This window comes from Streptomyces sp. NPDC005878 (assembly GCF_040629815.1).
Lineage (GTDB): Bacteria > Actinomycetota > Actinomycetes > Streptomycetales > Streptomycetaceae > Streptomyces.
Genome location: NZ_JBEXWK010000008.1, coordinates 226,455 through 269,530 on the forward strand (window position 1 = coordinate 226,455; position 43,076 = coordinate 269,530).

Below are 43,076 nucleotides of genomic sequence, written 5' to 3' on the forward strand. Positions count from 1 at the left end.
GCATCGACTCGTACTCGCCGAACTCCTCGAGGATCTGCTCGGTGGTCCAGCCGAGAGCCTTCAGGAGGACGGTGACGGACTGCTTGCGCTTGCGGTCGATGCGGACACCGACCATGTCGCGCTTGTCGATCTCCATCTCGAGCCAGGCACCCCGGGACGGGATGATCTTGGCCGTGTAGATGTCCTTGTCGGACGTCTTGTCGATGTTGGAGTCGAAGTAGACACCCGGCGAGCGCACCAGCTGGGACACCACGACACGCTCGGTGCCGTTGATGACGAAGGTGCCCTTGTTGGTCATGAGCGGGAAGTCGCCCATGAAGACCGTCTGGGACTTGATCTCGCCGGTCTCGTTGTTGGTGAACTCGGCGGTGACGAAGAGCGGGGCCGCGAACGTGAAGTCGCGCTCCTTGCACTCGTCGATCGAGTTCTTCGGAGGCTCGAAACGGTGGTCGCGGAAGGTCAGCGACATCGACCCGCTGAAGTCCTCGATCGGGGAGATCTCCTCGAAGATCTCCTCCAGACCGGACTTCGTGGGGACGTCCTGTCCGTTCTCGAGAGCGGCCTCGACGCGAGCCTTCCACGCGGCGTTTCCGAGCAGCCAGTCAAAGCTCTCGGTTTGCAGCGCAAGGAGGTTCGGAACCTCGAGGGGCTCCTTGATCTTTGCAAAGGAGATGCGCAGCGGGGCGGTGCTGGCGCCGTTGTTCGTATTGGCGGTCGAGGCGTTGCGCGAGGCGGCCAAGAGGGGGTCCTTCCGAGGGCTCGGACTCACTACGCGCGTACCGGTCCCACGAGGGCACAGAGAGAGACGTTTCCTGATTGAGGCTGAAAGGCCAGGTCAGGGCAGTTCAATCAACGATGCTCAAGCGAGGGCATGCCCCTGGTGACGGGCAGGGGGCAGCTAACAGGCAGCGCAAAGGGTCAGTGTAGCCACTCGGCCCACTGATGTCCAGGGCGGATTTTTCGCGACCCTCATTGTTCTTCTCAGTACCTCGGCCGGCCACGCGCCGTGAGGCGCACATCGATACTGCCCTCTTCGCCGTCGATCCATGCCTCGGATCCGGATCGTTGTGACGACGCGTCCTGAGAATTGCGCGCTGCGTGCGGTTCGTCAAGACCCCTCAGCTCCGCGGAGATCGCTCCGTTACGGCTCCTGCGGCCACGAGGCGTACCGGGGGCGTACGGCGATGATCACCATACTCCCTGTCGCCCCCCGTGCAAGGCAGCCGTCACGGCGACGCCCGGGTACGCCGAAGGGCGACCACCCGAATGGATGATCGCCCTTTGGTGTGTGCGCGTTACAGGCCCTCCAGGGGCTTCACGCGCGGTGAGTCAGAGGACTCGTGAGGTCACTTGACCTCAACGGCCGCACCGGCAGCCTTGAGGGACTCGGCAGCCTTCTCGGCGGCCTCCTTGTTGACCTTCTCGAGGACCGGCTTCGGGGTGCCGTCGACGAGGTCCTTGGCCTCCTTCAGGCCCAGGGAGGTCAGCTCACGCACGACCTTGATGACCTGGATCTTCTTGTCGCCCGCACCGGTGAGGATGACGTCGAACTCGTCCTTCTCCTCCTCGGCCTCGGCCGGGGCGCCCGGGCCGGCGGGGCCGGCAACGGCGACGGCCGCGGCGGCGGTGACGTCGAACTTCTCCTCGAAGGCCTTCACGAACTCGGAGAGCTCGATGAGGGTCATCTCCTCGAACTGGGCGAGGAGGTCGTCCTGAGAGAGCTTCGCCATGATGGGCGATCCTTCCACTAATTCGGCAGGTGCCGGTTGTATAGAGAGGCGGGCGTAACGGCCCGCTACGACCCGCGCACTAGGCGGCGCGGATCACTGCGCGAGCCGAATTACTCGGCACCGCCCTGCTCGGCGAGCTTGACGCGAAGCGCTTCCGCGGTGCGGACGAACTTCGACGGCAGCGCCTGGAAGAGCGAGGCAGCCTGGGACTGCTTGCCCTTGAACGCGCCGGCCAGCTTGCTGAGCAGAACCTCGCGGGACTCGAGGTCCGCGAGCTTCTTGATCTCATCGGCGGACAGCGCCTTGCCATCAAGGACACCGCCCTTGATGATCAGGTTCGGGTTCTCCTTGGCGAAGTCACGCAGACCCTTGGCCGACTCCACCGGGTCACCGGTGATGAAGGCGGCACCCGTCGGACCAGTGAACTGGTCGTCGAGCGAGGTGATCCCGGCGTTGTTCGCCGCGATCTTGGTCAGCGTGTTCTTCACCACGGCGTACTGGGCGTTCTCACCGAGCGAACGGCGCAGCGTCTTGAGCTGGGCCACGGTGAGACCCCGGTACTCGGTCAGCACGACGGCGTTCGAGCTGCGGAACTTGTCCTCGAGCTCGGCTACGTCGGCAGCCTTGTCGGGCCTTGCCATGAGCGTCGGCCTCCTTCCGGGTGATGAGGACCGCTCAGAAGGGACCGCGACATAAAAAACGCCCCGGCGCAAGTGCACGGGGCGTAGCTCCACCGGACAGAATCCGGGAACTTTCCACAGTCACCTGCGCGGGTCGTCCGCATGCAACGGAACCTTCGGCCACCGCCCCCTCTTACGAAGGCACGGCAACGACCAGCGGTCTTTGGCTTCTGTGGAAGCGTACGTGACGGGTGGCGGATCGAGCAAATCCGGTCGTACGGGACCGTCAGACGCTGCCGGGGCCGCCGGCGGCGCCGTCCTTGCGGGCCAGGTCGCCCAGGCCCTTCAGCATCTCGGCCAGGTCGGCCGTGTCGCTCTTGGCCGGGGCCGTGATCCGGGCCTCGGTGCCGTAGTCCGAGTAGTGCGCGGAGGTGCTGACCTTGCCCTCGGGGCTGTTCATCCCGACGTCCATCCGGACCGGGTAGCCGTCCGCGTTGACCCAGACCTCGGTGTCGTACCCCTTGATCCCGGTCTTCTTCATGTTCGTCAGGAGCTGCTCGCGGTCCTTGGGGGGCAGCGTGTCGAGCATCTTGCTGTTCTTCACCATCTCGTCGACGGTGAGCGTGCCCTTGTAGTGCTCGCAGGAGACGCCGTCGGCCCGCTCGGCGCCCAGGTGCTTCAGGTTCGGCGAGCCGAGCAGCAGGGCGAGCTGCTGGGCCGGGTCCTGGTTCATGTTCTCCATGCCGGCGGTCATCTGCTTGACCAGCTGGTCCTCGCCGGACTGCTTGGCCAGCGCGGTCAGGTCGAACTTGAACCAGCGCTTGCCGCCGAACTCCTTGACCGACTCGCCCATGCCGCTCGTGTCCAGGTACATGACGTTGTCGACCCAGAGCATCCGGGTCTTCTCGGCGGCGCCGCCCATGCCCTTGGCCACCGAGGACGTCACGGTGAGGTCCATGGCCGTCGGGTTCCAGGCCATGACCCCACTGGTCTCGGTCCGGCCCCCGTCCTCCCCCAGGGACGCGGGAGCCGTCATGGTCATCCGGACCTTGGCGGACTTGGCCGCGGCGGTCTTCCGGTACGCCGCCGCGAGCATCCGCGAGGCGGCGTCGCGGGACTGCGGGGCGGCGGCGGCCTTCTGGACGCCCGCGGCGCCGTCGGGCTTCCTGGCGTCCTTGCCGGCCTTGTCGTCGCCGCCACAGCCCGCTGCCCCGGCCACCACCACGGCGGCCGTCGCCACCGACAGCGCCGTCCGCGTCCATCCGGACCTGGTCATGTTCCCCACCCCTTGAAGCCCCGTGCCGTGAGTCCCGCCGATGGCCGTCGAACACCGTCGAACGGGCAGAACGTGTGCACCGTAACCCAAGGGCTGTGACAGGTGGGCGGATTATGTCTGCCGTTGCGGGGGTTACGAGGGCTGAGCGGACGCCTTCGGCTTGATCATCGTCGTGAAGTCCACGGTGTCGGAGGCCGCCGGGGCCTCGACGGAGACCTTGACGCCGTAGTCCGCGTAGTACGCCGTGCTGTTCAGCTCGCCGTTCTTGGTCGCCGCGCGCTCGGTCTTCTTCACCAGCAGGTCGTTCTTGTCCACCCAGATGTCGACCGTGTCGGTGGTGATACCGCTCTGGTTCATCTGGGCCTTGAAGCCGTCCAGCGTCTTCGCGTCCAGGCCCGAGTTGCCGTCCAAGAGCTTGGCCACGTCGACCGTGCCGGAGTAGTGCGTGGCCTGGACGCCGCGGACGTCCTCGGTGCCGACCTTCTTGACGTCACCCGAGGCCAGCAGCGCCTTCACGCCCTGCTGGGGCGTCGAGTTCTGCATCTGGTCCTTCATGACGGCGCCGGCCGGGCCCATCAGCTTGGCCATGTCGTCGTACCCGTAGCGGATCCAGTGCTTGCCGCCGAGGTTCTTGGCGAACTGGGGGCCCATGTCGGCGTAGTAGGCGTCGCGCAGATAGCGGGCGTCGATGCTGTCGCTGCCCAGCTGCTTCATGGTCTGCGCCTGGGCGCCCTGGGTGTACTTCATCCGCATGGCGCCGGTCATCCCGTCGCCCCACGCCAGGCTGCCCTTGCCCTCCAGGCCCATCACGGCGCCCATGGACATCGTCATCTCGACCTTGGCGGAGCCCGCTCCGTCCGTCTTCTTCTGGACCGCCTGGAGAGCGGCCACCGGGCTGAAGTCCGATCCGCCCTTGTGCCCCTGGGCCGGCGCGCTCTTGTCCCCGCTGTCGGACCCGCCGCAGGCGGCGACGCCCACCAGGGCCGCCGCGACCGCGACCAGTGAGATACCCGTACGCCGAACGGAACTGGTGCTCATGCGCTCCCCCTCGAATGCTCATTCCCTTACCCCTCGACGGTAGCGCAGGGGTCGGACAACACCCCGGCCGCCCGGGGCCGTTGGGACGCGGTTGCGACAAAAAAGCCGGGCCCCGCGCCTTTGGAGAGGTGCGGGGCCCGGCTCTGGATCAGCCGAGGCGAGCCGAGGCTCGGTCCGGTCAGACCGCGGCCGGGTCCTCCTCGACGAGGAGGTTGCGGGTGCGGTTGGAGTCGACCGGGATGCCGGGGCCCATCGTGGTGGCGATGGTCGCCTTCTTGATGTAGCGGCCCTTGGCGGCGGACGGCTTCAGACGGAGGATCTCCTCCAGAGCGGCGCCGTAGTTCTCCACCAGCTTGGTGTCGTCGAAGGACACCTTGCCGATGATGAAGTGCAGGTTCGAGTGCTTGTCGACGCGGAACTCGATCTTGCCGCCCTTGATCTCCTCGACCGCCTTGGCGACGTCGGGGGTGACCGTGCCGGTCTTCGGGTTCGGCATCAGACCACGCGGGCCGAGCACGCGGCCGAGGCGGCCGACCTTGCCCATGAGGTCCGGGGTGGAGACGACGGCGTCGAAGTCCAGACGGCCCTTGGCGACCTCGTCGATGAGCTCGTCCGAGCCCACGATGTCGGCGCCCGCGGCACGCGCGGCCTCGGCACGGTCACCGGTCGCGAAGACCAGGACCCGGGCGGTCTTACCGGTGCCGTGCGGGAGGTTCACGGTGCCACGGACCATCTGGTCGGCCTTGCGCGGGTCGACACCCAGGCGGAAGGCGACCTCGACGGTGCCGTCGAACTTGGTCGCGGAGGTCTCCTTGGCGAGACGGACGGCCTCGAGCGGGGCGTAGAGCTTGTCCGCGTCGATCTTGGCGTCCGCAGCGCGGAGAGTCTTGCTGCGCTTCACTTCTGCTCCTGTATGCAGTAACACCATGCGGCTGACGCCGCGTGGCAGTCATGGAGTCGTGGTACGGACCAGCGCTTGGCCCTACCACTGAGGTCAAACGGGGTGAGCTGGGATCAGCCCTCGACCGTGATGCCCATGGAACGGGCGGTGCCAGCGATGATCTTGGACGCGGCGTCCAGGTCGTTGGCGTTCAGGTCGGCGAGCTTCGTCGTGGCGATCTCGCGGACCTGGGCCTCGGTGATCTTCGCGACCTTGGTCTTGTGCGGCTCGCCGGAGCCCTTCTCGACACCAGCGGCCTTGAGGATCATCTTCGCGGCCGGCGGGGTCTTGGTGATGAAGGTGAAGGAACGGTCCTCGTAGACCGTGATCTCCACCGGGATCACCCAGCCACGCTGCGACTCGGTGGCCGCGTTGTAGGCCTTGCAGAACTCCATGATGTTGACGCCGTGCTGACCGAGCGCGGGGCCGACCGGCGGGGCCGGGTTCGCCGCACCGGCGTTGATCTGGAGCTTGATAAGCCCCGTGACCTTCTTCTTCTTGGGAGGCATTGCTCTCTCCGGGTCCTAGTGAGAGTGAACCGCCTGACATCCGATCATCCGGATGGAGGCATACCGCACAACGATAACGGGTATCTGTCTGCGGCTAAAAACCGAGCAGGTCAGACAGGCTTTGAGAGCCCGTCTGACCTGTTCGGAAGACGTGTGGTCCGGAAGAACTAGTTCTTCTGGATCTGGTCGAAGCTGAGCTCGACCGGGGTCTCGCGGCCGAAGATCTCGACGAGGCCCTTGACCTTCTTCGAGTCGGCGTTGATCTCGTTGATCGTGGCCTGGAGCGTGGCGAACGGGCCGTCGGTGACGGTGACCGAGTCGCCCACCTCGAAGTCGAGCACCTGGACCTCGACCTTGCGGGCCGGAGCCGGCTTGCCCTCGGCCTCGGCGGCCTCGCGGGCGGCCTTCTCCTCGGCCTCCGGGGCGAGCATCTTGACGATCTCGTCCAGGGTCAGCGGGTACGGGTCGTAGGCGTTGCCCACGAAGCCGGTGACGCCCGGGGTGTTGCGGACGACGCCCCAGGACTCGTTCGTCAGATCCATGCGGACGAGAACGTAACCGGGCAGCTTGTTCTGCCGGACGTTCTTGCGCTCGCCGTTCTTGATCTGGACGATCTCTTCCTCGGGCACCTCGGCCTGGTAGATGAACTCCTCGACGTTCAGTGAGACGGCGCGCTGCTCCAGGTTGGCCTTCACGCGCTTCTCGTAGCCCGCGTAGGTGTGGATCACGTACCACTCGCCGGGCAGACCGCGCAGCTCCTGGCGCAGGGCCTCGACCGGGTCGACGGGCGCGGCGGGCTCCTCGGGAGCCTCCTCGGCGGCCTCGTCGTCGTCGGAGGCGGCCTCGGTGTCCTCGGAGGCGGTCTCGGCGGACGCGGTCTCCTCGGCGTCCAGCTCGGCGTCGTCCTCGACGTGCTCGGCGTCCTCGACGTGGAGCGCCGCCTGCTCGGCCGCCTCGCCCGCCTCGGCGTCGGCAGCCTCGACCTCGTCGGCCTCGGCGTCCGCCGCCTCGACGATGTCGAGCTGGTCCTCCACGGACTCCGCCGACTCGAGGGCGTCGTTCACATTCGGGTCAGACACGTGGCTGCTTCTTCCTGGCTACAGATGGGTGGAACAATGCGAAAAAGGCGCCGGGTGGGCGCCCTTACGCAGCGGATCAGCCGAAGACGTACTTGACGACGTGCTGGAATCCGGTGTCGATCACGGTCACGATGCCGATCATGATGACGACGAACACGATCACCACGGTGGTGTACGTCGACAGCTGGTTGCGCGACGGCCAGACCACCTTGCGCAGCTCGGCGACGACCTGGCGGTAGAAGAGCGCGAGACGGCCCAGGGGGCCCTTCTTGCCGCGCTTGCCGCCCTTGCGGGACTTCTTCTTGGAGTCCTGGTCCGCAGAGGCCTCGTCCTGGGCATCAGGCATGTCGATGGAGCCCACGGCGTCCGTCACGCTTCTCACCTGATTCCGGGTCGTGGCCGTGCCGCGCCCGGTGGAGCCGCACGGCGGTGCATAGAAGTACGTACATGCGCACACATCCTGGCGAAGGTGTGTGTAGCAGGGCCGGAGGGACTTGAACCCCCAACCGCTGGTTTTGGAGACCAGTGCTCTACCAATTGAGCTACGACCCTTTGTGGTTCCCCCAACCTACCGCATCCGCCCGAGTGCACCGAGTGCCCGGAGTGGATCGGTTGGTGGAGGCCAACGACAGGTGAGTGTACGTGGTCCTGCGCCCGGCGTCGAACAGATACCTCCCGACGGCTCGGCGCGGATGCCCCGAACGGCCCGCGCGAGCGCCCTGTCCGGTCCCTGAAACCGGTGTGCCCGGGCCGCGGCGGGTCTGGGACGATGGCCGGTATGAGCGCTGCAACTTCTCCGACCGAGCGCCGGGTCTCCGCGCGCATCGGCGCGATCTCCGAGTCCGCGACCCTCGCCGTCGACGCCAAGGCCAAGGCCCTCAAGGCCGCCGGGCGCCCGGTGATCGGCTTCGGCGCCGGTGAGCCCGACTTCCCGACCCCGGACTACATCGTCGAGGCGGCCGCGGCGGCCTGCCGCGACCCGAAGTACCACCGCTACACGCCGGCCGGCGGCCTGCCCGAGCTCAAGAAGGCCATCGCCGAGAAGACCCTGCGCGACTCCGGCTACGAGGTCGACCCGTCGCAGATCCTGGTGACCAACGGCGGCAAGCAGGCGATCTACGAGGCCTTCGCGGCGATCCTGGACCCGGGCGACGAGGTCATCGTCCCGGCGCCGTACTGGACCACCTACCCGGAGTCGATCCGCCTCGCGGGCGGTGTCCCGGTCGAGGTCGTCGCCGACGAGACCACCGGCTACCGGGTCTCGGTCGAGCAGCTGGAAGCCGCTCGTACGAAGAAGACCAAGGTCGTCCTCTTCGTCTCCCCGTCCAACCCCACCGGCTCGGTCTACACCGAGGCCGAGACCGAGGCGATCGGCCGCTGGGCCGTCGAGCACGGCCTGTGGGTGATGACCGACGAGATCTACGAGCACCTGGTCTACGGGGACGCGGTCTCCGTGTCGCTGCCCGCGCTCCTGCCCGAGCTGCGCGACAAGTGCGTCGTGGTCAACGGCGTCGCCAAGACGTACGCGATGACCGGCTGGCGGGTCGGGTGGATCGTCGGCCCCCAGGACGTCATCAGGGCCGCGACCAACCTCCAGTCGCACGCCACCTCCAACGTCGCCAACATCTCCCAGGTGGCGGCGCTCGCCGCGGTCTCCGGCGACCTCGACGCGGTCGCCGAGATGCGCACCGCCTTCGACCGCCGCCGCCAGACCATGGTGCGGATGCTCAGCGAGATCGACGGCGTGGTCTGCCCGACGCCCGAGGGCGCGTTCTACGCGTACCCCTCGGTGAAGGGCCTGCTCGGCAAGGAGATCCGCGGCAAGCGCCCGCGGTCCTCCGTCGAGCTCGCCGAGCTGATCCTGGAGGAGGCCGAGGTCGCGGTCGTCCCGGGCGAGGCCTTCGGCACCCCGGGCTATCTGCGCCTGTCCTACGCGCTGGGCGACGAGGACCTCGTCGAGGGCGTCTCGCGGATCCAGAAGCTGCTGGCGGAGGCGCGCGACTGAGGCGTTCCGCGCCGAGCACTGCCCGGAACGGACCACCGACTCACATGAGTCGGTGGTCCGTTCCCGCGTTCGGACAAGGTCCCGATCGGGGAAAGGGGCTGTCGGATGCCGGTGGCGTGCGGCAAGATCCTTCAATGGAGCGCGTTCGTGACGTACGAGACCTGCCGAAGGCCCATCTGCACCTGCACTTCACGGGGTCGATGCGCCCCACGACGCTGCTGGAGCTCGCCGACAAGTACGGCGTGCACCTGCCCGACGCGCTGACGGGCGGCGAGCCGCCGAAGCTGCGGGCCACCGACGAGCGCGGCTGGTTCCGCTTCCAGCGCCTGTACGACATCGCGCGCTCCTGTCTGCGCGCCCCCGAGGACATCCAGCGGCTGGTGCGCGAGGCCGCCGAGGAGGACGTCCGGGACGGCTCGGGCTGGCTGGAGATCCAGGTCGACCCGACCAGTTACGCGCCGATGCTCGGCGGGCTCATCCCGGCCCTGGAGATCATCCTGGACGCGGTGGAGACGGCCGCGCGCGAGACCGGGCTCGGGATGCGGGTCCTGGTCGCGGCGAACCGGATGAAGCACCCGCTGGACGCCCGCACCCTGGCCCGCCTCGCCGTGCGGTACGGCGACCGGGGCGTGGTCGGCTTCGGCCTCTCCAACGACGAGCGCCGGGGCATGGCGCGCGACTTCGACCGCGCCTTCGCGATCGCCCGGGAGGGCGGGCTGCTGGCGGCGCCGCACGGCGGCGAGCTGGCCGGTCCCGCGTCCGTGCGGGACTGTCTGGACGATCTGCACGCCACCCGCATCGGTCACGGGGTGCGCGCCGCCGAGGACCCGCGCCTGCTGCGGCGGCTGGCCGAGCGCGGCATCACCTGCGAGGTCTGCCCCGCCTCCAACGTCGCCCTCGGCGTGTACGAGAAGCCCGAGGACGTCCCGCTGCGCACCCTGTACGAGGCGGGCGTGCCGCTGGCGCTCGGCGCCGACGACCCGCTCCTGTTCGGCTCCCGCCTCGCCGCCCAGTACGAGTTCGCCCGCCTCCACCACGGCTTCACCGACGCCGAACTGGCGGAGCTGGCACGGCAGTCGGTGCGCGGCTCGGCCGCGCCGCAGGCGGTGAAGTCGCAGTTGATCGCCGGGGTGGATTCCTGGCTGGCCTCCTGACACCTTGGGCACCCTTGGCGGAGGAACGACCATCCACCAGGGGAGGGTGAACGCAGATGAAGCTCACGGTTTTCGGTGCGACGGGCAGGATCGGCACGGAGCTGGTCCGCCAGGCGCTGGCCGGGGGACACCAGGTCACGGCGGTGGTTCGGGACCCGGCGCGCTTCACGACGACGGGGACGGGCCTGGAGGTCGTCCGGGGCGATCTCTCGGACCCCGAGTCCCTGCGTCCGGCGGTGGCGGGCCGGGACGCGGTCCTCTCGGGGCTCGGCGCGAACAAGCGGGCGGACGCGGCGACGGGCATCACGGCCCGGCTGACCCGCTCGATCGTGAAGGCGATGGACGCGGAGGGCACCCGCCGGCTGCTGGTGGTGAGCGCGGGACCGGTGGGCCCGGAGGCGCCCGACGACCCGTTCCTGGACCGGCTGACCCTGGCGATCGTCACCCGGGTCCTGAAGGACGTCTACGAGGACCTGCGCCGTACCGAGGCCGAGCTGGCCGCCTCGGCCCTGGACTGGACGGCGGTCCGCCCGGTCCGCCTGGTCAACAAGCCCAGGACCGGCACGTACCGCACGGCCGTGGGGGCGACCCCGCGCAGCGCGCGCACGATCGGACGGGCGGACGTGGCGGACGCGATGCTGCGGATGATCACCGACCAGGCGACCGTGAAGCAAGGCGTCTGCGTGGCCTACTGACCCCGGCGGGTGAGATCAGATCTCGGCGTTGACGGTCACCGGCTCGTTGACGAGGGTCACCCCGAAGGCGCGCTCCACGCCCGCGACGACCTCGCGGGCGAGGGCGAGCAGGTCCTCGGTGGTGGCGCCGCCGCGGTTGGTGAGGGCGAGGGTGTGCTTGGTGGAGATCCGGGCGGGCCCGGTGCCGTACCCCTTGGTGAACCCGGCCTTGTCGATGAGCCAGGCGGCGGAGGTCTTGGTCAGCCCGTCCCCGAGGTCCCAGGCGGGCGGGGAGACGTCGTCGCCGAGCCGCGCGGCGGCCTTCTCCAGGAACGCGCGGTACTCGCGCTCCCCCAGGATCGGGTTGGTGAAGAAGGACCCGGCGGACCAGGTGTCGTGGTCCTCGGCGTCCAGCACCATGCCCTTGCCGGCCCGCAGCTTGAGGACGGTCTCGCGGGCGGTGGCGGCCGGAACGCGGTCGCCGGGCTCGACGCCGAGCGCGCGGGCGGTCTCGGCGTACTTAATCGGCGCGGAGAGCCCGCCGGCGTCCTCCAGCTCGAAGCGGACGCGCAGGACGACGTACCGGTCGGGGTGGGCCTTGAACCGGCTGTGCCGGTAGGAGAAGTCGCACTCGGCGGCGGTCAGCACCACGGTGCGCCGCTCGGCCCGGTCGTACGCGACGACCTCGCGGATGGTGGAGGAGACCTCCTGGCCGTACGCGCCCACGTTCTGGATCGGGGTGGCGCCGGCGGATCCGGGGATCCCAGCCAGACACTCGATCCCGGCGAGCCCGGCCTCCACGGTCCGGGCCACGACGTCGCTCCAGACCTCCCCGGCGGCCACGTCGAGCCGCGTCCCCTCCAGCCGGAACCCGGTGGTGGCGATCCGCAGGGCGGTCCCGGCGAACCCCTTGTCCCCGATGACGAGATTGCTGCCCCCACCGATGACGAGCAACGGCACCCGCGCCTCGTCGGCCTCCCGCACGACGGAGATGACGTCGTCATCACACCCGGCCACGACGAGCCGAGAGGCCGGCCCACCGAGCCGGAAGGTGGTGAGGGGGGCGAGGGGGGCATCGTGAAGTACCTGCACGGGGTCCAGCGTACGGGTGCGGGCCACCGGGGGCGGGGGTGGCCCGGGCCCCTGGCCGGCCGGGGGTTCGCCTGCGCGGGTGGGTGGCGGGGTGGCCGCGCCCCTGTTCGGCCGGGGGATGCGTCTGCGAGCCGGAGGTGGGCTGGTCGCGCAGTTCCCCGCGCCCCTGTTCGGCTGGGGATTCGCCTGCGGGCCGGGGGCGGGGCGGCCGCGCCCCTGTTCGGCTGGGGATTCGCCTGCGGGCCGGTGGAGGGCTGGTCGCGCAGTTCCCCGCGCCCCTTATCGGCCGGAGATTCGTCTGCGGGCCGGTGGAGGGCTGCTCGCGCAGTTCCCCGCGCCCCTTATCGGGCCGGAGATTCGCCTGCGAGCCGGTGGAGGGTTGCTCGCGCAGTTCCCCGCGCCCCTGTTCGGCCGGAGGTTCGTCTGCGGGTGTGCTGTGGCCGGTCGCGCAGTTCCTCGCGCCCCCGAAGGGGCGGGGGTCGTCTGCGGGCCGTCTGTGGCTGAGCGCGCAGTTCCCCGCGCCCCTAGGTAGTTAGGGGCGCGGGGAACTGCGCGAGCAACCCAGCACGGTCCGCAGACGAAAGAAGCGGGGTGCAGGGGCCGCAGGCCTCGCAAAGGGGGGTGCGAGGGCGTAGCCCCGCCGAGGGAGTCGGGAGCGTAGCCCCGCCGAGGGAGTCGGGAGCGTAGCCCCGCCGAGGGAGTCGGGAGCGTAGCCCCGCCGAGGGAGTCGGGAGCGCAGCCGTCGGGCAACGCGTCTCGGGCCCCGCCGCCCCCGGAGGGTTCAGGGAAGGGGCGGGGTGGGGGAAATTCAACCCCCGGCCCGCCCCCCACACCTCACCCCACCAACACCTCCCCCCGAACCTCCCCCACAGAATCCGCCCCGGAACCGACACCGGCACCGGCACCCGAATCAGCACCGGCCCCCGACCCTCGCCCCGGCAAACACCCCGCACTGACCGCCGCCAACGCCACCACCCCCGCACCAACCCACAGCGCCGGCTGCAACCCGTCCACGAAGGCCGACGCCGAGCCGTACCCGCCCTGGGCGGAGAACACCGCCGCCAGGACCGCGACACCCAGCGCCCCGCCCACCTCCCGCAGCGCGTTGTTCGCCCCGGACGCGATCCCCTGCTCGGACGGCCGCACGCTCGACATCACCAGGTTCGCGGCAGGCGCGAAGTACAGCGCCATCCCGACCCCGCTGACCGTCATGGCCGGCAGCTGCGTCCCGTACGACACGTCCGGCGACATGATCAGCGCGAACCAGCCGAGCCCGACCGCCTGGAGCGCCAGCCCCACCGTCACCACCGGCCGTCCCCCGATCCGGTCGGAGAGGATGCCCGCGACCGGCGCGACCAGCAGCGGCATCGCGGTCCACGGCAGCATCCGCAGCCCCGCCTCGGTCGGCGAGTAGCCCAGCACGCCCTGGAGGAACTGGCTGAGCAGGAAGATCGAGCCGAACATCCCCACGAACATCAGCAGGCTGGCCAGGTTGATCGCCGAGAACGCCCGGCTCCGGAACAGCCGCATCGGCAGCACCGGCGCCGCGCTGACGACCCCGTGCCAGACGAACGCGCCCAGCAGAGCCGCGCCCCCGACCAGCCCCGTCAGCACCGTCGGGCTGCTCCAGCCGTCCACGTTGCCCCGGATCAGGCTGTAGACGATCCCGAAGAGGCCTCCGCTGGCGAGCACCGTGCCCCGGATGTCGAGTCGCGCCCCGCTCCCGTACGACTCGGCGAGCCGCAGCCGCGCCAGCGGCAGCACGGCCACCCCGAGCGGAACGTTCAGCCAGAAGATCCACTGCCAGGAGAAGTGCTCGGTCAGTGCCCCGCCGATCAGCGGCCCACTGGCCACGGCGAGGCCGTTGACCGCGCCCCAGATCCCGTACGCCAGGCCCCGCTTCGCCACCGGCACGGCCGCCGTGAGCAGCGTGAGGGTGAGCGGCATCATGATCGCGGCGCCGACGCCCTGGACCGCCCGCGCGGCGACCAGCCCGTCGATCCCGGGTGCCAGCGCCGCCGCGGCGGACGCGCCGGTGAAGATCGTCAGTCCGACGAGGAAGAGCTTGCGCCGCCCGAACCGGTCCCCCAGCGCCGCCCCGAACATCAGCAGGACGGCGAAGGTGAGCGTGTACGCGCTCACCGTCCACTCCAGGTCGTCCAGCGCCCCGCCCAGGTCCTCGCGGATCGACGGCAGCGCGGTGGTGACGACGAGGTTGTCGAGCGCCGCCATGAACCCGGCGATGCTGGTGATCACCAGCGCCCACACCGCTCCCCCACGCCGACCGGCCCCCTCCCCGGCCACCACCTCCGGCGCGGTCCCCTGCGAAGTTCCCTGCAAGGGCCCCTGATCAGCCTCTCGCTCAGGACCGCGCCCGGACCCCTGCCCGGACCCCTTCGCGGTCCCCTGGCCCGACCCCTTCGCGCCCTCCCGGCCGGACCCCTGCACGGCCCCCTGGCCGGCCCCCTCCGCAGCCCCCTGCTCGTGCTGCTCGGGTATCTCCCGCTGCTCGGACATCGCTTCCCCGCTTCCCCTGTTCGGTTCCGTTGGTTAGTTATCAGTTACTAACTTTCGAGCCCATACGTATGCGCCGCTCTCCACCAGGAGGTCCGCCGGACCGCCCGGGCAGGAAGGCGAGGGGGCTACTTCTGCAGCCGCCCCTTCACCCGGGCACTCGGGTAGATCTCCTCCCACACTCGGTGCTCGGGCGGAAACCCCATCGCCACCAGCGTGTTGATCAGCATCCCGTACGCCAGGAACGTCGTGGTCTCCTTGTAGCCCTCCAGTGGCACGCTCACCGCGTCCCAGAGCTCCATCCACGCGCGCCGGACGGCCTCGCCGAAGGTGTGGTCGCCCGCCGCCTCGGCCGCGGCGACCGCCACGTACACCTGCATCTGCATGAGCAGCCGCTCGGGCTCCTCCGCGATGACCCGGGTGTACGCGTTCGCCATCGCGTGCACCGCCTCCTCGCCGGTCAGCCCCTGCGAGGCGTCGGCGAACATCCGCACGGTGTCCTCCATGCAGCGACGCGTCGCCGCGAGGAAGATCGCCGGCTTGTTCGGGAAGAGGCGGAACAGGTACGGCTGCGAGACACCCACGCGCTTGGCGATCGCCTCGGTGGACGTCCCGTAGTAGCCGCGGTGAGCGAACTCGCTCATCGCCGCCCGTACGACGCTCTCGCGCCGCTCCTCCGCGCTCATCCTGACCATGCCCACGAAGTTAGTGGCCAATAACTAACTTCGTCAAGCGCTACGACGCCCCGCGCCCGGGAACGGCGAACGGCCGCCGGGCGCTCGCGCTCCCGACGGCCGTTCACTCCCCCTCACGCCCCCTCACGCTGCCGCGCTCCCGCTGCCGCGGGGCGCGCGCCGCGTCACGCCAGCGCGACCACCGCGCGCGACATCCCGAGGACCTTCTGGCCCGCGCTCATCGCCGTCAGATCGACCCGGACCGTCCGTGCCTCGTCGTCCAGCTTGGCCGCGACCTTGGCGCTGACCTCGATCAGCGCGCCCGTCTCGTCGTTCGGCACGACGACCGGCTTGGTGAAGCGCACGCCGTACTCGACGACCGCCGCCGGGTCGCCCACCCAGTCGGTGACCACCCGGATCGCGGACGCCATGGTGAACATGCCGTGCGCGATCACGTCCGGCAGCCCGACCTCCCTGGCGAACTTCTCGTTCCAGTGGATCGGGTTGAAGTCGCCCGAGGCGCCCGCGTACTGCACGAGTGTGGCGCGACTCACGGGAAAGGACTGCGCCGGCAGCTCGGTGCCGGTCTCCACGTCCTCGTAACGGATCTTGGCGCTCATCGTCACTCCCCCTCGGCCGCGCGGGCCACGAGCTTGGTGAAGGCGGTCACGACGTGCTCGCCGGTCTCGTCGTGGACCTCGCCACGGACGTCCAGGATGTCGTTGCCCGCCATGGTCTTGACCGCCTCGATGGTGGAGGTCACCGTGAGCCGGTCCCCCGCCCGCACCGGGCGCGTGTACGCGAACTTCTGGTCGCCGTGCACGACCCGGCTGTAGTCCAGGCCCAGGGCCGGGTCCTGGATCACGACGCCGGCCGCCTTGAACGTGATGGTGAACACGAAGGTCGGCGGCGCGATCACATCGGGGTACCCGAGCGCCTTGGCGGCCTCCGGGTCGAGGTACGCGGGGTTGGTGTCCCCCACGGCCTCGGCGAATTCACGGATCTTCTCCCGGCCGACCTCGTACGGCGCGGTGGGCGGATAGGTCCGCCCCACGAAGGACTGGTCGAGCGCCATGGGCTCGCAACCTCCTGCTGAGTGGTCTGCTGTGATCTGGGCGACGGTGATCCGGGCGACCGTCATCCGGGCGACGGTGGTCCGGGCGACGCGTCGCGACGGGGTACGACGAGAGGCCGCCCCCCGGAACAGGGAACGGCCTCTCGTACGAGCCTGAGTGCTCGACCCGTGATTAGCGGGTCTCGCGGTGCGCGGTGTGCGAGTTGCAGCGCGGGCAGTGCTTCTTCATCTCAAGACGGTCCGGGTTGTTACGCCGGTTCTTCTTGGTGATGTAGTTCCGCTCCTTGCACTCCACGCAGGCCAGCGTGATCTTCGGGCGGACGTCGGTGGCAGCCACGTGAGTGCTCCTTGGACGGACGGTTAGACGGATGAACGCATAAAAGAGTAGCCGATCGGGAGACCGACCCCACAATCGGCTACTGGTGCTACTTTGAGTAGCGGTGACCGGACTTGAACCGGTGACACAGCGATTATGAGCCGCTTGCTCTACCGACTGAGCTACACCGCTTTGATGATCCGGTCCCCGCTTGTGGGCGGGGACCCTCTCACCAGAGCCCCAATACGGAATCGAACCGTAGACCTTCTCCTTACCATGGAGACGCTCTACCGACTGAGCTATTGGGGCGAGCGATGAAGACATTACACGGTCGGCCGCCGATCGCCCAAATCCGTTTCGCCGGGCCGTCATGGAGCCGTCGGAGGGCCCTCGCGTGGCGGGTCCCGCGGGGGGCGCGTGGGGGTCCGGGGACGGGTGGGGCACCCTCCTCGGCCGCTTGCGCCCGGCCCGCCCCAGGCGTCCCGTACGCCACTCGTGGCCACACCGGTACGACTATTGCGCTCCTCCTCGATGCGCGCGGGGCTCGCCCCTAGGCTCTGCTCACGCTGCGTGATCTTGCCCTGAAGGCCCCGTGGGGCCCCGAGGACCACCTGGAGCGCGATGTCCGACAGCCAGCAGCAGCCGGCCCACTCGTCCGGCGCCGGGGACGGCCCCGCCGAGGCCGCCGCCACGCTCCTGCTGTCCGGCGCCCGGCTCGCCGACGGCCGGACCGTGGACGTCCGGCTCGGCGGCGGCCGCATCGAGGCCGTCGGGACCGCGGGCAGCCTCGCGGCGCACTTCTCCAAGGTCGACCTGAACGGCTTCCTGCTGCTCCCGGCGCCCGCCGAGCCGCACGCGCACAGCGACACGGCGCTGACCGCGTTCGGCCCCGAGGGCCCGGTCTCGTACGCCGCCGAGGACGTCCAGCGGCGTGCCACCGAGGCCGCCCTGCTCCAGCTCGGCCACGGCGCGACAGCGCTGCGCTCGCACGTGCGGATCGACGACGTACGGGGGCTGGGGCCGCTGGAGGCCGCTCTGCAGACCCGCCGCTCGCTGCGCGGGCTCGCGGAGCTGAACGTGGTGGCGGTGCCCCGGCTGCTGACCGGGGTCGCGGGCGCCGACGGGCTCGCGATGCTGCGGGACGCGGTGAAGATGGGCGCGTCGGTGGTGGGCGGCTGCCCGGACCTCGACCCGGACCCCGCCGGGTACACGGAGGCCGTCCTGGAGATCGCCGCCGAGCACGGCTGCGCGGTCGACCTCCACACGGACGGCGACGACCCGGCGCGCCTCGCCCGCCTCGCGGCGATGACCGCCGGCCTGCGCCCGGGCGCGGCGATCGGCCCCTGCGCGGGTCTCTCGCGGCTTCCCCAGGAGGCGGCCGCGCGGGCGGCGGACCAGCTCGCGGCGGCGGGCGTCGCGGTGATCTGCCTGCCGCAGGGCGGCTGCGGCATGACGGAACGCCAGGGCACGGGCCGTCAGGGCATGCCTCCCGTACGGCTGCTGAGGGCGGCCGGGGTTCCGGTGGCGGCGGGCGGCGGCGCGCTGCGCGACCTGGCCAACCCGGTGGGCCGGGGCGACCCGTTGGAGGCCGCGTACCTCCTCGCCTCCCAGGCGGGCCTGCGCCCCGAGGACGCCTACGCCGCGGTGAGCACGGCCGCCCGCGAGGCGATGGGGCTGGCCGAGGTCCGCGTGGAGGCGGGCTTCCCGGCGGAGCTCCTGGCCGTACGCGGCGAACGCATCGCGGGCGTGCTGTCCCTGGCGTACAGCCGCATCGTGATCCACCGCGGCCGGGTGGTGGCCCGGACGAGCGCGGTACGGGAGTACTGCGACTCGGCGGCGGTGGTGGCACTCGACCTGCCGCGGCAGTCGCGGATGGACGGGGGGTAGGCGGCGCCTGCGGGCCCGGGTGCCTGGGGGCGCCCGGGGCGCTGGGGTGGGGTGCGGGGCGTGCGGGGATGCGCCGGGGCCCGGGGCGCGGGCGGTGACCCCGAAGGGCGTGCGGGACCGGGTGCGGAGGCGCGGCGGTCACCCCCGAAGGGGCGTGCGGGGACGCGGCGAGCGGCGCGCGGGCGTACGGTCGGGAGCATGCGCATTGTCATCGCAGGAGGTCATGGTCAGATCGCGCTGCGGCTCGAACGGCTGCTGTCGGCGCGCGGGGACGAGGTCGCGGGGATCATCCGCAAGCCGGAACAGGCGGACGACCTGCGGCAGGCGGGCGCCGAGCCCGTCGTCCTCGACCTGGAGTCGGCGTCCGTCGACGAGGTCGCGGCCGTCCTGGCGGGCGCGGACGCCGCGGTCTTCGCGGCGGGCGCGGGCCCGGGCAGCGACGCGGCCCGCAAGGAGACGGTGGACCGTGCGGCGGCGGTCCTGTTCGCGGACGCGGCGGAGCGCGCGGGCGTACGCCGGTACCTGGTCGTCTCCTCCATGGGCGCCGACCCGCGCCACGAGGGCGACGAGGTCTTCGACGCGTATCTGCGGGCCAAGGGCTCGGCCGACGAGGCGGTACGGGCCCGCCCCGGCCTGGACTGGACGATCCTGCGCCCCGGGATGCTGACGAACGACGCCGGCACGGGTCTGATCACCCTGGCCGCGTCGACGGGCCGCGGCCCGATCCCCCGGGACGACGTGGCCGCCCTGCTGGCCGAACTGATCGACACCCCGGCGACGGCGGGCCTGACGCTGGAGGCGATCAGCGGGACGGTGCCGGTGATGGTGGCGGTGAAGGACGTGGCGGGGAACTGACCGTTCCCTGCCCCCGCCCCCTTCCTCCCTCTTCCTCCGCCGCGTCCGCAGTAAGAACCGCCCTTATCGACGCACCCTGGTCTGCTGCTGGTATTCACCGTGGACCTTGACGATTTCCCGGAAGAGTTCCGGAAGATCGGAAAGATCGATGTTCCTGGGATTGGTGGCATAACTGATCAGGCCGAGCAGTCGGTGCAGGATGTCGGCTTCCTGTTGCTGGCGCTCCCAGGCGGGATCGGCGGCCGGCTTGGCGCTCTTGCGCGGGGCGGCGCGAAAGCGCTCGTCCTCGGCGAGGCAGTCCCGCAGCGCCTGCGGCCACACGAGCCGCATGGGCTTCCCCTGGTCCTGCGGGCCGCGTTCGCGGGAGCCCTCCAGCGCGTTGAGTATGCGGGCTTCGTGGGAACGGTCGACGCGCGCCTGGAGCCCGTCGACGGCGGCGAGCCGGGCGGCCAGACCCCGGATCAACTCCCCGTGGCGCAGGGCCCAGTCCCGCTCGGCCCGCCGGCTGCGCTGCTCGCGTACGGACTCGACGCGTTCGTTCTGTGTACGCGGCAGGGTGCCGTCGGCGCGCTGGGCTCGCGTCAGTTGGAGATGGCGGCGCTCCGCCGACTGACGGCCGCTCAGTTCGAGGGCGTCGGCGATGCGTTCCCAGGTGATCCGTTTGGTCCGGGCGAGGGAGATCAGCCGGAGTTCATCGCTTTCCAGCTTGTCCCGGAGCATCCGGATGACCATGAGTGTGGCGAGGATGTCCGTTTCCTCGACATCGGGCTGGATGATCCCCCGGGCCCGCTGGCAGATCCGGTCATAGGCGCGGGCGACTTCCAGCAGCGTGGGCTCGGACGCCGAACTCCCGGACCGGGAATGCCGTCGCACTCCGCCCGGGGATTCCAGTAACCGTCCCCAGGCCCGGTCCCGGTTGTATTCCGCTTCGGGATACTGCGCACGTCGTGCGGCACGTGTCGTCTTCATGACGACTCCCCCTGTCGTCTTTTGGACGACGTATGCGGCGGAGAGTCGTGTTCGGTCGCGCACAGTCGCGAGGTGCCCGGGGCATCCGAGGACCCTTCGATCAGACCTTCGGAAGCCGAGCCTCCCGCCTCCCGGATCAGGCGCGGCCGGCGACGCCACGTGGACCGCAGCAACCCGACGACGACTGCGGTGATCGCGAACATCACCTCAGCTATGTAGTGGGCACCGGCATCCTTGATGACTGAACTCAACATGGCTGAATTCGTGCACGTCACCGACGTGCACTCGCCTCCTCACGGTCTTGGCGGTGCCGTCACACGCCACGCCGGGCCCACATACGCGGGCGTGTCCCCCCACTCCCACGGACCCTTGGCGGCACGGAACGTCAGATAGCGGTTACAGCCCGACGTCGGAGGAAAGTCTGCCGCCCCGGAATCACGCGAACGCCCGCCACAGGACTCACCCCTTCAAGCGCCACCCTTCGCCATGGCCACATAAGGCACATTCCGCCAATACGGGACCCGAGCGCCCCCACAGAAATGTCGTCCGAGAGAGGCGGACCACCCCGCCCAAGCCCGCACTGGGCCGCGCCGAGCGCCCACCGAGAGGGGCGGTGATTCGGGGTACGGGTGAGACTGGTCACCCGCGCCCGACCCCTCCTTCGCATCCCCGCGAACCCTCTGGGGCCTTGCCGAACCCAGTTCCCGGGGTGGCGGCACGCGGACAACGAGAAGACCCCCGCCGAGCTGCGTTTCCGCAGTTCAACGGGGGTCTCACATCGCGTGGCGGCGCCAGGATTCGAACCTGGGTAGGCTAAGCCGACGGATTTACAGTCCGCTCCCATTGGCCACTCGGGCACACCGCCATGGGATGTCGCCGGTGGGAGGCCGCTTTTCGGCGGTGCTCCCTGGCAACGACGTAAACGATACCTGATGACCGGGGGTGCTCCGCCACCCGGTTGATCAGCGCTTCGGGCGGGTGCGGGTGGCTAGGCTTTGGGGCAGCGGTTCGGCAGCCAGGCCGTACCCCCACGCCCCCCGATACAAGGAGCCACAGGACATGGCCGACTCCAGTTTCGACATCGTCTCGAAGGTCGAGCGGCAGGAGGTCGACAACGCCCTCAACCAGGCGGCGAAGGAGATCTCGCAGCGCTACGACTTCAAGAACGTGGGCGCGTCGATCTCTTGGTCCGGCGAGAAGATCCTGATGGAGGCCAACTCCGAGGACCGCGTCAACGCCATCCTCGACGTCTTCCAGACCAAGCTGGTCAAGCGCGGGATCTCGCTCAAGGCGCTGGACGCCGGCGAGCCGCAGCTCTCCGGCAAGGAGTACAAGATCTTCGCCTCCATCGAGGAGGGCATCTCCCAGGAGAACGCCAAGAAGGTCGCCAAGGTCATCCGCGACGAGGGCCCCAAGGGCGTCAAGGCGCAGGTGCAGGGCGAAGAGCTGCGGGTCTCCTCCAAGAGCCGGGACGACCTCCAGGCCGTCCAGGCGCTGCTCAAGGGCAAGGACTTCGACTTCGCGCTCCAGTTCGTGAACTACCGCTGACCCTCGGACGCACTGTCCGATTCCCGCCAGCACGGGCCGGACGGGGGTCGCAGACTCGGTCGCGTACGCAGGGAACTCGTACGTACGGACTCGCACGCGACACGTGTGCGGCTCGTACGACTCGTCGCGAGGAAAGGAACGTGCGATGACGGTCTACGCGACCCTCGACAGCCCGCTGGGGGAACTGCTTCTGGTCGGCGAGGAGTCCGCCACCGCCAACGGCGGGACCGCGCTGGTCTCGCTCTCCATGCCCGGCCAGAAGGGCGCCGCCGTCGTCCGGGACGGCTGGCGGCGGGCGCCGGAGGCCTTCGAGGAGATCGTCCGCCAGCTGCGGGCGTACTTCGACGGTGGGCTCACCCGCTTCGAGATCGAGTACGCCCCCGGCGCGGGCACCGACTTCCAGCGGCGGGTCTGGACGGAGCTGGACTCCATTCCGTACGGGGTCACCACCTCGTACGGGGAGATCGCCCGCCGCATCGGCTCCTCCCCGGTGATGGTGCGCGCGGTCGGCACCGCCATCGGCCGCAACCCCGCCCTGGTCGTCCGCCCCTGCCACCGCGTCATCGGCTCCGACGGCACCCTGAAGGGGTACGCGGCCGGCCTGGCCCGCAAGGAACACCTCCTCGGTCTGGAAGGGGCCCTGGCGGGGGTGGCGGGCCCTCGGGGTGGAGAAGTGGCCGGGGCGGCGCCCGGGAGCCACCCCGGTCCTGGCGATCAGAGCAGCTTCGTCAGCCCCGTCAGCGCCGCTATCTCCATCAGCCCCGTCAGCCCCGTCGGCCCCGGCGGGCTGCGCTAGGCCCGCCCGATGAGCGACGCCCTGTTCCCCCGGCCCCGTACCGTCGTCGCCCCCGGCGCCGTGCACGTGCCGGGGTGGCTGCCGCCCGAACGGCAACGGGAGCTGGTCGCCGCCTGCCGGGAGTGGGCGCGGGGGCCCGTCCCCATCCGGTACACCGTGCTGCCGGGCGGTGGCGTCATGTCCGTGCAGACCGTCTGCGTCGGCTGGCACTGGCAGCCCTACCGGTACACCCGCACCGCCGGTGACGTGAACGGCCGGCCCGTCGCCCCTTTCCCCGACTGGCTCGCCGCGCTCGGCCGCGCCGCCGTGGCCGACGCCTACGACGACCCCGCCGCGGGGGACGGCTACTCCCCCGACACCGCGCTGATCAACTTCTACGACGGCGACGCGCGCATGGGGATGCACCAGGACAAGGACGAGCGGTCCGGCGCGCCCGTGGTCTCCCTGAGCATCGGCGACAGCTGCCTCTTCCGCTTCGGCAACACCGAGGACCGGGGCCGCCCCTACACCGATGTCGAGTTGGCCTCGGGCGACCTCTTCGTCTTCGGCGGCCCCTCGCGCTTCGCCTACCACGGCGTCCCGAAGGTCCTGCCCGGCACGGGCGACCCGTCGACGACCGGACTGGCCACGGGCCGACTCAATCTGACCCTCCGTGAGACCGGCCTGAAGGGCTGACCGCGCGCAGGGCTGGTCGGCCGGAGGGCCGGCAAGCTGGATGCCTGGTCTGAAGGGCCGGCACGCTGAAGGGCTCGTCGGCTGAAGGGCTGCGGCTGGCTCAGCGGCGGTCGCGCGAGTTGCCGAAGAGTATGCGGTAGGCGATCAGCAGCACGAGCGAGCCGCCGACCGCCGCCGCCCAGGTGGCGCCGTCGTAGAAGTGGTGGGCGACGGGACGGTCCAGCCAGCGTGCCGAGATCCAGCCGCCGACGAACGCGCCCGCTATCCCGATGACCGTCGTGCCGATCAGACCGCCCGGATCCCGCCCGGGGAGCAGGATCTTGGCGATGACTCCGGCGAGCAGGCCGAGGAGGATCCAGCTGACGATGCTCATGTCCTGAACCTGCCTTCGTGCGATGCCGACCCACGAGGGGCCGTCTCATGTCGTGTGCGTGTGTCCTGTGGGGTCGTCCTGGAGGACGTGGCCCTCGTGGGGCGCGGTTGCGCCCGGTGGCTAGGGTGCGGCGCATGACACAGGAACTGCGCCGCACGCTCGGCGTCTTCGACGCCGTGGTCATCGGCCTGGGCTCGATGGTCGGCGCGGGGATCTTCGCCGCCCTCGCCCCCGCCGCGCACGCGGCCGGGACCGGGCTGCTGGCCGCGCTGGCGCTGGCCGCGGCCGTCGCGTACTGCAACGCCATGGCCTCGGCGCGCCTCGCCGCCCGCTATCCCGCGTCCGGCGGCACGTATGTGTACGGGCGTGAGCGGCTGGGGCCGTTCTGGGGGTATCTGGCGGGCTGGGGGTTCGTCGTCGGCAAGACCTCCTCGTGTGCAGCGATGGCTCTGACCGTGGGTGCCTATGTCTGGCCGGGACAGGCCCACTTGGTGGCGGTCGTGGCCGTGGTGGCGCTGACCGCCGTCAACTACGGGGGCGTGCGGAAGTCGGCGTGGGTGACGCGGGCGATCGTGGCGCTGGTGCTCGCGGTCCTCGCGGCGGTGGTGGCGGCGTGCCTGGGGTCGTCCAGCGCCGGGCACCCGGACGTCGGGCTGTCCGGGGGCGGGGCAGGGCTGCTCCAAGCGGCGGGGCTGCTCTTCTTCGCGTTCGCCGGGTACGCCCGGATCGCCACGCTCGGTGAGGAGGTGCGTGATCCGGCCCGGACGATCCCGCGCGCCGTTCCCCTGGCGCTCGGCATCGCGCTGGTCGTCTATGTCTGTGTCGCGGTCGCTGTCCTTTCCGTGCTGGGCGCGGGCGGGCTGGGGTCGGCCACGGCGCCGCTCGCCGACGCGGTGCGGGCGGCGGGCGCGCCGGGGCTGGTGCCGGTGGTGCGGGCCGGGGCGGCGGTCGCCGCGCTCGGGTCCCTGCTGGCGCTGGTGCTGGGTGTCTCGCGCACGGTCCTCGCGATGGCCAGGGACGGCCATCTGCCGGGCGCGCTGGCCGCCGTACACCCCCGGTTCCGGGTGCCGCACCGGGCCGAGGTCGCGGTGGGCGCCGTGGTGGCGGTGCTGGCGGCGACGGCCGATCTGCGCGGGGCGATCGGCTTCTCGTCGTTCGGCGTGCTGGTCTATTACGCGATCGCCAACGCGTCGGCCTGGACCCTGGGGCCGGGCCGCGGCGGGCGGCCGCTCGCGGCCTGCGGACTGGCCGGTTGCCTGCTGCTCGCCTTCGCGCTCCCGCCGTCGTCGGTGGCGGCGGGCAGCGCGGTGCTGGCCGTGGGGGCGGTCGCGTACGCAGTGCGGGGGCGTCTGCGCTCGCGGTGAGCAGGGGCCGCCGAGGCGTGGCCCCCCACGCCCCCCTGCCCCCTCGCGCGGCCGCGCCGCGCGCGCCTCATATTCGGCCGTGGAACCCGGCCGCGTACCGCTGGGACACCTTCTCGTTCTCGGTCATGGCCCCATGGTGGCCCAGACCGCCGACAATCGGGCCGGAGCTACTCTGACCTGCCCTTTTCCCTGTGGATAACTTTTTTCGCCGGTTCGGCTACCGGTAGAACGGCTGGTCCGTCGGCACGATCTGCTTGCCCAGCGGGAGCAGTGAGACCGGGATCAGCTTGAAGTTCGCGATGCCCAGCGGGATTCCGATGATCGTGACGCACAGCACGAAGCCCGTGACGATGTGGCCGAGCGCCAGCCACCAGCCCGCCAGGACCAGCCAGAGCACATTGCCGACGCAGGACGCGGCGCCGGCGTCCCGCCGGTCCACCACCGTGTATCCGAACGGCCAGAGCGCGTACAGGCCGATGCGGAAGGCCGCCAGGCCGAAGGGGATGCCGATGATCGTGACGCAGAGCAGGACGCCTGCGAGCAGATAGCCCAGGAACAGCCAGAAGCCGCACAGGACCAGCCAAATGACGTTCAGGATTGTCTTCACGGGCGGCGACCTGCCATCTGTTCGAGTCGGGCGATGCGCTCCGCCATCGGCGGATGTGTCGAGAACATCTTGGAGACACCCTGTCCCGGGCGGAAGGGGTTGGCGATCATCATGTGGCTCGCGGTCTCGAGCCGTGGTTCGGGCGGCAGCGGCAGTTGCTTCGTGCCCGCGTCGAGCTTGCGCAGGGCGCTGGCGAGGGCCAGGGGGTCGCCGGTCAGCTGCGCCCCCGAGGCGTCCGCCTCGTACTCGCGCGAGCGGCTGATCGCCAGTTGGATGACGGACGCCGCCAGCGGGCCCAGGATCATGATCAGCAGCATGCCGAAGATCCCCGGGCCGTCGTCGTCGTTGGACCGGCCCACCGGGATCAGCCAGGCGAAGTTCACCAGGAACATGATCACGGAGGCGAGGGCTCCGGCCACCGATGAGATCAGGATGTCCCGGTTGTACACATGGCTGAGCTCATGGCCGAGCACTCCCCGCAGCTCGCGCTCGTCGAGGATCTGGAGGATCCCTTCCGTGCAGCACACCGCCGCGTTGCGGGGGTTGCGGCCGGTCGCGAAGGCGTTCGGCGCCTGGGTCGGCGAGATGTACAGGCGGGGCATCGGCTGACGCGCCGCCGTCGACAGCTCGCGGACCATCCGGTACAGCCCGGGCGCCTCGAACTCGCTGACCGGGCGGGCGCGCATGGCCCGCAGGGCCAGTTTGTCGCTGTTCCAGTACGCGTACGCGTTGGTGCCCAGCGCCACGAGCAGCGCGACGATCAGCCCCGTACGCCCGAAGAAGCTGCCGATGACGATGATGAGCGCGGACAGTCCTCCGAGAAGGAGGGCGGTCCTCAGCCCGTTGTGCCGGCGGTGCACGGTACGCCCTCCAAGTGGTGCGGCAGGGGAACCCTTTGCCTGATGGTCCTTCCACTTTCCAGTGGACGCTCCCGTACTGGTCAACGCCAGACGAGGTCCGCTGGTTCCCTTGTGCTCGCCGGAGGGCGCCCTACTCCGTACGGGTGGGTCAGCGCGGCGCGGGCAGTCCGGCGAGTTCCAGCGCCTTCGGGTCGGGCTCCAGCTCGCTGGTGCAGTGCGGGCAGCGGGAGGCGACGCCCGGGATCTGGCTGAAGCAGCGGGGGCAGTCGCGCAGGGCGGCCTTGATGTCGACCGGCTTGTCGCGGTCGAACCGTGCCTGCACCTTCATCATCGGGACGACGACCAGGAAGTAGAGCACCGCGGCGGTGACGAGGAAGGCGATGGCCGCGCTGATGAACTTCCCGTAGGGGAACTGAACGCCCTCGACCGTGAACCTCGCCGCGGTGAAGTCGCCCGTCGACCGGGTGGCGAGGCCGATGAGCGGGGTGATGAAGGCGGTGCTGAAGCCGGTGACGACGGCGGTGAACGCCGAGCCGACCGCCAGACCGACGGCCATCGTCACTATGTTCCCGCGAAGGATGAAGTCCTTGAACCCGCTCAGCACCGCTCTGGCTCCTACTCGTCTCCGGCTCCGGCCGCCGGTCGTCGACCGTCCGCCGTACGGGCACGCGTGCGCCCGCGTGCGCGTGTATGACAGTGCCCTGCCGGGGCCCCGAAGTTCAAACCCGCTGCCCGGCCGGTGACCGCGAGGGGCCGGACGGGCAGGGGCGGCCTCTCAGAAGAGGTTGATGGACGCGAAGTGCAGGGCCACCTGGGGCATGCCCGAGAGCCCGACGCCGGCGAGCGCGGTGAGCGCGATGGCGGCGGCGAGGGGAGCCGGGACGCGGGGGCGCGCCACGGTCACTCCCGCGGCACCGGCGCCGGAGAGCACCGGCCGGTCCGGTCCTGCGCCCGTCGCCCCGGCCGCCGCGGTGCCCGCCACCACGGCCTCGGCCCCCTCCAGGGGAGCCTCGGCCTCCTCCGGCGCGCGGAACAGTACGGCGGTCCACCGCAGGTAGTAGTACAGGGCGATCACGACGTTGAACGCCATGACGACCGCCAGCCAGCCCAGACCCGCGTCGACCGCCGTCGCGAAGACCGTCACCTTGGCGAACAGGCCGATGATGCCCGGCGGCAGACCCGCCAGGCAGAGCAGGAAGAAGCCGAGCGCGAGCGCCACGAGGGGGCGTTCGGCGTAGAGGCCGCGGTAGTCGGCGAGACGGTTCAGCGGCCGGGTCCGGGCGATCAGCGCGGCCACCGCGAAGGCGCCGAGGTTCACCGCGGCGTACATCAGGGCGTACGCGACGGTCGCGCCGACCTGGGCGTCGCTGGAGTAGCCCGCGGCGGCGATCGGCACCAGCAGGTAGCCGGCCTGGCCGACGGAGGACCAGGCGAGCAGCCGGATCGCGCTGTACGCGCGCGTGGCCGACTGCCGCAGCGCGCCCACGTTGCCGACGGTCATGGTCAGTGCCGCGACGACGGCGAGCGCCGGGCCCCACACGTCCGCGTACGCCGGGAAGGCGATGACGGCCACCAGGATGAGGCCGGAGAAGCCGACGGCCTTGCCGACGACCGAGAGGTAGGCGGCGACCGGCAGGGGCGCGCCCACGTAGGTGTCGGGGACCCAGAAGTGGAAGGGGACGGCGGCCGTCTTGAAGGCGAAGCCCACCAGGGTGAGCGCGACGCCGGTCTGGGCGACGGTGTCGAGCTGGTAGGGCATGTCGGCCAGGCGGTCGGCGATCTGGGTGAGGTGCAGGGTGCCGGTCGCCGCGTACACGAAGCTGACGCCGAGCAGCATCACCGCGGTCGCGGTCACCGAGGAGAGGAAGAACTTGAGGGCCGACTCCGAGGACAGCCGGTCGCCCCGCTTGAGGCCGACGAGCGCGAAGGCAGGCAGGGAGGCCACTTCCAGGGCGACGACCAGGGTGGCCAGGTCGCGCGAGGCGGGGAGCATCGCCGCGCCGGCGGCCGAGGAGAGCAGCAGGAACCAGAACTCGCCCGCGGGCAGCTTCTCCTTGTCCTCAGGGGGTTCCGTCATCGACAGCAGCGCGGTGAGGAGCGCGCCTGCGAGCACCAGGAACTGGAGGACCAGCGTGAAGCGGTCGACGGTGTAGCTGCACGCCTCGGGGTTGGCGGTGAGGCAGAAGGTGGAACGCGCCGACCTGCGGTGGAGCGGGATGAGGAGGAGCAGGGCGGCGCCGAGTCCGGCGATCGCGATCCCGCCGAGCAGCGGCTTGCGCTCCCGCGGCAGGAAGAGGTCGGCGACCAGCACGATCAGCGCGACGGACGCGGTGATCACCGGCGGGGAGATCGCGAGCCAGTCGACGGACTGGACGACGCTTGCGGCGCCGGTGACGGATGCGGCGCTTGCGGCGGCCACGGTCACGACTTGCCTCCTGCGAGGAGCTTGTGGACGGCCGGATCGGTGAGGCCGAGGAGGACCGCGGGCCAGAGGCCGGCGAGGACGGTGAGGGCGACCAGCGGGCTCCAGGAGGCGGCTTCGTACCCCTGGACGTCCACCAGGCGGAGCTCCTGGCGGTCCTCCGGCGCGCCCATGCAGACGCGGCGGACGACGACGAGCAGATACGCGGCGGTGAGCAGCGTGCCGACGGCCGCGATCGCCATGAAGGTGAGGAAGGCGGGGCGGCTGAGGCCGTCGGCGGGATCGAACGCGCCGAACATGGCCAGCATCTCGCCCCAGAACCCGGCGAGGCCCGGCAGTCCGAGCGAGGCGACCGCGGCGAAGGCCAGCAGGCCGCCCAGGCGCGGGGCCCGGCCGTAGAGCGCGGCCCCGGTGGCGCCGGAGAGGGTATCCAGGTCGGCCGTGCCGTACCGGTCCTTCAGGGCGCCGACGAGGAAGAAGAGCAGGCCGGTGATGAGGCCGTGGGCGATGTTGGCGAAGAGCGCGCCGTTGACGCCGGTGGGGCTCATGCTCGCGATGCCGAGGAGCACGAAGCCCATGTGGCCGACCGAGGAGTACGCGATGAGGCGCTTCAGGTCGCCCTTGTTCCCGCGCTTGGCCAGGGCGAGGCACGCCAGCGAGCCGTAGATGATCCCGGCGACGGCGAAGGCGGCCAGATACGGGGCGAACCGGTGCATTCCATCGGGGGCGATGGGGAGGACGATCCGGACGAATCCATACGTACCCATCTTCAGCAGCACGCCGGCCAGCAGCACCGACCCGACGGTCGGCGCGGCGGTGTGCGCGTCCGGCAGCCAGCTGTGCAGGGGCCACATCGGGGTCTTCACCGCGAGCCCGATCCCGATCGCCAAAACGGCGATGACCTGCACCGATGTGGTCATCCCCCGGCCGTTGTCAGTGGCGAGTGCCACCATGTCGAAGGTGCCGGTCTTCAGCCCGATCAGCAGCAGGCCGAGCAGCATGACGACGGAGCCGAGCAGGGTGTAGAGGATGAACTTCCAGGCGGCCGCCTGCCGTTGGTCGCCGCCCCAGCGGGCGATCAGGAAGTACATCGGGATGAGGACCATCTCGAAGGCGAGGAAGAACAGCAGCAGGTCGAGGACGGCGAAGGTAGCGAGGGTGCCGGCCTCCAGGACGAGCAGCAGGGCGACGAAAGCTCGCGGGGACGGGCCCGCGGGCATCTTGAAGTAGCTGTACAGCGCGCAGAGGAAGGTCAGCAGCGCGGTCAGGACGAGAAGGGGGAGGGAGATGCCGTCGATGCCGAGGTGGATCCGCACGTTCAGCGTGGGAATCCACTTGATGTCCGTCGTGGCCTGCATCGTCGATGCCTGGTCGCGGTCGAAGCCGAGCGCCAGGACGATGGCCGCGAGCAGGATCGCGCCGGTGACCGTCACACCGTGGCGGAGCACGGCCTGGCCGGGGGACTTCCCCTTCAGTCCGGGCGGGGCGGGCAGCAGCGCCGCCACCGCGCCGAGGAGCGGGCCGGCCACGATGAACGCGAGAAGGAACTGCATCACGGACGCGCTGATATCAATCACGGCTCACGATCCGGCGTTGGCGTTGGCAAGGACGACGGCGACGAGCGCCAGGACGGCGGAGCCCGCGAGCAGCGCGCTGAGATAGGTCTGCACATTGCCGGTCTGGGCCTTGCGGACGACCCGGCCCAGCCAGCGCGGCACGGCGCCCGCGCCCTGTACGTAGGTGTCGACGACCTCGCGGTCCAGGAAGCGGACCAGGGATGCGGCGGCGAGCACGGGGCGGACGAACAGCGTCCGGTAGACCGCGTCCAGGTGGAAGCCGGTGGCCGCGTGGCGGTGCAGCGGGCCCAGCAGCAGCCGGCCCGGGTCGGCCGGGTCCTGCGCCGAGGCGATGTCGCCGTAGGCCGGTTCGTGGCTGGCGATGGCCTCCTCCTCGACCAGGCCTCCGTCCCCCTCCGGGTGGGCGGCGACCGCGCCGATCGGGGTGCGCGCGGCGAGGGCGCTGGTGTGTCGCCAGGTGGCGTACGTGACGAGTCCGCCGACCAGGGCGACCCCGGTGGAGAGCACCGAGGTGGTCAGGGCCGGGGTGAGGGCGTGGCCGTCGAACCAGTCGTCGAGGTAGCCGGTGGTCAGACCGAAGGCGAGCGACGGGAGGGCCAGCACCCACAGCACGGCGTTCATGGCGACCGGCTGGCGGCCGTGGTCGGGGGCCGGGGCGCCCTTGCCGCGGAAGGCCATCAGCCACAGGCGGGCGGCGTACGCGGCGGTGAGCAGGGCGGTGAGCAGCCCGGCGATCAGCACGATCCAGCCGGCGCCCTGCGGGGCGATGGGGCTGTCGCCGAGCGCGGTGTGCTCGGCGGCCGACAGGACGGCTTCCTTGGAGAAGAAACCGGCGAAGGGAGGGATCGCGGAGAGCGCGAGCAGGGCGACGGTCATCGTCCAGTACGCGTCGGGGATGCGCTGGGCGAGGCCGTCCATGCGGGACATGGCGGACAGCGAGTTGGTGCCGGCCGCGTGGATGATCACGCCGGCGGCGAGGAACAGCAGCGCCTTGAAGGCGCCGTGCGACAGGAGGTGGAAGACGGCGGCGCCGCGGTCGCCGACGGCCAGGGCCCCGGACATGTACCCGAGCTGCCCGATCGTGGAGTACGCGAGGACGCGCTTGATGTCGTCCTGCGCGAGGGCGGCCAGGGCGGAGCCGACCATCGTGACGGCGGCCATCACGGCGAGGACGGTCAGCGCGGCCGCCGAAGCCGCGAAGACCGGGAGGAGCCGAGCCACGAAGTAGACGCCGGCGGCGACCATCGTCGCGGCGTGGATCAGCGCGGAGACGGGGGTCGGGCCCGCCATCGCGTCGGGCAGCCAGGTGTGCAGCGGGAACTGCGCGGACTTGCCCGCCACCCCGGCGAGGAGCAGCAGCGCGATCAGCGTGGGGTGGTCGACCCCGCCGGTGAGGGCGGCCTGGACGACCCCGGTGATCCGGAACGTACCGGCGTCGGTGGCCAGCGCGAACAGACCGATGAGGAAGGGGACGTCACCGAGCTTGGTGACCAGGAAGGCCTTCAGGGAGGCGGCTCGGGCCTCGGGGGTCTCCCAGTAGTGGCCGACCAGGAAGTACGAGCAGATGCCCATGATCTCCCAGCCGACCAGCAGCACCATCAGGTCGCCGGAGTAGACGACGAGCAGCATCGCGGAGGTGAAGAGGGAGACGAGAGCGGCGTACGAGGGGTAGCGCGGGTCGTCGCGCAGGTAGCCGGTCGAGTACAGCTGCACGCAGGTCGCCACCAGGCCGACCAGCACGGCGACCAGCACGGCGAAGCCGTCGAGGTGCAGGGCGAGGTCGATGGGGACGGATCCGGTCGGGGTGAGCCGCCGGGAGGCGTCGATCGACTTGCCGCCGCCCTGGTCCACGGCGACGACGACGGCCAGGACGAACGCGGCCAGCGTCGGCAGCACGGCCAGCGGGCGTACGTAGCCGGGGGCGGTGCGGCCCAGCAGGAGTCCGGCGGCCGCGCCCAGGAACGGAAGGAGGGGGACGAGGACGGCGAGGGTCGTGGTGGTCACGCGGCGGCCTCAGCCTTCTGTGCCGGGGCGGCGGGGTCGTCGGGACCGGAGCCCTCGGCGCTGTCGCGGAGCTTGTCGATGTCCGCGGTGCCCCGGTTGCGGTACACCGCCAGGACGATCGCCAGGCCGATGCCGATCTCGGCGGCGGCGATGGCGATGGTGAACAGGGTCAGCGCCTGGCCGGCGTGGAGGGTGTCGCGCAGCCAGACGTCGAAGGCGACCAGGTTGAGGTTGACGGCGTTGAGCATCAGCTCGACGGACATCAGGACGAGGATCGCGTTGCGGCGCGCGAGCACTCCGTACACCCCGGTGCAGAACAGGAGGATCGCCAGCACGGCCGGATAGATCAGGTGCATCAGCGCTGCTCCTTGTCTCCGCGGGCGTTCCCGAGGGTGTCCCCGCGGGCGCTCCCGGGGGCGTTCTCGGGGACGTCTCCGGCGGCACCGCTCGCGTCGCCGTTCTTGCGGGACATGACGATCGCGCCGACGAGGGCGGCGAGAAGGAGGACGGAGAGCGCTTCGAACGGCAGCACCCAGTGGCGGAACAGGATCGTGCCGGAGACCTTGGTCGAGCCCTGGCCGGGGCCGTCGAGGTTGACCCAGGTCGTACGGAAGGCATCCACGACGACCCAGAGCAGGGAGCAGGCGGCGGCCAGGGCCACGAGGAGGGCGACCCACCGGTTGCCCGAGTCGGCGTCCGGGGAGCGGCCGATCGGCGCCCTGGTGAGCATCAGTCCGAACAGGAGGAGGACGACGACGGAACCGACGTAGATCAGTACCTGCACCCAGGCGATGAACTCCGCGGTGAGCAGGAGGTACTCGACGGCGATGCCACCGAGGGCCACGACCAGCCAGAGGGCGGCGTGGACCAGCTGCTTGGTCGTGACCGTGAGGATGGCGGCGCCGAAGGTGACCAGGCCGACGAGGAGGAACGCGATCTCGACGCCGGTCGGGGACAGGAAGCTGTGGTGCACCGGGTGGTGACCGCCCGCGAGGAGCATCATGCCGGGCCCTCCTCGGTGTCGGGGGTGGGGTCGGGGGCGGGGGCGCCGGGCGTGGGCGGGGTGCTGGGCGTGGTGCCAGGCGTGGCCGGGGTGCCGGGCGTGACCCGAGTGCCAGGCGTTGCCGGAGTGCCAGGCGTTGCCGGAGCAGCCCCGGCGGCTCCGGTGGCCCCGGCAGACCCGGTGGCCCCGGTGGCTGTTGCGGACTCCGCTGCTTCTGCGGCCGCGAGCTTCTCGGCTGCCTTGCGGGCCGCGGCGATCTCCTTCGGCTCCTCGGCCGCCGGGTCGAGGGCGGGCGGGGCCGGGACGGTCCACATCCAGTCGCGGAGCTTGTCGCGCTCGTGGGTGAGCTCGTGGATGTCCGTCTCCGCGTACTCGAACTCGGGCGACCAGAACAGCGCGTCGAAAGGACACACCTCGATGCAGATACCGCAGTACATGCAGAGGGAGAAGTCGATGGCGAAGCGGTCGAGGACGTTGCGGCTGCGCTCGCGGCCCCCGGGGGTGGCGGCCGGGATCGTCTCCTTGTGGGAGTCGATGTAGATGCACCAGTCGGGGCACTCACGGGCGCAGAGCATGCAGACCGTGCAGTTCTCCTCGAACAGGCCGATCACTCCGCGGCTGCGGGGCGGGAGTTCGGGCTGGGCGTCCGGGTACTGCGCGGTGACCGTCTTCTTGGTCATGGTGCGGAGGGTCACGGCGAGGCCCTTGGCCAGGCCGGACCCCGGGATGCGGGGCCGGGCGGGCGGGAGCGGCGCAGCCATCAGTTGATCGCCACCTTCACGATGCCGGTGAGCGCGATCTGCGCGAGAGCGAGCGGGATGAGCGTGGTCCAGGCGAGCTTCTGGAGCTGGTCCTCACGGAGCCGGGGATAGCTGACGCGAAGCCAGATGACGACGAAGGCGAGGAGCGCGGTCTTGAGGAGCGTCCACACCCAGCCGAGCCCGTCCGCACCGAAGGGGCCGTGCCAGCCGCCCAGGAACAGGACGGTGGTGAGGCCGCACAGGACGACGATCCCGGCGTACTCGGCGAGGAGGAAGAGGGCGAAGCGCAGGCCCGTGTACTCGGTGTACGCGCCGAAGATGATCTCGGAGTCGGCGACGGGCATGTCGAAAGGCGGGCGCTGGAGTTCGGCGAGGCCGGCGGTGAAGAAGACCAGGGCGCCGATGATCTGCCAGGGCAGCCACCACCACTCGAAGGCGTGGAGGATGCCGGGGAGGGAGACCGTACCGGCCGCCATCGCCACGGAGGCGGCGGCGAGCAGCATCGGCAGCTCGTACGCGAGGAGCTGGGCGGCGGTGCGCAGTCCGCCGAGGAGGGAGAACTTGTTCGCCGAGGCCCAGCCGGCCATGAGCGAGCCGAGTACGCCGACGCCCATGACGGCGAGGACGAAGAAGATGCCCGCGTCGACCACCTGGCCGACGGCGCCCTCGCCCGGGCCGATGGGGATCGCGACCAGGACGAGGAGGTACGGGAGCAGGGCGACGGCGGGGGCGAGCTGGAAGACGCGACGGTCGGCGTCGGCCGGGACCACGTCCTCCTTCTGCGCGAACTTCACGCCGTCCGCGACGAGCTGGGCCCAGCCGTGGAAGCCGCCGGCGTACATCGGGCCGAGGCGGCCCTGCATATGGGCCATGACCTTGTGCTCGGTCTGCCCGATGACGAGGGGCAGGACGAGGAACACGGCGAAGACGACGAGGAGCCGGAGGGCGACGTCGAGTGCGTCGTTCACGCGGGTTCGCCTCCGGCGGGGGTGTCGGACTCAGGGTCGCGGGCGGGATCGGGGCCGAAGCCGGGATCGGCGTCGGGGTTCGTACCGGTACTGGGTTTGGTCGTCGGGCGCGCGGTGGGGTCGGCGTCCGGGGCGCCTTCCGGCGAGCCGGGTCCGGTGCCGGACTCCCGCTCCGCGGGCGGCTCCGGCTCCGATCGCCGCTGCGGCTGCGGCGGCTGCTCTGACTCCGACTGCCGCTCCGACTCCGACTGCCGCTCTGACTCCGACTGCTGCTCCGACTGCGGCTCGGCCGGGGGTGTAGGGGCCGTGCGGTCCGGCGCGGCCGGGGTCGCGGGCGCGTCGTCGAACGCCGGGCGCGGGTTGTTCCACGGGGCGTCCGTGCTGCGGGTACGCGGCGGCGCGGCGGCGTCCGGCCGAGCGGGCGGCTGCGCCTGGGACGCCGAGCCCTCCGAAGCGCTGCGGGCGCGGCGCGGGCGGGCGGGCGACGCCTCCGGGGCCGGAGCGCCGGTCTCCGGGGACTCCGTCGCGGGGGAAGCCTGGGACGCCGAACCTTCCGACGCGCTGCGAGCGCGGCGCGGGCGGGCGGGCGACGCCTCCGGGGCCGGAGCGCCGGTCTCCAGGGACTCGGTCGCGCGGGAAGCCTGCGAGGCCGAACCTTCCGACGCGCTGCGGGCGCGGCGCGGGCGTGCGGGCGGGGCCTCCGGGGCCGGGGTGCCGGTTTCCGGGGTCTCCGTCGCGGGGGAAGCCTGGGATGCCGAGCCCTGGGACGCGGTGCGGGCGCGGCGTACGGGCGGGGTCGCGCCCTCGGCCGTCGCGGGGGCGGCCGTCTGGGACGCGGAGCCCTCCGTGACCGTACGGGTGCGGCGGACCGGGCGGTCCCCGGCGGCGCGCGGGGTGCGGGCGGGGGCGGGCGGGAGCTGGCCCTTCAGGGGACCCCACTCGTTCGGGTCGGGGACGCCCGGCGGGAGCATCTGGCGGCGCTTGGGGCCGCCGTGCTCCGACTCGCCCGGCTCCTTCGCGCCCGGCCACGCCTTGGCGACGCGCGCCGCGAGGACGAAGTCCTTGCGCAAGGGGTGGCCCTCGAAGCCCTCGGGGAGGAGGAGGGGAACCAGGTTCGGGTGGCCCTCGAAGGTGACGCCGAACATCTCGTGCGTCTCGCGCTCGTGCCAGGCGGCGCCCGCGTACACGTTCACGGCGGAGGCCAGGACGGGGGCGGTGTGCGGCACGGTCGTACGGACGAGGAGGCGGCGGACGCGGCGGTCCGCGAGGGAGACGACGTGCGCGCAGACGCGGAAGCCGGTGCCCGGCTCGTCGACGGCGCTGAGCCAGTCGAAGTACGTGCAGCCCAGCGTGGTGCGGGCGGTCTCCAGCGCGGCGGTCCAGGAGGCGGCGGGGACGTCCACGGTGAGCAGGCCGTACGCCTGCTCGGCGGTGGCCTCCTCGCCGAAGATCTCCGTGACGGCCTCGGGCAGACGGTCGTACGCGGTGGTGGTCACTGCGCGGCCCCCGGGGTCGGCGTGTCACCCTCGGCAGCCCCACCGGCCGCACCACCGGCCTGGCCGGTCCCACCGGCAGCACCACCGGCCTGGCCAGTCCCACCGGCAGCACCACCGGCCTTGCCGGTCCCACCGGTCCCGCTGGTCCCACCGGACTCAGCAGATCCAGTCCCAGCAGGGGCAGCAGGCCCAGCAGGCTCAACAGCCCCGTCGGCGGAACCGGCACCCGCCGCCCCCGAAGCCCCCGAGGCCCCCGGGGCCCTCACCAGCCCGCTCGTCAGCTGCGCCGGTGATGCCTGCGTGGCGTAGCGCTCGCTGAGGGACTCGCGGGCGATCTTCTCCTGGAGCTTGAGGATGCCCTGGAGGAGCGCCTCGGGACGCGGCGGGCAGCCGGGGACGTAGACGTCGACCGAGATGATCTGGTCGACGCCCTTGGTCACCGAGTACGAGTCCCAGTAGGGGCCGCCGCAGTTGGAGCAGGCGCCGAAGGAGATGACGTACTTCGGCTCGGGCATCTGCTCGTACAGCCGCTTCACCGCCGGGGCCATCTTGTCCGTCACCGTGCCGGAGACGATCATGAGGTCGGCCTGGCGCGGGCCCGGCGCGAAGGGGATCACGCCGAGCCGGATGAAGTCGTGGCGGGCCATCGAGGCCGCGATGAACTCGATGGCGCAGCAGGCGAGTCCGAAGTTGAACACCCAGAGGCTGTAACGGCGGCCCCAGTTGAGGACCACCTTCATCGGCTCGGGTGCCAGGCGCGAGAGCACGCCCAGGCGCTGGCCCCGCACGGCCGACGCCCCGGCGGGCGCCGCCACGGGCACCGGGGCGCCGTTTTCGGCCACGGTCGGCGTGGGCAGGAACCGGGGGTCCGGAGTCGTCACGTCCATTCGAGGACGCCCTTCTTCCATGCGTAGAGCAGTCCCACGGCCAGGAAGCCGAGGAAGATGAACATCTCGACCAGCGTGGCCGCGCCGAATCCGGGGGCGGCGAAGACCGTCGCCCACGGGAAGAGGAAGATCGAGTCGACGGCGAAGATCACGTAGAGGAAGGCATAGACGTAGTAGCGCACTTGGGTGTGCGCCCAGCCCTCGCCGACGGGATCCACTCCGCATTCGTACGTGAGCAGCTTCTCCGGCGTCGGGACCACCGGCCGCAGCAGACGTCCGGCCCCGAAGGCCACGGCGACGAAGAGCACGCCGACGACGGCGAGCAGTCCGACGACCGAATAGCTGTGGAAGTAGTCCGCGGACAGCTGGCGTACGGTCGGTTCCGGCACGTCCGCCCCTCGCTTCCTGACCTCGTTGCAGTCTGTTCGACGATCTGTACGCACGGGAGTCTAGGCCCTGCTAAGGACGGCGTAAGCAGGTGTCTCACGCAGGTTGCACACCTGCTGCCCGGGCGGCGGCGTCCGGAAGCGCGCGGTCCTGGTGTCCGGAAGACGACCGGGCGACGACGGGAACACGACCCGGGGCGCGCCCCCCGCACGCGGGCGCGCGCGACCCCGCGCCTGCCCGGACCACCCCGGGGGTGGGGTTTTCCCCAGGCGAAACCGGCGTACGGACCCCATGGCGCCGCGCCCCCCGGCCCGGCAGGCTTGCCTCATGACCAGCACCTTCCCGTACGGCAAGCCGCAGAACGAGCCGTACCACGAGCCGTACGCCGAGCCGTACGACGACGAGAGGCTGCCGCCCGCGCGGTTCGCCTACGACCGGCAGACGTGGAAGGAGATCACGCACCTCCTCACCAATCTGCCGATGGCGCTCATCGGCTTCGTGTACGTGGTGGTGCTGGTCTTCACCGGCGCCGGACTCTCCGTCACGGTGATCGGCCTGCCGCTGCTCGCGGTCGGGCTGGTCGGCGCCCGCCAGCTGGGCAAGCTGGAACGCGCGCGGGCGCGCGCGCTGCTCGGCGTACGGATCGAGGAACCCACCCCGATCCCGGCGCGGGCGCTGCGCCGGGGGGCGCGCGGTGGGGCGATGCGCTGGCTGTGGACGAGCCTGAAGGACCCGGTGGGCTGGCGGAACGTGCTGTACGAGTTCATCCGGCTGCCCTGGGGCGTGCTGACCTTCGCGGTGACGATGGTCAGCCTCTTCGTGGCGTGGCCGGTCCTCGGGTTCGTCGCCCGGGTGCTCACCAACGCCGACCGGGCCATGGTCCGGGGGCTGCTGTCGCCCTCGGACGAGCTGGAGAAGCGGATCGCCGAACTGGAGTCGGACCGCGGAGTCGTCGTGGACACGGCGGCGGCGGATCTGCGCCGGATCGAACGCGATCTGCACGACGGCGCCCAGGCCCGGCTGGTCGCCCTCGCCATGGGGCTCGGCCTCGCCAAGGAGAAGCTCCTGGAGGGCCAGGCCGACGAGACGGTGGCGGCGATGGTCGACGAGGCGCACGGCGAGGTCAAGCTCGCCCTCCAGGAGCTGCGCGACCTGGCCCGCGGCATCCACCCGGCGGTCCTCACCGACCGCGGTCTGGACGCCGCCCTGTCGTCGGTCGCCTCCCGGTGCACGGTGCCGGTGCGGGTGACCGTGGACGTACGGGAGCGGCCCGCGGCGGCGATCGAGGGCATCGCGTACTTCACCGTCTCCGAGCTGCTCCAGAACATCAGCAAGCACAGCGGCGCGCGTACGGCCTCGGTGGAGGTGTGGCGGTCGGGCGACCGGCTGCTCATCCAGGTCGAGGACGACGGGCGCGGGGGCGCGCGGATCGACGGCGGTACGGGCATGGCCGGGCTCGCCGAGCGGCTGGGCGCGGTGGACGGGCTGTTCGTGCTCGACTCCCCCGTGGGCGGCCCGACCGTCGTGACGGCGGAGCTGCCGTGGAGGGCTCGGGGGCCGAAGGAGTAGGGGGCGGGCCGGGCGGCGCACGCGACGGTGGGCGTACGCGTCGGTCCGTTCGCGCACGCGCCGGTCGGCGTGCGTGTCGGTCGGCGTACGCGTCCGTCGGCGTACGCGTCCGTCGGCGTACGCGTCCGTCGGCGTACGCGTCCGTCGGGGCGGTCCACGGGAAGCCGTTCGCGGTCTGCGGGGCCGGTCGGTCGTGCGGCGTTCTGCGCCCGCTCGCCGGTCGGTCGCGCGGCCGTTCCCGGCCCTGGGGCCCGTGGGGCGCCGTGGGGTAGGGAAAACCCCCCGTTCGAGACGGTGACCCGCTCCATGGTCCGTCGTGGCCGTGGCCAGCAGACTCGTACGTACGAGAACGCGACCACACCCCACCGCGCGGCGACGCGCGCACCGGTGACATCGCGTACGGCAGTGAAACGAAACGGATGGACCGATGATCATGGAGACGGAGTACGGGCGGCGGCCTGCACGGCAGCACTTCCTTCCGCCGGCGCTGCGCGCGCCGCTGGAGGCCCGGACGTTCCGTGAGTTCGGCTATCTGCTGCTCAGCCTGCCGATCAGCATCGTCATGTTCACCTGGGGCATCGTGATGCTGTCCCTGAGCGCCGGGCTGCTGGTGACGTTCCTCGGCATCCCGCTGCTCGCGGTCGGCCTGATCGTCTGCCGGGCCTTCGGCGCGATGGAGCGCAGCCGGGCGCGGATGCTGCTCGGCGTGGACGTGCCGGCGCCGCAGCCCGTACGGGCCAGGAGCGGGATGGCGTGGGTCGGGGCGGTCCTCAAGAGCGGGGTGTCGTGGCGTCACCTGCTGTACTCGGTGCTGCACTTCCCCTGGGCGGTCTTCGCCTTCGTCGTCTCGCTGACGCTGTGGGTGAACGGGTGGGGGCTGCTGACGTACCCGCTGTGGCAGTGGGTGTTCCCCACGTACGTCGGGCAGGACGGCATCCAGCTGTACGGGGACGGGACACACGACTTCTATCTGGACTCGCCGTTCGAGATGACCCTGACCGTGCTGGTCGGGCTGGTCCTCACCCTGGCCGTGCCGTGGATCATCCGGGGCTTCGCGTACGTGGACCGAGGGCTGCTCTTCGGGCTGCTCGGGCCGTCGCGGCTGGAGGAGCGCGTGGTGGAGCTGGAGTCCGACCGGGGCGTGGTCGTGGACGCCTCCGCGGCGGACCTGCGGCGCATCGAGCGGGATCTGCACGACGGGGCGCAGGCGCGGCTGGTCGCCCTCGCCATGGATCTGGGGCTGGCGAAGGAGAAGCTGACCGAGGATCCGCAGGCGGCGGCGCGGATGGTGGACTCGGCGCACGGTGAGGTGAAGGTGGCGCTCCAGGAGCTGCGCGACCTGGCCCGGGGCATCCACCCCGCGGTCCTGACCGACCGCGGTCTGGACGCCGCCCTGTCCTCGGTCGCCTCCCGGTGCACGGTTCCGGTGCACGTGGAGGTGGATCTGCCGGGGCGGCCGGTGCCGGCGATCGAGGGGATCGCGTACTTCACCGTCTCGGAGCTGCTCCAGAACGTGAGCAAGCACAGCGGGGCGAGCCGGGCGGGCGTCGATGTGTGGCTGGCCCAGGACCGGCTGATGGTGCAGGTCACGGACAACGGGCGGGGCGGGGCGTCGGTGGCCGGCGGGTCCGGGCTGGCGGGGCTCGCGGAGCGGCTGGACGCGGTGGACGGGATCCTGGTGGTGGATTCGCCTCGTGGGGGGCCTACGGCGGTGACGGCGGAGTTGCCTTGGCGGGCGTAGCCCGTACCGAGCGGGGTGGGTGGCCCCTCCCCGCCCCTTCCCCCAACCCACCGGGGGCGCGTCCCCGGGCTCCGGGGATGCGCCCCCGGGGCTCCGTCGCGGGGGTTGCGCCCCCTGCACCCCTGCGCCGCCTCGCTTCGCGTGAGTCCGCAGGCCGGTGGGGGCTGGTCGCGCAGTTCCCCGCGCCCCTGAGGGCGCTGCCGCAGCCCACGAGCCCCGCTCGGCCCCGAGTCCCCGGGGGCGGAGACCGCGCGCCCTGCCCAGCGCCGTCCCGTACACACACCCCGCCCCCCGATTCCCCCCGGGCCGGTCCGGATGCTGGGATGCTGGACGTGCGCACCGCCGTTCGGTGGGTGCGGTCGAGCACTATTCAGCCGGGGGGCTGCAGATCGTGGAGGACAGAGTGCGGGTCGTCATCGCCGAGGATTCGGTACTGCTTCGGGAGGGACTGACCCGTCTGCTGACCGACCGGGGGCACGACGTCGTCGCCGGGGTCGGCGACGGAGACGCGCTGGTCAAGACCGTCGGCGAGCTCGCCGACCAGAAGGCGCTGCCGGACGTGGTCGTCGCGGACGTACGGATGCCGCCGACCCACACCGACGAGGGCGTGCGTGCCGCGGTGCTGTTGCGCAAGCTGTACCCCGACATCGGGGTACTCGTGCTGTCGCAGTACGTGGAGGAGCAGTACGCCACCGAACTTCTGGCCGGTTCCAGCCGCGGGGTCGGTTATCTGCTCAAGGACCGTGTCGCCGAGGTCAGGGAGTTCGTGGACGCCGTCGTCAGGGTCGCCCAGGGCGGTACCGCCCTGGATCCCGAGGTGGTGGCCCAGCTGCTCGGCCGCAGCCGCAAGCAGGACGTCCTGGCCGGGCTCACGCCGCGCGAGCGCGAGGTCCTCGGCCTGATGGCCGAGGGGCGTACCAACAACGCGATCGCGAAACAGCTGGTCGTGAGCGACGGCGCCGTCGAGAAGCACGTGAGCAACATCTTCCTGAAACTGGGTCTCTCCCCAAGTGACGGCGACCACCGCCGGGTGCTCGCGGTGCTGACCTATCTCAATTCCTGAACACCTGACACCCTGTCAGCTCAGACGGGCGGGGTGACGGGCCTACAACCAAAGACCGAGCGAGGGGCGTCTCAGCAGACGGAGCCGGGGGGCGACTGAAATATGACAAACCGGGGCATTGGACCATCTCACGAGGGCGTCCAGGATGCGTTGCATCCAGGGAAGGCGACCCTTACCGACGTAGGGTGGACTTTGGAGCGACCGGTTCTCCGGGCGCGCCCGAGCAGCCCGTCCCAGGGAGGTCCAGTTCAGTGACCAGCCAGGTCAGTACGTCAGCCGAGCAGGCAGACGGGGCCGAAGAGGCCGTCGTCGGCGAGCAGCGCAAACCCGGGGGCCGGAAAGAGGTCAAGCGTCTCGATCGGGTGGTCATTCGTTTCGCGGGTGATTCGGGTGATGGTATGCAGCTCACGGGTGACCGGTTCACGTCGGAGACTGCTTCGTTCGGTAATGATCTGTCGACGCTGCCGAACTTCCCGGCCGAGATCCGTGCCCCCGCGGGGACGCTGCCGGGTGTGTCCAGTTTCCAGCTCCACTTCGCCGACCATGACATCCTCACCCCCGGTGACGC

Annotated in this window: 41 protein-coding genes, 4 tRNA genes and 2 pseudogenes (1 of these 47 only partly in view); 13 read left to right on the forward strand and 34 right to left on the reverse strand. The window is 71.1% G+C overall.

The features are described 5' to 3' along the window. The 10 genes from rpoB to ABZ404_RS15905 form a co-directional block, all read right to left on the reverse strand. Positions 1 to 739, reverse strand: the beginning of a protein-coding gene (gene rpoB, locus ABZ404_RS15860) for a DNA-directed RNA polymerase subunit beta (RefSeq protein WP_358833571.1). It extends 2,747 nt beyond the left edge of the window; 739 of the gene's 3,486 nt are visible here — the first part of the coding sequence; the start codon lies at positions 737 to 739; the stop codon falls past the left edge of the window. A 607-nt stretch (positions 740 to 1,346) separates the two neighbouring features. Continuing rightward, positions 1,347 to 1,730, reverse strand: a complete 384-nt coding sequence (gene rplL / locus ABZ404_RS15865) for a 50S ribosomal protein L7/L12 (RefSeq protein ID WP_358833572.1) — start codon at positions 1,728 to 1,730, stop codon at positions 1,347 to 1,349. Between the two features lie 110 nt (positions 1,731 to 1,840). Beyond that, positions 1,841 to 2,371 (reverse strand): 50S ribosomal protein L10, encoded by a 531-nt coding sequence (gene rplJ, locus ABZ404_RS15870; protein ID WP_358833573.1) that lies wholly within the window; start codon positions 2,369 to 2,371, stop codon positions 1,841 to 1,843. Between the two features lie 265 nt (positions 2,372 to 2,636). Next, on the reverse strand, positions 2,637 to 3,626 hold the full coding sequence (locus tag ABZ404_RS15875) for a hypothetical protein (RefSeq protein WP_358833574.1): 990 nt from the start codon (positions 3,624 to 3,626) through the stop codon (positions 2,637 to 2,639). 132 nt (positions 3,627 to 3,758) lie between these two features. Further along, positions 3,759 to 4,664, reverse strand: a complete 906-nt coding sequence (locus ABZ404_RS15880; protein WP_358833575.1) for a hypothetical protein — start codon at positions 4,662 to 4,664, stop codon at positions 3,759 to 3,761. Positions 4,665 to 4,842: 178 nt separating this feature from the next. Continuing rightward, on the reverse strand, positions 4,843 to 5,565 hold the full coding sequence (rplA, locus tag ABZ404_RS15885) for a 50S ribosomal protein L1 (RefSeq protein WP_358833576.1): 723 nt from the start codon (positions 5,563 to 5,565) through the stop codon (positions 4,843 to 4,845). Positions 5,566 to 5,678: 113 nt separating this feature from the next. Then, positions 5,679 to 6,113: a 50S ribosomal protein L11 gene (gene rplK / locus ABZ404_RS15890; RefSeq protein ID WP_053731185.1), complete on the reverse strand. Its 435-nt coding sequence runs from the start codon at positions 6,111 to 6,113 to the stop codon at positions 5,679 to 5,681. Positions 6,114 to 6,280: 167 nt separating this feature from the next. Further along, a complete protein-coding gene (gene nusG, locus ABZ404_RS15895) occupies positions 6,281 to 7,192 on the reverse strand; it encodes a transcription termination/antitermination protein NusG (protein ID WP_358833577.1) in 912 nt (303 codons plus the stop codon). Between the two features lie 76 nt (positions 7,193 to 7,268). Next, positions 7,269 to 7,565 (reverse strand): preprotein translocase subunit SecE, encoded by a 297-nt coding sequence (gene secE / locus ABZ404_RS15900; RefSeq protein ID WP_358833578.1) that lies wholly within the window; start codon positions 7,563 to 7,565, stop codon positions 7,269 to 7,271. Positions 7,566 to 7,671: 106 nt separating this feature from the next. After that, a tRNA-Trp gene (locus ABZ404_RS15905) sits at positions 7,672 to 7,744 on the reverse strand. Between the two features lie 226 nt (positions 7,745 to 7,970). Between ABZ404_RS15905 and ABZ404_RS15910 the strand changes: the two genes are divergently transcribed. From ABZ404_RS15910 to ABZ404_RS15920, 3 genes are all read left to right on the forward strand, one after another. Next, positions 7,971 to 9,197, forward strand: a complete 1,227-nt coding sequence (locus tag ABZ404_RS15910; RefSeq protein WP_358833579.1) for a pyridoxal phosphate-dependent aminotransferase — start codon at positions 7,971 to 7,973, stop codon at positions 9,195 to 9,197. A 134-nt stretch (positions 9,198 to 9,331) separates the two neighbouring features. Then, entirely contained in the window at positions 9,332 to 10,351 is a 1,020-nt protein-coding gene (locus ABZ404_RS15915; RefSeq protein WP_358833580.1) for an adenosine deaminase, read from the forward strand. A gap of 56 nt (positions 10,352 to 10,407) precedes the next feature. Continuing rightward, complete coding sequence (locus ABZ404_RS15920) at positions 10,408 to 11,046, forward strand: NAD(P)H-binding protein (protein WP_358833581.1); 639 nt, start codon at positions 10,408 to 10,410, stop codon at positions 11,044 to 11,046. 15 nt (positions 11,047 to 11,061) lie between these two features. Here the strand turns inward: ABZ404_RS15920 and ABZ404_RS15925 are convergent, their stop codons facing one another. The 8 genes from ABZ404_RS15925 to ABZ404_RS15960 form a co-directional block, all read right to left on the reverse strand. Next, positions 11,062 to 12,144: a UDP-N-acetylmuramate dehydrogenase gene (locus ABZ404_RS15925; RefSeq protein ID WP_358833582.1), complete on the reverse strand. Its 1,083-nt coding sequence runs from the start codon at positions 12,142 to 12,144 to the stop codon at positions 11,062 to 11,064. 807 nt (positions 12,145 to 12,951) lie between these two features. Next, a complete protein-coding gene (locus ABZ404_RS15930; protein WP_358836038.1) occupies positions 12,952 to 14,421 on the reverse strand; it encodes a DHA2 family efflux MFS transporter permease subunit in 1,470 nt (489 codons plus the stop codon). A 338-nt stretch (positions 14,422 to 14,759) separates the two neighbouring features. Then, positions 14,760 to 15,326: a helix-turn-helix domain-containing protein gene (locus tag ABZ404_RS15935; RefSeq protein ID WP_358836036.1), complete on the reverse strand. Its 567-nt coding sequence runs from the start codon at positions 15,324 to 15,326 to the stop codon at positions 14,760 to 14,762. Positions 15,327 to 15,490: 164 nt separating this feature from the next. Further along, positions 15,491 to 15,925: a MaoC family dehydratase gene (locus ABZ404_RS15940; protein ID WP_358836035.1), complete on the reverse strand. Its 435-nt coding sequence runs from the start codon at positions 15,923 to 15,925 to the stop codon at positions 15,491 to 15,493. 2 nt (positions 15,926 to 15,927) lie between these two features. Beyond that, the gene (locus ABZ404_RS15945) at positions 15,928 to 16,380 is read right to left on the reverse strand and encodes a MaoC family dehydratase N-terminal domain-containing protein (RefSeq protein ID WP_358836037.1); all 453 of its coding nucleotides are present in this window, start codon (positions 16,378 to 16,380) and stop codon (positions 15,928 to 15,930) included. 172 nt (positions 16,381 to 16,552) lie between these two features. Further along, positions 16,553 to 16,717: a 50S ribosomal protein L33 gene (gene rpmG / locus ABZ404_RS15950; RefSeq protein WP_003956487.1), complete on the reverse strand. Its 165-nt coding sequence runs from the start codon at positions 16,715 to 16,717 to the stop codon at positions 16,553 to 16,555. Positions 16,718 to 16,815: 98 nt separating this feature from the next. After that, a tRNA-Met gene (locus ABZ404_RS15955) sits at positions 16,816 to 16,888 on the reverse strand. A gap of 44 nt (positions 16,889 to 16,932) precedes the next feature. Next, positions 16,933 to 17,005: transfer RNA gene (locus tag ABZ404_RS15960), tRNA-Thr, on the reverse strand. A gap of 312 nt (positions 17,006 to 17,317) precedes the next feature. Between ABZ404_RS15960 and ABZ404_RS15965 the strand changes: the two genes are divergently transcribed. Together ABZ404_RS15965 and ABZ404_RS15970 are read left to right on the forward strand one after the other, a co-directional pair. Beyond that, positions 17,318 to 18,583, forward strand: a complete 1,266-nt coding sequence (locus tag ABZ404_RS15965; RefSeq protein ID WP_358836034.1) for an amidohydrolase family protein — start codon at positions 17,318 to 17,320, stop codon at positions 18,581 to 18,583. A gap of 198 nt (positions 18,584 to 18,781) precedes the next feature. Further along, positions 18,782 to 19,438, forward strand: coding sequence for an SDR family oxidoreductase (locus ABZ404_RS15970; protein WP_358836033.1), 657 nt, complete (start codon positions 18,782 to 18,784; stop codon positions 19,436 to 19,438). Between the two features lie 63 nt (positions 19,439 to 19,501). On the opposite strand, the gene ABZ404_RS15975 is transcribed toward ABZ404_RS15970, so the two are convergent. Together ABZ404_RS15975 and ABZ404_RS15980 are read right to left on the reverse strand one after the other, a co-directional pair. Continuing rightward, positions 19,502 to 20,311, reverse strand: coding sequence for a hypothetical protein (locus tag ABZ404_RS15975; protein ID WP_358836032.1), 810 nt, complete (start codon positions 20,309 to 20,311; stop codon positions 19,502 to 19,504). A gap of 879 nt (positions 20,312 to 21,190) precedes the next feature. Next, a tRNA-Tyr gene (locus ABZ404_RS15980) sits at positions 21,191 to 21,272 on the reverse strand. Between the two features lie 194 nt (positions 21,273 to 21,466). On the opposite strand from ABZ404_RS15980, the gene ABZ404_RS15985 reads away from it, so the two are divergent. The 3 genes and pseudogenes from ABZ404_RS15985 to ABZ404_RS15995 all read left to right on the forward strand — a co-directional run bounded on the left by ABZ404_RS15985 (position 21,467) and on the right by ABZ404_RS15995 (position 23,426). Next, on the forward strand, positions 21,467 to 21,955 hold the full coding sequence (locus ABZ404_RS15985) for a YajQ family cyclic di-GMP-binding protein (RefSeq protein WP_101389577.1): 489 nt from the start codon (positions 21,467 to 21,469) through the stop codon (positions 21,953 to 21,955). A gap of 145 nt (positions 21,956 to 22,100) precedes the next feature. Continuing rightward, positions 22,101 to 22,601: pseudogene (locus ABZ404_RS15990) on the forward strand (methylated-DNA--[protein]-cysteine S-methyltransferase); the annotation flags it as partial. Between the two features lie 159 nt (positions 22,602 to 22,760). Further along, entirely contained in the window at positions 22,761 to 23,426 is a 666-nt protein-coding gene (locus ABZ404_RS15995) for an alpha-ketoglutarate-dependent dioxygenase AlkB (RefSeq protein WP_358836031.1), read from the forward strand. Positions 23,427 to 23,526: 100 nt separating this feature from the next. On the opposite strand, the gene ABZ404_RS16000 is transcribed toward ABZ404_RS15995, so the two are convergent. Further along, positions 23,527 to 23,799 carry a GlsB/YeaQ/YmgE family stress response membrane protein gene (locus tag ABZ404_RS16000; protein ID WP_358836030.1) on the reverse strand — a complete coding sequence of 91 codons (273 nt, stop codon included), beginning with the start codon at positions 23,797 to 23,799 and terminating at the stop codon, positions 23,527 to 23,529. 134 nt (positions 23,800 to 23,933) lie between these two features. Here ABZ404_RS16000 and ABZ404_RS16005 point away from each other — a divergent pair, with 134 nt between their 5' ends. Further along, positions 23,934 to 25,163 carry an APC family permease gene (locus tag ABZ404_RS16005; RefSeq protein ID WP_358990469.1) on the forward strand — a complete coding sequence of 410 codons (1,230 nt, stop codon included), beginning with the start codon at positions 23,934 to 23,936 and terminating at the stop codon, positions 25,161 to 25,163. Positions 25,164 to 25,380: 217 nt separating this feature from the next. On the opposite strand, the gene ABZ404_RS16010 is transcribed toward ABZ404_RS16005, so the two are convergent. The 13 genes from ABZ404_RS16010 to ABZ404_RS16070 all read right to left on the reverse strand — a co-directional run bounded on the left by ABZ404_RS16010 (position 25,381) and on the right by ABZ404_RS16070 (position 38,137). After that, positions 25,381 to 25,770, reverse strand: a complete 390-nt coding sequence (locus tag ABZ404_RS16010; RefSeq protein ID WP_358834930.1) for a YccF domain-containing protein — start codon at positions 25,768 to 25,770, stop codon at positions 25,381 to 25,383. Next, positions 25,767 to 26,630, reverse strand: coding sequence for a zinc metalloprotease HtpX (gene htpX, locus ABZ404_RS16015; protein ID WP_358834929.1), 864 nt, complete (start codon positions 26,628 to 26,630; stop codon positions 25,767 to 25,769). Before htpX ends, ABZ404_RS16010 begins: the two co-directional genes overlap by 4 nt. 148 nt (positions 26,631 to 26,778) lie before the next feature. Beyond that, on the reverse strand, positions 26,779 to 27,234 hold the full coding sequence (locus ABZ404_RS16020; protein WP_358834928.1) for an MscL family protein: 456 nt from the start codon (positions 27,232 to 27,234) through the stop codon (positions 26,779 to 26,781). Between the two features lie 171 nt (positions 27,235 to 27,405). Continuing rightward, on the reverse strand, positions 27,406 to 29,055 hold the full coding sequence (locus tag ABZ404_RS16025) for an NADH-quinone oxidoreductase subunit N (RefSeq protein WP_358834927.1): 1,650 nt from the start codon (positions 29,053 to 29,055) through the stop codon (positions 27,406 to 27,408). Next, positions 29,052 to 30,605: an NADH-quinone oxidoreductase subunit M gene (locus tag ABZ404_RS16030; protein WP_358834933.1), complete on the reverse strand. Its 1,554-nt coding sequence runs from the start codon at positions 30,603 to 30,605 to the stop codon at positions 29,052 to 29,054. The genes ABZ404_RS16025 and ABZ404_RS16030 overlap by 4 nt, the downstream gene beginning before the upstream one ends. Positions 30,606 to 30,632: 27 nt before the next feature. Then, the gene (locus tag ABZ404_RS16035; RefSeq protein ID WP_358834926.1) at positions 30,633 to 32,633 is read right to left on the reverse strand and encodes an NADH-quinone oxidoreductase subunit L; all 2,001 of its coding nucleotides are present in this window, start codon (positions 32,631 to 32,633) and stop codon (positions 30,633 to 30,635) included. Then, complete coding sequence (nuoK, locus tag ABZ404_RS16040) at positions 32,630 to 32,989, reverse strand: NADH-quinone oxidoreductase subunit NuoK (RefSeq protein ID WP_358834925.1); 360 nt, start codon at positions 32,987 to 32,989, stop codon at positions 32,630 to 32,632. The genes ABZ404_RS16035 and nuoK overlap by 4 nt, the downstream gene beginning before the upstream one ends. Further along, positions 32,989 to 33,636 (reverse strand): NADH-quinone oxidoreductase subunit J, encoded by a 648-nt coding sequence (locus ABZ404_RS16045; RefSeq protein ID WP_358834924.1) that lies wholly within the window; start codon positions 33,634 to 33,636, stop codon positions 32,989 to 32,991. The genes nuoK and ABZ404_RS16045 overlap by 1 nt, the downstream gene beginning before the upstream one ends. After that, on the reverse strand, positions 33,633 to 34,397 hold the full coding sequence (locus ABZ404_RS16050) for an NADH-quinone oxidoreductase subunit I (RefSeq protein WP_358834923.1): 765 nt from the start codon (positions 34,395 to 34,397) through the stop codon (positions 33,633 to 33,635). The genes ABZ404_RS16045 and ABZ404_RS16050 overlap by 4 nt, the downstream gene beginning before the upstream one ends. Beyond that, on the reverse strand, positions 34,397 to 35,365 hold the full coding sequence (locus tag ABZ404_RS16055) for a complex I subunit 1 family protein (RefSeq protein WP_358834922.1): 969 nt from the start codon (positions 35,363 to 35,365) through the stop codon (positions 34,397 to 34,399). Before ABZ404_RS16055 ends, ABZ404_RS16050 begins: the two co-directional genes overlap by 1 nt. Then, positions 35,362 to 36,861 carry an NADH-quinone oxidoreductase subunit C gene (locus ABZ404_RS16060; protein ID WP_358834921.1) on the reverse strand — a complete coding sequence of 500 codons (1,500 nt, stop codon included), beginning with the start codon at positions 36,859 to 36,861 and terminating at the stop codon, positions 35,362 to 35,364. Before ABZ404_RS16060 ends, ABZ404_RS16055 begins: the two co-directional genes overlap by 4 nt. Next, positions 36,858 to 37,769 (reverse strand): NADH-quinone oxidoreductase subunit B family protein, encoded by a 912-nt coding sequence (locus ABZ404_RS16065; protein WP_358834920.1) that lies wholly within the window; start codon positions 37,767 to 37,769, stop codon positions 36,858 to 36,860. Before ABZ404_RS16065 ends, ABZ404_RS16060 begins: the two co-directional genes overlap by 4 nt. After that, the gene (locus ABZ404_RS16070; RefSeq protein WP_190092168.1) at positions 37,739 to 38,137 is read right to left on the reverse strand and encodes an NADH-quinone oxidoreductase subunit A; all 399 of its coding nucleotides are present in this window, start codon (positions 38,135 to 38,137) and stop codon (positions 37,739 to 37,741) included. The genes ABZ404_RS16065 and ABZ404_RS16070 overlap by 31 nt, the downstream gene beginning before the upstream one ends. A gap of 325 nt (positions 38,138 to 38,462) precedes the next feature. On the opposite strand from ABZ404_RS16070, the gene ABZ404_RS16075 reads away from it, so the two are divergent. The 4 genes and pseudogenes from ABZ404_RS16075 to ABZ404_RS16090 all read left to right on the forward strand — a co-directional run. Then, the gene (locus ABZ404_RS16075; protein WP_358834919.1) at positions 38,463 to 39,704 is read left to right on the forward strand and encodes a sensor domain-containing protein; all 1,242 of its coding nucleotides are present in this window, start codon (positions 38,463 to 38,465) and stop codon (positions 39,702 to 39,704) included. A gap of 427 nt (positions 39,705 to 40,131) precedes the next feature. Then, positions 40,132 to 41,445 carry a sensor domain-containing protein gene (locus ABZ404_RS16080; protein WP_358834918.1) on the forward strand — a complete coding sequence of 438 codons (1,314 nt, stop codon included), beginning with the start codon at positions 40,132 to 40,134 and terminating at the stop codon, positions 41,443 to 41,445. A 403-nt stretch (positions 41,446 to 41,848) separates the two neighbouring features. After that, positions 41,849 to 42,508: a response regulator transcription factor gene (locus ABZ404_RS16085; protein ID WP_358834932.1), complete on the forward strand. Its 660-nt coding sequence runs from the start codon at positions 41,849 to 41,851 to the stop codon at positions 42,506 to 42,508. Between the two features lie 251 nt (positions 42,509 to 42,759). Then, positions 42,760 to 43,076, forward strand: a pseudogene (locus ABZ404_RS16090) (2-oxoglutarate ferredoxin oxidoreductase subunit alpha); the annotation flags it as partial.

Coding starts and splice junctions, on each gene's coding strand:
- rplL (WP_358833572.1), bottom strand. CDS start 1,730: ATGGCGAAGCTCTCTCAGGACGACCTCCTCGCCCAGTTCGAGGAGATG.
- rplJ (WP_358833573.1), bottom strand. CDS start 2,371: ATGGCAAGGCCCGACAAGGCTGCCGACGTAGCCGAGCTCGAGGACAAG.
- ABZ404_RS15875 (WP_358833574.1), bottom strand. CDS start 3,626: ATGACCAGGTCCGGATGGACGCGGACGGCGCTGTCGGTGGCGACGGCC.
- ABZ404_RS15880 (WP_358833575.1), bottom strand. CDS start 4,664: ATGAGCACCAGTTCCGTTCGGCGTACGGGTATCTCACTGGTCGCGGTC.
- rplK (WP_053731185.1), bottom strand. CDS start 6,113: ATGCCTCCCAAGAAGAAGAAGGTCACGGGGCTTATCAAGCTCCAGATC.
- ABZ404_RS15910 (WP_358833579.1), top strand. CDS start 7,971: ATGAGCGCTGCAACTTCTCCGACCGAGCGCCGGGTCTCCGCGCGCATC.
- ABZ404_RS15915 (WP_358833580.1), top strand. CDS start 9,332: ATGGAGCGCGTTCGTGACGTACGAGACCTGCCGAAGGCCCATCTGCAC.
- ABZ404_RS15920 (WP_358833581.1), top strand. CDS start 10,408: ATGAAGCTCACGGTTTTCGGTGCGACGGGCAGGATCGGCACGGAGCTG.
- ABZ404_RS15935 (WP_358836036.1), bottom strand. CDS start 15,326: ATGGTCAGGATGAGCGCGGAGGAGCGGCGCGAGAGCGTCGTACGGGCG.
- ABZ404_RS15940 (WP_358836035.1), bottom strand. CDS start 15,925: ATGAGCGCCAAGATCCGTTACGAGGACGTGGAGACCGGCACCGAGCTG.
- ABZ404_RS15945 (WP_358836037.1), bottom strand. CDS start 16,380: ATGGCGCTCGACCAGTCCTTCGTGGGGCGGACCTATCCGCCCACCGCG.
- ABZ404_RS15965 (WP_358836034.1), top strand. CDS start 17,318: ATGTCCGACAGCCAGCAGCAGCCGGCCCACTCGTCCGGCGCCGGGGAC.
- ABZ404_RS15970 (WP_358836033.1), top strand. CDS start 18,782: ATGCGCATTGTCATCGCAGGAGGTCATGGTCAGATCGCGCTGCGGCTC.
- ABZ404_RS15985 (WP_101389577.1), top strand. CDS start 21,467: ATGGCCGACTCCAGTTTCGACATCGTCTCGAAGGTCGAGCGGCAGGAG.
- ABZ404_RS15995 (WP_358836031.1), top strand. CDS start 22,761: ATGAGCGACGCCCTGTTCCCCCGGCCCCGTACCGTCGTCGCCCCCGGC.
- ABZ404_RS16000 (WP_358836030.1), bottom strand. CDS start 23,799: ATGAGCATCGTCAGCTGGATCCTCCTCGGCCTGCTCGCCGGAGTCATC.
- ABZ404_RS16005 (WP_358990469.1), top strand. CDS start 23,934: ATGACACAGGAACTGCGCCGCACGCTCGGCGTCTTCGACGCCGTGGTC.
- ABZ404_RS16030 (WP_358834933.1), bottom strand. CDS start 30,605: ATGCAGTTCCTTCTCGCGTTCATCGTGGCCGGCCCGCTCCTCGGCGCG.
- nuoK (WP_358834925.1), bottom strand. CDS start 32,989: ATGCACCTGATCTATCCGGCCGTGCTGGCGATCCTCCTGTTCTGCACC.
- ABZ404_RS16045 (WP_358834924.1), bottom strand. CDS start 33,636: ATGATGCTCCTCGCGGGCGGTCACCACCCGGTGCACCACAGCTTCCTG.
- ABZ404_RS16050 (WP_358834923.1), bottom strand. CDS start 34,397: ATGGCTGCGCCGCTCCCGCCCGCCCGGCCCCGCATCCCGGGGTCCGGC.
- ABZ404_RS16065 (WP_358834920.1), bottom strand. CDS start 37,769: ATGGAAGAAGGGCGTCCTCGAATGGACGTGACGACTCCGGACCCCCGG.
- ABZ404_RS16075 (WP_358834919.1), top strand. CDS start 38,463: ATGACCAGCACCTTCCCGTACGGCAAGCCGCAGAACGAGCCGTACCAC.
- ABZ404_RS16080 (WP_358834918.1), top strand. CDS start 40,132: ATGATCATGGAGACGGAGTACGGGCGGCGGCCTGCACGGCAGCACTTC.